The sequence below is a fragment of the Halomonas sp. THAF12 genome (genome assembly GCF_009363675.1).
GTDB classification, from domain to species: Bacteria; Pseudomonadota; Gammaproteobacteria; order Pseudomonadales; family Halomonadaceae; genus Halomonas; species Halomonas smyrnensis.
On sequence record NZ_CP045399.1, the window covers coordinates 3,707,986 to 3,763,761 of the forward strand.

General features: G+C 68.0%; 51 protein-coding genes and 2 pseudogenes (2 of these 53 cut by a window edge). 20 read left to right on the plus strand and 33 right to left on the minus strand.

All coding sequences use genetic code 11. The features are described from left to right. Both lspA and FIU88_RS17290 read right to left on the minus strand, forming a co-directional pair. On the minus strand, positions 1-40 hold the beginning of the coding sequence (gene lspA, locus FIU88_RS17285) for a signal peptidase II (protein WP_253742629.1). The gene continues 440 nt to the left of window position 1, outside the view; only the first 40 of its 480 coding nucleotides appear in the window; the start codon lies at positions 38-40; the stop codon falls past the left edge of the window. Positions 41-60: 20 nt separating this feature from the next. After that, a complete protein-coding gene (locus tag FIU88_RS17290; RefSeq protein ID WP_152480020.1) occupies positions 61-2,256 on the minus strand; it encodes a heavy metal translocating P-type ATPase in 2,196 nt (731 codons plus the stop codon). Between the two features lie 66 nt (positions 2,257-2,322). Here FIU88_RS17290 and FIU88_RS17295 point away from each other — a divergent pair, with 66 nt between their 5' ends. After that, positions 2,323-2,802 (plus strand): helix-turn-helix domain-containing protein, encoded by a 480-nt coding sequence (locus tag FIU88_RS17295; RefSeq protein ID WP_152480021.1) that lies wholly within the window; start codon positions 2,323-2,325, stop codon positions 2,800-2,802. Between the two features lie 42 nt (positions 2,803-2,844). On the opposite strand, the gene FIU88_RS17300 is transcribed toward FIU88_RS17295, so the two are convergent. The 4 genes and pseudogenes from FIU88_RS17300 to FIU88_RS17315 form a co-directional block, all read right to left on the minus strand. After that, entirely contained in the window at positions 2,845-4,068 is a 1,224-nt protein-coding gene (locus FIU88_RS17300) for a M23 family metallopeptidase (protein WP_172977735.1), read from the minus strand. 41 nt (positions 4,069-4,109) lie between these two features. Next, positions 4,110-4,781 carry a thioredoxin domain-containing protein gene (locus tag FIU88_RS17305; RefSeq protein ID WP_152480023.1) on the minus strand — a complete coding sequence of 224 codons (672 nt, stop codon included), beginning with the start codon at positions 4,779-4,781 and terminating at the stop codon, positions 4,110-4,112. Between the two features lie 83 nt (positions 4,782-4,864). After that, positions 4,865-6,118, minus strand: coding sequence for an IS256 family transposase (locus FIU88_RS17310; protein WP_152478300.1), 1,254 nt, complete (start codon positions 6,116-6,118; stop codon positions 4,865-4,867). Between the two features lie 99 nt (positions 6,119-6,217). After that, a pseudogene (locus FIU88_RS17315) lies at positions 6,218-6,388 on the minus strand (MerR family DNA-binding transcriptional regulator); the annotation flags it as partial. A gap of 305 nt (positions 6,389-6,693) precedes the next feature. Between FIU88_RS17315 and FIU88_RS17320 the strand changes: the two are divergent. Next, positions 6,694-7,947, plus strand: coding sequence for an IS256 family transposase (locus FIU88_RS17320; RefSeq protein ID WP_152478300.1), 1,254 nt, complete (start codon positions 6,694-6,696; stop codon positions 7,945-7,947). A gap of 32 nt (positions 7,948-7,979) precedes the next feature. Here FIU88_RS17320 and FIU88_RS17325 read toward each other — a convergent pair. The 4 genes and pseudogenes from FIU88_RS17325 to FIU88_RS17340 all read right to left on the minus strand — a co-directional run. Beyond that, positions 7,980-8,703: pseudogene (locus tag FIU88_RS17325) on the minus strand (L,D-transpeptidase family protein); the annotation flags it as partial. Positions 8,704-9,087: 384 nt separating this feature from the next. Further along, positions 9,088-10,431, minus strand: coding sequence for an APC family permease (locus FIU88_RS17330; protein ID WP_152480024.1), 1,344 nt, complete (start codon positions 10,429-10,431; stop codon positions 9,088-9,090). A gap of 16 nt (positions 10,432-10,447) precedes the next feature. Further along, positions 10,448-11,221 carry a glutaredoxin gene (locus tag FIU88_RS17335; protein ID WP_152480025.1) on the minus strand — a complete coding sequence of 258 codons (774 nt, stop codon included), beginning with the start codon at positions 11,219-11,221 and terminating at the stop codon, positions 10,448-10,450. Between the two features lie 320 nt (positions 11,222-11,541). After that, positions 11,542-11,979 (minus strand): hypothetical protein, encoded by a 438-nt coding sequence (locus FIU88_RS17340; RefSeq protein WP_152480026.1) that lies wholly within the window; start codon positions 11,977-11,979, stop codon positions 11,542-11,544. A gap of 243 nt (positions 11,980-12,222) precedes the next feature. Here FIU88_RS17340 and FIU88_RS17345 point away from each other — a divergent pair, with 243 nt between their 5' ends. The 6 genes from FIU88_RS17345 to thpR all read left to right on the plus strand — a co-directional run bounded on the left by FIU88_RS17345 (position 12,223) and on the right by thpR (position 17,887). Continuing rightward, the gene (locus tag FIU88_RS17345) at positions 12,223-13,419 is read left to right on the plus strand and encodes an MFS transporter (protein WP_016855919.1); all 1,197 of its coding nucleotides are present in this window, start codon (positions 12,223-12,225) and stop codon (positions 13,417-13,419) included. A gap of 79 nt (positions 13,420-13,498) precedes the next feature. After that, positions 13,499-14,113, plus strand: coding sequence for a guanylate kinase (gene gmk / locus FIU88_RS17350; protein WP_152480027.1), 615 nt, complete (start codon positions 13,499-13,501; stop codon positions 14,111-14,113). 126 nt (positions 14,114-14,239) lie between these two features. Further along, the gene (gene rpoZ, locus FIU88_RS17355; RefSeq protein ID WP_016855921.1) at positions 14,240-14,503 is read left to right on the plus strand and encodes a DNA-directed RNA polymerase subunit omega; all 264 of its coding nucleotides are present in this window, start codon (positions 14,240-14,242) and stop codon (positions 14,501-14,503) included. A gap of 54 nt (positions 14,504-14,557) precedes the next feature. Continuing rightward, a complete protein-coding gene (locus FIU88_RS17360) occupies positions 14,558-16,690 on the plus strand; it encodes a bifunctional (p)ppGpp synthetase/guanosine-3',5'-bis(diphosphate) 3'-pyrophosphohydrolase (protein ID WP_016855922.1) in 2,133 nt (710 codons plus the stop codon). A gap of 90 nt (positions 16,691-16,780) precedes the next feature. Next, entirely contained in the window at positions 16,781-17,170 is a 390-nt protein-coding gene (locus tag FIU88_RS17365; RefSeq protein WP_016855923.1) for a RidA family protein, read from the plus strand. Between the two features lie 159 nt (positions 17,171-17,329). Continuing rightward, positions 17,330-17,887 carry an RNA 2',3'-cyclic phosphodiesterase gene (gene thpR / locus FIU88_RS17370; RefSeq protein WP_152480028.1) on the plus strand — a complete coding sequence of 186 codons (558 nt, stop codon included), beginning with the start codon at positions 17,330-17,332 and terminating at the stop codon, positions 17,885-17,887. On the opposite strand, the gene FIU88_RS17375 is transcribed toward thpR, so the two are convergent. Then, positions 17,884-18,759: an SDR family oxidoreductase gene (locus FIU88_RS17375; RefSeq protein ID WP_152480029.1), complete on the minus strand. Its 876-nt coding sequence runs from the start codon at positions 18,757-18,759 to the stop codon at positions 17,884-17,886. The two genes, thpR and FIU88_RS17375, sit on opposite strands and share 4 nt — an antisense overlap. Positions 18,760-18,860: 101 nt before the next feature. Here FIU88_RS17375 and FIU88_RS17380 point away from each other — a divergent pair, with 101 nt between their 5' ends. Both FIU88_RS17380 and recG read left to right on the plus strand, forming a co-directional pair. After that, on the plus strand, positions 18,861-19,781 hold the full coding sequence (locus FIU88_RS17380; RefSeq protein WP_016855926.1) for a hydrogen peroxide-inducible genes activator: 921 nt from the start codon (positions 18,861-18,863) through the stop codon (positions 19,779-19,781). Further along, positions 19,778-21,859, plus strand: a complete 2,082-nt coding sequence (recG, locus tag FIU88_RS17385; RefSeq protein ID WP_152480030.1) for an ATP-dependent DNA helicase RecG — start codon at positions 19,778-19,780, stop codon at positions 21,857-21,859. Before FIU88_RS17380 ends, recG begins: the two co-directional genes overlap by 4 nt. 232 nt (positions 21,860-22,091) lie before the next feature. Here the strand turns inward: recG and FIU88_RS17390 are convergent, their stop codons facing one another. From FIU88_RS17390 to FIU88_RS17400, 3 genes are all read right to left on the minus strand, one after another. Further along, positions 22,092-22,448 (minus strand): hypothetical protein, encoded by a 357-nt coding sequence (locus FIU88_RS17390; protein ID WP_016855928.1) that lies wholly within the window; start codon positions 22,446-22,448, stop codon positions 22,092-22,094. A 76-nt stretch (positions 22,449-22,524) separates the two neighbouring features. Then, complete coding sequence (locus tag FIU88_RS17395) at positions 22,525-22,800, minus strand: HU family DNA-binding protein (protein ID WP_016855929.1); 276 nt, start codon at positions 22,798-22,800, stop codon at positions 22,525-22,527. A 166-nt stretch (positions 22,801-22,966) separates the two neighbouring features. After that, complete coding sequence (locus FIU88_RS17400) at positions 22,967-24,127, minus strand: NAD(P)/FAD-dependent oxidoreductase (protein WP_152480031.1); 1,161 nt, start codon at positions 24,125-24,127, stop codon at positions 22,967-22,969. Between the two features lie 138 nt (positions 24,128-24,265). Here FIU88_RS17400 and FIU88_RS17405 point away from each other — a divergent pair, with 138 nt between their 5' ends. From FIU88_RS17405 to phoR, 4 genes are all read left to right on the plus strand, one after another. Further along, positions 24,266-24,742, plus strand: coding sequence for a chorismate lyase (locus FIU88_RS17405; RefSeq protein ID WP_152480271.1), 477 nt, complete (start codon positions 24,266-24,268; stop codon positions 24,740-24,742). Between the two features lie 55 nt (positions 24,743-24,797). Continuing rightward, complete coding sequence (gene ubiA / locus FIU88_RS17410; RefSeq protein ID WP_016855932.1) at positions 24,798-25,691, plus strand: 4-hydroxybenzoate octaprenyltransferase; 894 nt, start codon at positions 24,798-24,800, stop codon at positions 25,689-25,691. 124 nt (positions 25,692-25,815) lie between these two features. Continuing rightward, positions 25,816-26,505, plus strand: coding sequence for a phosphate regulon transcriptional regulator PhoB (phoB, locus tag FIU88_RS17415; RefSeq protein ID WP_016855933.1), 690 nt, complete (start codon positions 25,816-25,818; stop codon positions 26,503-26,505). 1 nt (position 26,506) lies between these two features. Further along, entirely contained in the window at positions 26,507-27,820 is a 1,314-nt protein-coding gene (phoR, locus tag FIU88_RS17420; RefSeq protein WP_152480032.1) for a phosphate regulon sensor histidine kinase PhoR, read from the plus strand. A 73-nt stretch (positions 27,821-27,893) separates the two neighbouring features. Here phoR and cysZ read toward each other — a convergent pair whose 3' ends face one another. The 6 genes from cysZ to FIU88_RS17450 all read right to left on the minus strand — a co-directional run bounded on the left by cysZ (position 27,894) and on the right by FIU88_RS17450 (position 34,110). After that, entirely contained in the window at positions 27,894-28,634 is a 741-nt protein-coding gene (gene cysZ / locus FIU88_RS17425) for a sulfate transporter CysZ (protein ID WP_152480033.1), read from the minus strand. Between the two features lie 83 nt (positions 28,635-28,717). Then, the gene (gene phoU, locus FIU88_RS17430; protein WP_016855936.1) at positions 28,718-29,446 is read right to left on the minus strand and encodes a phosphate signaling complex protein PhoU; all 729 of its coding nucleotides are present in this window, start codon (positions 29,444-29,446) and stop codon (positions 28,718-28,720) included. Between the two features lie 24 nt (positions 29,447-29,470). Then, on the minus strand, positions 29,471-30,283 hold the full coding sequence (gene pstB / locus FIU88_RS17435; protein ID WP_152480272.1) for a phosphate ABC transporter ATP-binding protein PstB: 813 nt from the start codon (positions 30,281-30,283) through the stop codon (positions 29,471-29,473). Positions 30,284-30,311: 28 nt separating this feature from the next. Continuing rightward, positions 30,312-31,874 (minus strand): phosphate ABC transporter permease PstA, encoded by a 1,563-nt coding sequence (pstA, locus tag FIU88_RS17440; RefSeq protein WP_152480034.1) that lies wholly within the window; start codon positions 31,872-31,874, stop codon positions 30,312-30,314. Continuing rightward, positions 31,871-33,097, minus strand: a complete 1,227-nt coding sequence (locus tag FIU88_RS17445) for an ABC transporter permease subunit (protein WP_016855939.1) — start codon at positions 33,095-33,097, stop codon at positions 31,871-31,873. The genes pstA and FIU88_RS17445 overlap by 4 nt, the downstream gene beginning before the upstream one ends. Positions 33,098-33,165: 68 nt before the next feature. After that, positions 33,166-34,110, minus strand: coding sequence for a PstS family phosphate ABC transporter substrate-binding protein (locus FIU88_RS17450; protein ID WP_152480035.1), 945 nt, complete (start codon positions 34,108-34,110; stop codon positions 33,166-33,168). Positions 34,111-34,260: 150 nt separating this feature from the next. On the opposite strand from FIU88_RS17450, the gene FIU88_RS17455 reads away from it, so the two are divergent. Beyond that, positions 34,261-34,668: an acyl-CoA thioesterase gene (locus FIU88_RS17455; RefSeq protein WP_016854232.1), complete on the plus strand. Its 408-nt coding sequence runs from the start codon at positions 34,261-34,263 to the stop codon at positions 34,666-34,668. A 17-nt stretch (positions 34,669-34,685) separates the two neighbouring features. On the opposite strand, the gene FIU88_RS17460 is transcribed toward FIU88_RS17455, so the two are convergent. Together FIU88_RS17460 and uvrD are read right to left on the minus strand one after the other, a co-directional pair. Beyond that, entirely contained in the window at positions 34,686-35,786 is a 1,101-nt protein-coding gene (locus FIU88_RS17460) for a TRAP transporter substrate-binding protein (protein ID WP_152480036.1), read from the minus strand. Positions 35,787-35,963: 177 nt separating this feature from the next. Continuing rightward, on the minus strand, positions 35,964-38,162 hold the full coding sequence (gene uvrD / locus FIU88_RS17465) for a DNA helicase II (RefSeq protein WP_152480037.1): 2,199 nt from the start codon (positions 38,160-38,162) through the stop codon (positions 35,964-35,966). Between the two features lie 141 nt (positions 38,163-38,303). Here uvrD and FIU88_RS17470 point away from each other — a divergent pair, with 141 nt between their 5' ends. Further along, positions 38,304-39,446 (plus strand): glycosyltransferase family 92 protein, encoded by a 1,143-nt coding sequence (locus tag FIU88_RS17470; protein ID WP_172977736.1) that lies wholly within the window; start codon positions 38,304-38,306, stop codon positions 39,444-39,446. Here FIU88_RS17470 and hexR read toward each other — a convergent pair. Further along, a complete protein-coding gene (gene hexR / locus FIU88_RS17475; RefSeq protein ID WP_026068333.1) occupies positions 39,409-40,269 on the minus strand; it encodes a transcriptional regulator HexR in 861 nt (286 codons plus the stop codon). The two genes, FIU88_RS17470 and hexR, sit on opposite strands and share 38 nt — an antisense overlap. Positions 40,270-40,470: 201 nt before the next feature. On the opposite strand from hexR, the gene FIU88_RS17480 reads away from it, so the two are divergent. Further along, positions 40,471-40,680 (plus strand): PA3496 family putative envelope integrity protein, encoded by a 210-nt coding sequence (locus FIU88_RS17480; protein ID WP_016854228.1) that lies wholly within the window; start codon positions 40,471-40,473, stop codon positions 40,678-40,680. A gap of 98 nt (positions 40,681-40,778) precedes the next feature. Here FIU88_RS17480 and FIU88_RS17485 read toward each other — a convergent pair whose 3' ends face one another. The 7 genes from FIU88_RS17485 to mgtE all read right to left on the minus strand — a co-directional run bounded on the left by FIU88_RS17485 (position 40,779) and on the right by mgtE (position 50,151). Continuing rightward, the gene (locus FIU88_RS17485; RefSeq protein ID WP_016854227.1) at positions 40,779-42,125 is read right to left on the minus strand and encodes a sodium-dependent transporter; all 1,347 of its coding nucleotides are present in this window, start codon (positions 42,123-42,125) and stop codon (positions 40,779-40,781) included. 347 nt (positions 42,126-42,472) lie between these two features. Further along, a complete protein-coding gene (locus FIU88_RS17490; RefSeq protein ID WP_152480039.1) occupies positions 42,473-43,345 on the minus strand; it encodes a DUF72 domain-containing protein in 873 nt (290 codons plus the stop codon). 14 nt (positions 43,346-43,359) lie between these two features. Next, complete coding sequence (glmS, locus tag FIU88_RS17495; RefSeq protein ID WP_152480040.1) at positions 43,360-45,192, minus strand: glutamine--fructose-6-phosphate transaminase (isomerizing); 1,833 nt, start codon at positions 45,190-45,192, stop codon at positions 43,360-43,362. Positions 45,193-45,202: 10 nt separating this feature from the next. After that, complete coding sequence (glmU, locus tag FIU88_RS17500; RefSeq protein WP_152480041.1) at positions 45,203-46,570, minus strand: bifunctional UDP-N-acetylglucosamine diphosphorylase/glucosamine-1-phosphate N-acetyltransferase GlmU; 1,368 nt, start codon at positions 46,568-46,570, stop codon at positions 45,203-45,205. Between the two features lie 45 nt (positions 46,571-46,615). Then, the gene (locus tag FIU88_RS17505) at positions 46,616-47,722 is read right to left on the minus strand and encodes an FAD:protein FMN transferase (RefSeq protein WP_152480042.1); all 1,107 of its coding nucleotides are present in this window, start codon (positions 47,720-47,722) and stop codon (positions 46,616-46,618) included. Positions 47,723-47,902: 180 nt separating this feature from the next. Next, complete coding sequence (locus tag FIU88_RS17510) at positions 47,903-48,700, minus strand: undecaprenyl-diphosphate phosphatase (protein ID WP_016854222.1); 798 nt, start codon at positions 48,698-48,700, stop codon at positions 47,903-47,905. An 80-nt stretch (positions 48,701-48,780) separates the two neighbouring features. Then, positions 48,781-50,151, minus strand: coding sequence for a magnesium transporter (gene mgtE / locus FIU88_RS17515; RefSeq protein WP_152480043.1), 1,371 nt, complete (start codon positions 50,149-50,151; stop codon positions 48,781-48,783). Between the two features lie 207 nt (positions 50,152-50,358). Here mgtE and FIU88_RS17520 point away from each other — a divergent pair, with 207 nt between their 5' ends. The 3 genes from FIU88_RS17520 (at position 50,359) to FIU88_RS17530 (ending at position 53,539) form a co-directional block, all read left to right on the plus strand. Further along, a complete protein-coding gene (locus FIU88_RS17520) occupies positions 50,359-50,790 on the plus strand; it encodes a MarR family winged helix-turn-helix transcriptional regulator (RefSeq protein ID WP_152480044.1) in 432 nt (143 codons plus the stop codon). Between the two features lie 137 nt (positions 50,791-50,927). Further along, complete coding sequence (locus FIU88_RS17525; RefSeq protein WP_152480045.1) at positions 50,928-52,475, plus strand: MFS transporter; 1,548 nt, start codon at positions 50,928-50,930, stop codon at positions 52,473-52,475. After that, entirely contained in the window at positions 52,472-53,539 is a 1,068-nt protein-coding gene (locus tag FIU88_RS17530; RefSeq protein WP_152480046.1) for an HlyD family secretion protein, read from the plus strand. The genes FIU88_RS17525 and FIU88_RS17530 overlap by 4 nt, the downstream gene beginning before the upstream one ends. Positions 53,540-53,643: 104 nt before the next feature. Here the strand turns inward: FIU88_RS17530 and FIU88_RS17535 are convergent, their stop codons facing one another. From FIU88_RS17535 to atpG, 3 genes are all read right to left on the minus strand, one after another. Beyond that, positions 53,644-54,075 carry a F0F1 ATP synthase subunit epsilon gene (locus FIU88_RS17535; RefSeq protein ID WP_035594491.1) on the minus strand — a complete coding sequence of 144 codons (432 nt, stop codon included), beginning with the start codon at positions 54,073-54,075 and terminating at the stop codon, positions 53,644-53,646. 24 nt (positions 54,076-54,099) lie between these two features. Further along, the gene (atpD, locus tag FIU88_RS17540) at positions 54,100-55,476 is read right to left on the minus strand and encodes a F0F1 ATP synthase subunit beta (protein WP_016854219.1); all 1,377 of its coding nucleotides are present in this window, start codon (positions 55,474-55,476) and stop codon (positions 54,100-54,102) included. A 66-nt stretch (positions 55,477-55,542) separates the two neighbouring features. After that, positions 55,543-55,776: the final stretch of a F0F1 ATP synthase subunit gamma gene (gene atpG / locus FIU88_RS17545; RefSeq protein ID WP_152480047.1), read on the minus strand. 648 nt of this gene lie beyond the right edge of the window; 234 of the gene's 882 nt are visible here — the last part of the coding sequence; the start codon falls outside the window, past its right edge — the gene reads right to left on this strand; the stop codon is at positions 55,543-55,545.

A 55,776-nucleotide genomic window follows, 5' to 3' on the forward strand; every position in this document is an offset into this window, starting at 1 on the left:
CCATGACGGCCAGTGCCAACCAGTACCAGCGGCGCGGCACTATCGGTATCCGCTCTGTCCTCATGACGTGGCTTCCTGGTAGCGCGGGCTTTCCGAACGAGTCGTGGCATTGCCTGGCGAGAAGCGATAGCCCAGCAGCCGCATGGCGTTCAGGGTCACCAGCACGGTGGCGCCGGTATCTGCCATCACCGCGATCCACATGCCGGTGATGCCCAGCGCCGTGGTCACCAGGAAAATGGCCTTCAGGCCCAGCGCCAGGGCGACGTTGGTCTTGACGTTGCGCAGCGTGGCCCGGGACAGGTCGATCAGCTCGGCGATGCCGCCGACGCGGTTCTTGAGCAGCGCCGCATCCGCGGTTTCCAGTGCCACATCCGTACCGCCGCCCATGGCGATGCCCACTTCGGCCGCGGCCAACGCCGGGGCGTCGTTGATACCGTCGCCCACCTTGCCGACCGGGCCGCGTCCGGCGGCCTGCCATTCCTGCACGCGCTGTGCCTTGTCCTCGGGCATCAGCTCGCCATGTGCCTCGATGCCCAGCGAGCCACCGATAGCCACCGCCGTGCGCGCATTGTCGCCGCTGAGCATCACCGCCTCGACGCCTAGGCGTGACAGGGCGGCGAGCCCCTCGATGGCATCTTCGCGCGGCTCATCGCGAACGGCGATCAGCCCCAGCGGACGCTCGCCTTCTATCAGCACGGCGAGGCTCTTGCCAGCCTCTTCCAGCTCGGCGACCCGGGCGGTCAGATCGTCATCGAGCGCGGCCTGCTCTGCCAGGTAGCGAGGCGTGACCAGACTCAGCTCACGCCCCTCGACCCGACCAGCGACACCTCGACCCGCCAGGGCTCGGTTGTCACTCGCCTGGGGTAACGACAGGCCCTGCTGCTGCGCATGGGCGAGGATGGCCGTGGCGATGGGGTGGCTGGAGTCACGCTCCATCGCGGCCGCCAGCCTCAGGATCTCTTGCGTGCCCTGGCCGCTGGCCCAGTCCTCCACGTCGGTGACCTTGGGGGTGCCGGCGGTGAGGGTGCCGGTCTTGTCCAACGCTACCGTTCGGAGCTTGCCCAACTGTTCAAGCACAGCGCCGCCCTTGATCAGCAGGCCCCGCCGGGCGCCCGCCGAGAGGCCGGCAGCGATCGCCGCGGGGGTCGAGATCACCAGGGCGCAGGGACAGGCGATCAACAGCAGGGCCAAGGCGCGATAGACCGATTCCGACCAGGCCATGGTCGAGACCAGCGGTGGCACCACCGCCATCAGGAGGGCGAGCCCCACCACCGCTGGCATGTAGTAGCGAGCGAAGCGGTCGATGAAGCGTGCCACGGGGGCCTTGGCAGCCTGGGCCTCCTCCACCAGGCGGATGACACGGGCGATGGTGTTGTCCTCGGCGCCGCGTGTTACCTCCACCTCCAGGGCGGCATCGAGGTTGACCGTGCCGGCAAAGACGTCATCGCCCGGTGCACGCGAGCGGGGCACCGACTCCCCGTTGATTGGTGACTCGTCCAGATCGGATTCGCCGGTCAGGATACGCCCATCGCAGGGCACACGGTCGCCCGGCCGCACCAGGACTCGCTGCCCGGGCGTGAGCGAGGCAGCCGAGACCTCTCGGGTATCCCCATCCTCCATCAGCCTCGCCGTGGACGGGGTCAGGTCCGCCAGGGCCGAGATGCTGCGCCGCGCCCGTGATGCGGCCACGCCTTCCAGCAATTCGCCCACGGCGAACAGGAAGACCACCACCGCCGCCTCGGCGGCGGCATCGATGGCCAGGGCGCCTAGGGCGGCGATGCTCATCAGCATCTCGATGGTGAAGGGGTTGCGCTGCTTCAGCGCGCCCCAGGCGGCCTGCACGATGGGCACCAGCCCCACCAGGGTGGCTGCGACGAAGGGCCAGTTGCCCAAGGCCGGCCAGGCCAGGCGGAGGACGAAAGCCAGTACCAGTAGACATCCGGTGACGAGCACCAGGCGCCCCTTGGCGGTCCGCCACCAGGAGGCCGATGTGGTGGCAGTGTCACTCGTCGCCTCCTCATCGACCAGGCGGTAGCCGAGCGTGTTGAGGGCTCGCTCGATCGCCTCTCGGGAAGGCGTCGTGCCTTGCCTGGGGTGGACCTTTACCGAGCCGGTGACCGAGCTGGCCGACACTTCCGCGATGCCATCCAGGCGGCCCAGCGCGGACTCGACCTTGCGCTCGCAGCCGCCGCAGTCCATGCCCTCGACGCGCAAGGAGAAGGCCGAGGAAGACGCCGGGTGCGTCGATTTGCCCATGGTGTGACTCCTTCGAATAATCTATCGTCTGGAGCATAAACCTTGGAGCGACTAGAGGTTCAAGCCATGTCCGGTGATACTACGTCAGCGCCTATCGATTGCCCCGCGCTAGGCATCGGTGAGCTGGCCCGACGCGCCGGCTGCAAGCCCGAAACGGTGCGCTACTACGAGAGCATCGGGCTACTTCGCGACGCCCCGCGCACCGAGGGCGGTCAGCGCCGCTACGGTGACGCAGCTGTCAAGCGGCTGACGTTCATTCGCCATGCCCGTGACTTCGGCTTCTCGGTGGAGGCGGTGCGTGAGCTGCTGGAGATGGCGGACCATCCGCAGATGCCCTGCCACGAGGTCGATGCCATCGCCAAGCATCACCTGGAAGAGGTCGAGTCACGTCTTCAGCGGCTCTCCGCACTACGTGAAGAGCTCAGGAGGATGGTGGGCCAATGTGCCGGCGGCAGGGTCGAGAACTGCCGGATCATCGAGGTGCTCGGTGACCATCGGCTCTGCCGGCGCAAGGCAGAGCATGGCGGGGCCGCCGACCTCCGATAACGCCGGCTGACTCTGCCGACCAGGCCTCGTCGGGCGACGGACTCAAGGGGAGACGAGCGCCGCCAGTTCGGGGGAAATCGAAGTCTCCATCACGCGCAGCAGGCGCGTTCGTGCCTCCACGAGCGCTGACATCTTGTCGTCACCCGACGTATTCTTCCCTCGAATGATCCGCTGTCCCTCTGCCAGAGGATCGATCGGACGATCATCCAGCCTGATCTCATAGTGAAGGTTGGGCCCCGTGGTCAGCCCCGTCGCCCCTACGGCACCGAGGTTATCCCCGGCCTCCACCCCATCACCGACCTCGAGCCCTTCGGCAAACTGGCTAAGATGCGTGTAGCGACTGACGGCACCGGAATCATGATCGATCTCGACGACACGCCCATAGCCGCCCCGCCAACCGATAAAGGTCACGCGGCCAGGGCCAGTCGCCACCACGGGCGTGCCTCTAGGAGCGGCAAGGTCGATTCCGTCATGCCGCCGAATGTCCCCATACACGGGATGGCGTCGATTGCCGAATGATGACGTCAGGCGTGCCCCCTCGACCGGGAAGCGCAAGACGCGCTGGAGTTCGCCATCCTGGAACAACATCACCATGCCTGGCTGATCCGCCGGCCAAACCAGCTCCAGGCGCCACCCAAGCCCACCAAATCCCGCATAGGTCAGGCGTGGTCGTCCCACCCGTGAACCATCCTGCCGCCGCCTCTCCTCCCATAGCAGTCGCAGTCGTTCTCCGTCCCTGACGTCATGACCGGTATCCAGGATGTCGCCCAGCAGGCTTTCGAGATCTGCAGCGAAATGTTTGGGCACCTCCGCCGCCGCCAACGAGGCAGATAGGGAAGTCTCGACCTCGACCTTGCGGGCGAACGCCAGGGTGTCGGCTCGTGGCCGCACCGTGCGCGCCTCCGGTCGTTGCCCCAGCGTCACGACGTGTCGGACACCCGACTCACGCTCGATGGCGACCGACACCGGTTTCCCAGCCGCCGATGAGGCCACCGATACGCGCTGACCGGGCTGCAGTCTGGTCGGATCGAACTCGCCTCTCATCGCCGCCACTACCGCGGCACGGGTCGCGACATCCAAACCAAGACGCCGCAGCAGGCGATCCAGGGTGTCGCCCGGAGCCACGGTGAGCCTCTGGGTGTTGCTATCGAGCGCTTGAGCAAGCCGAGGCAATGATAGTCCCCGTTCCACGGACGATTTCTCGACGGCTCGGGTCTTCACGGGTGACGATAAAACGCTCCCTCGCCAATTGGCTTCGGCCAGCATGGGGCCGATACCCATCAGCCCTACCAACAGCCACCACCCCTTCATGATGTCCCGCCATCGTCATTGGACAGCTCAGCGACTTGGCGCTGTACGGCGTCGACCAATTCCTGCATGCCGAAGGGAGCCAGCAATTCGCCGTTGACGAAGAAGGTCGGTGTCTGACTGATCTGATTGGCCTTGACGTCTTCCTTATCCTGCTCGAATACCGCCTGAATCTCGGGAGAGTCGAGTTGCTCCTGCGCCTGGGCGCTGTCCAGCCCGGCCTGGCTGGCGATCTCCAGGATGGCGGCTTCATCGAAGCTGCCGTGGGCCGCCCACTGGTTCTGGCGAGCCAGCAGTGCCTCCAGCACCGGCGCGAAGCGCCCCTGCAGCCTGGCGGCTTCCAGCACGCGAATGGCCGTTTCTGACACCTCGCCATGGAAGGGGGTATAGCGCACCACCAAGCGTACCTGGTCGGGGTAGGTGTCCAGGATTTTCTTGGTGAGCGGATAGAAGGCGCGACAGGCCTCACAGGCCGGATCGAAGAACTCGACGATGGTGACCGGCGCGTCATCGGGCCCCAGGATCGGCGAATGAGAGCGGACGAGGATGTTATCGGCCTCTCGACTCGCCGACTCCGATGCGGCTCCAACCAACGAGGGATTCGAAACGGCAACGATAATGGCCACCAGGACCAGCGCGCCCACCAAGATAACAGCCGCACGTCGTATCATCTTATTTCCTCACGAGATGACCGGATTAACCCACGAACCTCGGCGCGCAGCGAGGAGTTATTGTCAAATCTGGTGGATGACGGTCAGGCCGCATTCCTGTCTGACTGATCGGCTACCTGCTCCCCGTCCTGGAACTTGACGTTGCTGACGACCAGCTCCAACTTCTGGAAGTGCTTGATCCGCCTCCAGCGTTTCTGGGCGGTCTGGAGCAGTTTGAAGACCATCGCCAGGGTCGTGTCCCGAGAGCCGCAGTTCCGGCTGCGCTTGGTCCTCAGGCGGACCGTGGCGAAGGTCGACTCGATCGGGTTGGTGGTGCGGATGTGCACCCAATGCTCTGCCGGGAAGTCATAGAACGCCAGCAGCTCGTCCCGATCCTTGGCCAGGCATTCCATCGCCTGGGGGTATTTGGCGCCGAAGCGCTTCAGCGTGCGGTCGAAGGCCTGATGGGCCGCCTCGCGCGTCTCGGCCATCCAGATCTCGTGAAGGTCGGCCTTGATCTTGGGCTGCACCGACTTGGGCAGCTTGTTCAGCACATTGGCCGTCTTGTGGACCCAGCAACGTTGGTGCGCCGTGGTCGGATAGACCTTGCTCAGCGCCTTCCAGAAACCGAGCGCACCATCACCGATCGCCAGCCTGGGGGCCTCTGTCAGGCCACGCTCTCGCAGGCCCGTGAGCAGTTCTTTCCAACTGGCTTCCGACTCGCGATGGCCATCCTCGACGGCGACCAGTTCCTTGCGGCCATGCGCCGTGACGCCGATGATCACCAGCAGACAGAGGCGGTCATCCAACCGCACATTGCTGTAGACGCCATCGGCCCACCAGTACACATAGCGGCGGTCCGCCAGGTCCCGCTGACACCAGACCTTGTGCTCGTCGAGCCACTGGGCCTTCAGTCGCGAGACCGTGTTGGCCGACAGCCCCTTCGCCTGGTCACCCAGCAGGGCCGACAGGGCCTCCTGATAGTCGCCGGTGGAGACGCCCTTGAGATAGAGCCAGGGAATCAGCTCCTCGACGCTACGGGCCCGTTTCAAGTAGGGCGGCAACAGGGTGCTGTTGAAGCAGGCCTGGCCGCCACTTCGGTCCCGCACCTTGGGCACCTTGACGGTGACGTCACCGATGCCAGTCTGCACGGTGCGCTCCGGCAGATAGCCGTTGCGTACCACCGCCTGCCGACCGTCCTCCAGAGTCGTGTCGGCATACTGAGCCAGGAAGGTGGCCAACTCGGCCTCCACGGCCTTGGCGATCAGGTCTCGTGCCCCTTGGCGCAACAATTCGTGCAACGGGTCAGAGGTCTCGGGTTCTGGCTGCGACAGGGCTCGGAGAGTAGAATCGGTCATGGCGTATCCGCTCTTGTTGATTGAGATCTTGGTCGTGATCAATCAACAGGATACGCCACCCTTCCTACCTCCTCCCGTACACCAGAAATCACCATAGCTCCGCGCCACGTCGGCCGTGCCATAGCGACGGATACTGCCGGGAGGCCGCTCCAGCTCCAGCAATATCCCGCGTCGCTGGTAATAACGGATGGTCACGACATGGACGCCAGCTGCTCACGCCAGACCGCCGTTGGTCATGGTGTCCGTCACGCTAGCGGCATGTCGCTGCATGATGTTTGTATCCGTAGTTAGCTACGGGTGAGAGTGGTGCTCACGCACCTGCTCAGTTGGCAGGTGATCCGAGGCAACGGCTTTGCCGGACGCCTTGCGGAGATGCGCGGGAAGCAGGTGTTGAACCTGTACCAGCTAGAGCTTGTAAGCTTGACGCCTGCTTTTTTGGCGCCGTTCAGGCGTGTGGCCCTGGCCACTCGCTGCGGAGCTATGGTGATTTCTGGTGTACGGGAGGAGGTAGGAAGGGTGGCGTATCCTGTTGATTGATCACGACCAAGATCTCAATCAACAAGAGCGGATACGCCATGACCGATTCTACTCTCCGAGCCCTGTCGCAGCCAGAACCCGAGACCTCTGACCCGTTGCACGAATTGTTGCGCCAAGGGGCACGAGACCTGATCGCCAAGGCCGTGGAGGCCGAGTTGGCCACCTTCCTGGCTCAGTATGCCGACACGACTCTGGAGGACGGTCGGCAGGCGGTGGTACGCAACGGCTATCTGCCGGAGCGCACCGTGCAGACTGGCATCGGTGACGTCACCGTCAAGGTGCCCAAGGTGCGGGACCGAAGTGGCGGCCAGGCCTGCTTCAACAGCACCCTGTTGCCGCCCTACTTGAAACGGGCCCGTAGCGTCGAGGAGCTGATTCCCTGGCTCTATCTCAAGGGCGTCTCCACCGGCGACTATCAGGAGGCCCTGTCGGCCCTGCTGGGTGACCAGGCGAAGGGGCTGTCGGCCAACACGGTCTCGCGACTGAAGGCCCAGTGGCTCGACGAGCACAAGGTCTGGTGTCAGCGGGACCTGGCGGACCGCCGCTATGTGTACTGGTGGGCCGATGGCGTCTACAGCAATGTGCGGTTGGATGACCGCCTCTGTCTGCTGGTGATCATCGGCGTCACGGCGCATGGCCGCAAGGAACTGGTCGCCGTCGAGGATGGCCATCGCGAGTCGGAAGCCAGTTGGAAAGAACTGCTCACGGGCCTGCGAGAGCGTGGCCTGACAGAGGCCCCCAGGCTGGCGATCGGTGATGGTGCGCTCGGTTTCTGGAAGGCGCTGAGCAAGGTCTATCCGACCACGGCGCACCAACGTTGCTGGGTCCACAAGACGGCCAATGTGCTGAACAAGCTGCCCAAGTCGGTGCAGCCCAAGATCAAGGCCGACCTTCACGAGATCTGGATGGCCGAGACGCGCGAGGCGGCCCATCAGGCCTTCGACCGCACGCTGAAGCGCTTCGGCGCCAAATACCCCCAGGCGATGGAATGCCTGGCCAAGGATCGGGACGAGCTGCTGGCGTTCTATGACTTCCCGGCAGAGCATTGGGTGCACATCCGCACCACCAACCCGATCGAGTCGACCTTCGCCACGGTCCGCCTGAGGACCAAGCGCAGCCGGAACTGCGGCTCTCGGGACACGACCCTGGCGATGGTCTTCAAACTGCTCCAGACCGCCCAGAAACGCTGGAGGCGGATCAAGCACTTCCAGAAGTTGGAGCTGGTCGTCAGCAACGTCAAGTTCCAGGACGGGGAGCAGGTAGCCGATCAGTCAGACAGGAATGCGGCCTGACCGTCATCCACCAGATTTGACAATAACTCATGCCAGCCAGCCTTGATCGGTTGATCGATGATGTTGACCGGAGTGCCTTCGGGAACCCGCTCGAAGAGCGATTGAATGTCTTCGGGGAACATTCGGATACAGCCACGGCTGGCACGCATGCCGATGCCGTCTGGCCGGTTGGTGCCGTGGATGAGATAACCGTCGAAGCCGAGCAGGATCGCGTAGTCGCCGAGGGGGTTATCCGGCCCTGGGGGGACCACTGCGGGTGCCTCCTCGCCACGCGCCGCCGCTTCCTGTCGCACCGACTCGGGAGGGTACCAGGCTGGGTTCTCGATGCGCATGGTGGTCTCGGTCTTGCCAAGCGGGGTGTCGAAACCTTCACGACCGATGCCGATGGGGTAGGTCTCGACCCGCGGCGATTCGCCTTCCTCCACTTCCGGATAATAGTAGAGGCGGAGTTCGGCGAGGTTGATCACGATGCCCTCGCGGGGTACCGGCGGCAGCAGGCGCTGCGCTGGAATCAGTACTTCGATACCCTCCCCAGGCATCCAGACGCTGAGATCGGGATTTGCGCGACGAATCTCCTCGTAACCCAAATTATGCTCGCGGGCGAGATCGAGCAACGTCTCCCCGGTATCCGCTTCGACGGTGTAGTCCTGCCCAATGAGGTCGCCCCCCCCTGGGCAATGGGTACTGGCCCTTGGGCCAGTCGGATGGCACCTCAGCCGCCTGGAGGGCGGCACTCCCAGCGGCCAGCAGTACCATCGCAGCCTGCAGCCAACGCAGAGCCTGACTCACTCCTGTGAGGCCAGGCCAATCGTTGTCAATCTTCATGCCAAAAACCTCTGTGATCAGGGAGTCGATCTGTACCGATACCTGGAGGGGCGGGCCAAGTTCCCGGAGGTTCGCGATCTGGTTCGCGAACTTCTCAAGCTCGGAGAGCACGAAGCTATACAGCTGGCTCAGCAATCCAACCAGGCTCGAGACCAATAGCCATACAGCGGAAGATGCTCCCGGAATGACGAGCAGACAATACGGAGCCGAACATGATGGTGGATGGCATGGTCCCCGGCATCATGCTCTGCCAGTGCCCGTTCCCGAACGGCACGACGACATGCGCCAAGCAGCAAATGGTATATCCGACCGGGGTCAATGAGTATGCGAGTGATCATCGCCGGCCGGCGGTTCACGTTTTGACAGGAACAGCCTCTCCCCCACCAGGATAAGGCCCATCACCACGGCGGCGACGATCAATACCAGCGGATCGGAGGTAGCCTTCACCCAGACGAAGCCTCCCAGCACGACGATATCCAGCAGGATGGCAATGATCGGTATCGCGGGCCTGGCGCTGACCTTGTGCCTGAGGTGGCGAAATACCCCCCAGTGAATCGCGATGTCCATGATCAGGTAGAAGATGATGCCCAGCGCGGCGATGCGGCTGAGGTCGAAGAACGCGGTCAGCAGCAAGCCCAGCACGATCGTGTAGACCAGGGTGTGCTTCTGGATACTGCCGGGCATATGAAAATGGCGGTGAGGCACCAGCCGCATCTCGGTCAGCATGGCCAGCATGCGGGATACGGCGAAGACACTGGCGATGATACCACCCGCCGTCGCCAGCATCGCCAGGATGACGGTAAACCAGACCGCCGCCTCGCCCAGTGCCGGCCTGGCGGCAGCCGCCAGGGAATAATCCTGGGTCTTGATGATCTCCTGGAGTGACAGGTTGCTGGCGACGGCGAAGCCCACCAGCGCGTAGATCACCACGCACAGAGCGATCGAGATCATGATCGCCCTGCCTACATTGCGGTGGGGGTCCTTGAGCTCCGACCCACTGTTGGTAATGGTGGTGAACCCCTTGAAGGCCAGGATACCCAGGGCCGTGGCCCCCAGAAAGCCTGACAGGGAAGCCTGGGGCGCTGTTGATGATGACACGTCCATCTTCAGCGAGTCGGCGACGAAGACCCCGACCACGCCGAACACGACGATTCCCCCGATCTTGATGACACCCAGCACGGAGGCGACTCCCTCGATCAGCCGATTGGCCGACAGGTTGATCAGGAAGGCCGCCAACAGCAGCCCTACCCCCAGTAACGGCACCAGCAGGGAGCGGTTCTCGACGTCGAACAGCTGCAGGGTATAGGACCCGAAGGTTCTGGCCAGAAAGCTCTGGGCGATCACCATGGAACAGTACATCAGCAAGGCATGAAAGGCGGTCGGCAATGTCGAGCCATAGGCCTTCTGCAGATACATGCCGATCCCCCCGGCGGAGGGGTAGGTGCTGGACATTCGGACATAGGAGTAGGCACTGAAGGAGACGATCACGGCCGCCGACAGAAACGCCAGGGGGAACAGCCACCCCGTCATCTGTGCCATCTGGCCGGTCAGGGCGAAGATACCGGCCCCGATCATGACCCCCGTGCCTAGGGCAACCGCGCCCGCCAGGGTCAGGCTACCCTCCTCGTATTCGGGTGCACGATCCGAGGAGTCGTTCATCCCTGCCTCCGTTTCCTCAAAGAATGAGTTGTTTCAGCGGCATCCAGAGCCCCATGCCCATCATGACTAGGTTCTCGGTCAAGGAGACGAAGCCCAGGGGCACGTTGCTGTTGCCACCCACGCAGGCGCACTTGAGCTCCCGCTTGTCGATATAGACGGCCTTGAAGACCGACACGGCCCCTACCGTGCCGATGAACAGCGCCAGTGGCGCCGCGAGCCAGATCAGGGCCCCCGCCAGCATCAGGATACCGGCCAGGGTCTCGGCGAAGGGGTAGACGTAGCCGTAAGGCACATGTCTCTGGGCGAGCAGGTCATAGTTGAGAAACATGGTGCTGAAGCTCTCGATATCCTGCAGCTTCTGGAGCCCCAGCAGGGTCATGGCGGTGGCGACCGCATATTCCGGCATACGCAGAGACACGAGCGTGCCGCTGGCCGCCCAGCTCACCGCCAGGCCGATCAGCAAGGATGTCGCGAAGATGGCGATGACCGGCTGATAGGTGGTCTCCTTCTCGCCGGGCACGCTCATGCCCAGGTGGGCGCGAACCTCCTCATAGCCCCCCACGCGCTCCTCGCCGATGTAGACCTGAGGCGTGGTATCGACACCGGCCTGCTCCTTGAACGCCTCGATCGCCTCCCGCGAGGTGAGGGTGTGATCATCGACTCGATAGCCCTTGCGCTTGAGAAGATCCACGGTCTTCAGGCCAAACGGGCAGAGGTGCTCTTCCGTCTTCATACGGTAGACACGGGCCGTCTTGTGCGGTGCAGCAGACGCCGACGCAACGCTACTCATAGGCTTTCACCTCCTTCAGTGCCTGAAAGGCATTCGCGAATGTGGCATTCACAGCCAAGCACTTCGGCCATGACCCTGATAAAGTCAATAGGCTAGAACCATTGTGCAACCCAAAGGTCAAGCTGCCTGCTTTGACAAGGTTGCGCAGTCGAACGGTTGCGGTGACCGGTACGAGTGATGAGTTGTCACCCATAGAAGGCTAACAGCATTATATATAGAGCCTGACGAATATTTAGGGCGCATAGTCGACGGACTCGATAGTTCCGCATCGTCCTAATAGGTCGATTTACCCTCATTCTCACCGGCCAGTGGATGATCCGCTAGGCGGGCAGGTAATGAGCGACGTGGTGGAGCGTGGAACCGAGCCAGGGCGAGAGGTTCTCGGTGTCCAGCACCAGCGACATGCGGTAGTAGATCGCCTTGAATATGCCGCGGACTGGCTCGGCGAGAGTGGTACAGCCTGATTTACCGTCAGGCCGCCCGCTCCTATGCGATCCAGAAACTTCATCTGTATCAGCCCCTCTCAAGCCGGTAGGATCTCCTTCCAGTGCCAGGAGCAGGGAGCTGAGTCCAGCTTCCTCGCCGAAGGTCGGCAGCGTCTCGAACACGAACTGCAGGTACTCGTAGGGCAAGAGGCTACTGGTCTCGGCCGTCTCGATCAGGCTGTAGAGAGCCGCGCTTGACCGCGCATCGCTCTGAGTGAGGTTGAACAGCCAGTACTCTCGACCCACCACGAAGGGATGGCGATTGGGAGTCATCAGCCAACCGGGTAGTATACCGGGTAGTCCCTCATGAAAATTCACCACTCACATTCTTCAAGCAATTGATTAATAATATATTTTTTAAGAAAATCAACCTTAAGATCCAGAACATCGAGTGAGGCGACACCGCGCCCGCCCTCCGGGCCTCTTCGCTTCCTAACGACATCTGCGTTATACTTTTGTAGTAATTTTACGCGACCCTGACTCCGTCAGGGTCTTTTTTATTTCCCGAGGTCTACCATGTCGACACCCTCTGCCGGCGCCACCGCGCGCCACCCCCGCCTGGCCGAGCTCGCGCTGGCCCTCGGCGGCTTCGGCATCGGCACCAGCGAGTTCGTGATCATGGGCCTGCTGGAGCGGGTCGCCGGCGATCTTCAGGTCGCCGCCGCCGATGTCGGCTACGCCATCTCCAGCTACGCCCTGGGCGTGGTGGTCGGCGCACCGCTGATCTCCGCGCTGGCCGCCCGGGTGCCGCGCCGCACCCTGCTGATCGTGCTGATGCTGGTGTTCGCCGTCGGCAACGTCGCCAGCGCCATGGCCACCTCGTTCTGGCCGTTCGTCGGGCTGCGCTTCCTGGCCGGCCTGCCCCACGGCGCCTACTTCGGCGTTGCCGCATTGGTCGCGGCCGCCGCGGTGCCCATCGAGCAGCGTGCCCAGGCGGTCAGCCGGGTGATGCTGGGCCTGACCACCGCCATCCTGGTCGGCGCGCCGCTGGCCACCTGGGCCGGCCAGTGGCTGGGCTGGCAGAGCGCCTTCCTCGGCGTCGGCGCCATCGCCCTGACCACCGCCGCGCTGATCCGCCTGTGGGTGCCGAGCCAGGCGCCCGATCCCCATGCCAGCCCCAAGCGCGAGCTCACCGCGCTGGCCAAGCAGCGCGTGCTGTTCACCCTGGGCGTGGCCAGCATCGGCTTCGGCGGCATGTTCGCGGTGTTCAGCTACGTGGTGCCGACCCTCTCCGCTCAGGCCGGCATGCGCGAAGCCATCGGGCCCTGGGTGCTGACGATCTTCGGCGTCGGCACCATCGTCGGCAACCTGGTCGGCGCACGGCTGGCCGACAAGCATCTGCTCAAGGCCATCCCCCGCATCCTGGTGTGGTGCCTGGTGGTGCAGGCCGGCTTCTTCTTCGCCGCCAACCATCTGATCGCCGGCCTGCTGTTCGTCGGCCTGGTGGGCACCAGCATGGCGCTGGGGCCGGCGCTGCAGACCCGGCTGATGGACGTCGCCGGCGATGCCCAGACCATGGCCGCCTCGATGAACCACGCCGCCTTCAACTGCGCCAACGCCCTGGGCGCCTGGCTGGCCGCGGTGGTGATCAAGGGCGGCGCGCCCTGGTCGTCCAGCGGCCTGGTCGGCGCCGTGCTGGCCCTCGGCGGGCTGGCGATGTTCTTCACCGGCCGCTATCTGGAGCGCCGCGAGATCAGGGCCGCCGCGGCCTGAGGCCAAGGCTGGGGCACGGGCACGAAGTGTGCGATACTTCGCGCCCTCCTCCGCAGCCGTCGATATCGCAGGACCCGCCATGCCCCAAGGTACGCTCTTCATCGTCTCCGCCCCCTCCGGCGCCGGCAAGACCAGCCTGGTACGAGAGCTGATCGAACGCCTCGACGGCATCCAGGTCTCGGTGTCGCACACCACCCGGCCGCGCCGCGAAGGCGAGGTTGACGGCGTGAACTATCACTTCGTCGACCGGGCCGAGTTCGAGCGCATGATCGCCGAGGGCGACTTCTTCGAGCATGCCCGGGTGTTCGACAACTACTACGGCACCTCGCGGCGCGCCGTGGAGGAACTGCTGGCCGCCGGCCAGGACGTGATCCTGGAGATCGACTGGCAGGGCGCCCGTCAGGTCCGCGAGCAGCTGCCCCAGGCGGTCTCGATCTTCATCCTGCCGCCCTCGCGGGAGGAGCTGGAGCGTCGCCTGTCCGGCCGCGGCACCGACGAGCACGCCGTGATCGCCGGGCGCATGCGCGAGGCGGTCAGCGAGATGTCGCACTATGACGAGTACGACTACGTGGTGATCAACGACGACTTCACCACCGCCGAGCGCGAGCTTCAGTCGCTGGTCATCGCCCGGCGCCTGAGCGCCGAACGCACCCGCGAACGCCACGCGCCGCTGCTGGCCGCGCTGCTCTCCTGAGCGCGGCCGCGGCGCTTGTCAGGCGAGCCGGGCGTCGAGTAATCTAACCCCTCTATTCATCGGTGAATCCCCGGGGCGCAGCGGCGCCGGCCGGGGCTTCGCCCGTCAGCATTCAGGAAGGCATCCATGGCGCGTGTTACCGTCGAAGACTGTCTGGAAAACGTCGAAAATCGCTTCAAGCTGGTGATGATCTCCACCCAGCGCGCTCGCCAGCTGGCCCGCGGCTCCCGCGATGCCCTGCTGCCCTGGGAAAACGACAAGCCCACCGTGATGGCGCTGCGCGAGATCGCCGACGGCCTGGTCGACTCCAGCGTGCTGGACGAGCCGATCGAAGCCGCCCCGGCGCGTCCGCGCCCCGAAGGCGAACCGGGCATCCCCGCCGAGGAGTGATGCCGGCGTCGCCGCCATCCGCACGGCCATCACGTAACCTTCAGGGCACGCCGCATGTTCACCATCGATGACCTGGCCGACCGCCTCGGCGGCTACCTCCCCCAGGACGAGATCCAGCAGGTCAAGCGTGCCTTCTACTACGCCGAGCAGGCCCACGACGGCCAGCGCCGTCGCTCCGGCGAGCCCTATGTGACCCATCCCCTGGCGGTGGCCAACATCCTGGCCAACATGCACATGGACCATCAGAGCCTGATGGCCGCCATGCTGCATGACGTCATCGAGGACACCGGCGTTTCCAAGCAGGCCCTGGGCGCACAGTTCGGCGAGGCCGTGGCGGAGCTGGTCGACGGCGTCTCGAAGCTGACCCAGATCACCTTCGAGGACAAGGCCGTCGCCCAGGCCGAGAACTTCCAGAAGATGGTGATGGCGATGTCCCGGGACATCCGGGTGATCATCGTCAAGCTGGCCGACCGGCTGCACAACATGCGCACCCTGGGCGCGCTGCGCCCGGAGAAGAAGCGCCGCATCGCCCGCGAGACGCTGGAGATCTACGCCCGCATCGCCAACCGGCTGGGCATCAACACCATCCGCGTCGAGCTCGAGGACCTCTCGTTCCAGGCCATCCACCCGATGCGGGCCGAGCGTATCAAGCGCGCCGTGGCCAGCGCCCGCGGCCACCGCCGCTCGGCGATCCGCCAGGTCCAGGACACCCTGCAGAACAGCCTCGACGAGGAAGGCCTGAGCGGCTCGGTGATGGGCCGTCAGAAGCACCTGCTGTCGATCTACAAGAAGATGCGCGACCAGAAGAAGTCGTTCGCCGAGATCATGGACGTGTTCGGCTTCCGCATCATCACCGACGACGTCGACAGCTGCTATCGCATCCTCGGCATGGTGCACAACCTCTACAAGCCGGTGCCCGGACGCTTCAAGGACTACATCGCCATCCCCAAGGCCAACGGCTACCAGAGCCTGCATACCACGCTGTTCGGCAGCGGCGGCATGCCCATCGAGGTGCAGATCCGCACCCGCGAGATGGAGGCCATGGCCAACAACGGCATCGCCGCCCACTGGCTGTACAAGGCCGGCCAGACCGATCATCCGATCGCCGAGGGCAGCCACGCCCGGGCCCGCTCCTGGATCAAGGGGCTGCTCGAGATGCAGCGCCACGCCGGGGATTCGCTGGAGTTCATCGAGCACGTCAAGAACGACCTGTTCCCGGACGATATCTACGTGTTCACGCCCAAGGGCGACATCATGGAGCTGCCCCAGGGCGCCACGGTGATCGACTTCGCCTACAGCGTGCACACCGACATCGGCAACAGCTGCATCGCCTGCCGCATCGACCGCCATCTGGCACCGCTCTCCACCCGGCTCGAGAGCGGCCAGACGCTGGAGATCATCACCGCCCCTGCCGCCAGGCCCAGCCTGGCCTGGCTCAACGTGGTGGTCACCGCCAAGGCGCGCTCGGCCATTCGCCACGCGCTCAAGCACCAGCAGCACACCGAGGCCGTGCAGCTCGGCCGCCGCCTGCTCAACAAGGCGCTGGCGGAGTTCGAGACCAGCCTCGAGGAGCTGCCCGGCGGGCCGATGGCCACGCTGCTGGCCGAGCTCGAACTGAAGAGTCAGGACGCCCTGCTGGAATCGATCGGCCTCGGCGCCCGGGTCGCCCACGTGGCCGCCCGACGCCTGGTCGACCTGCATCACGGCGAGCAGCTGCCGACCGTGGAGAGCTCGCCCCAGGAGGGGCCGATCGTGATCAGCGGCGCCGAGGGCATGGTGATCAAGTTCGCCCGCTGCTGCCATCCGCTGCCCGGCGACCCGGTCATCGGCCACCTCTCGGTGGGCAAGGGCATCGTCGTCCACCGCACCGAGTGCCGCAACCTGGCCGAGCTCAAGAGCGACCCGGACAAGCTGTTCGCCCTCGAGTGGTCCGATCAGGCCGACGAAGATTTCCCGGTGCCGCTGCGCCTGGAGATCGAGAGCCGCCGCGGGCTGGTGGCGGAGCTGGCCAGCCTGGTCACCGACGCCGAAGCCAACATCGAGCGCATCGGTATCGAGGAGCGCGACGCCCGGCTGTCGATCGTCAACCTGACCCTGTCGGTGCGCAACCGCGTGCACCTGGCGCGCATCATCAAGCGCCTGCGCAACCTGTCCCACGTCGGCAAGATCACCCGCCTGGGCAATTGAGTCTCAGCGCCCCCGTCCGTCGCGGTCGCGGCGGACGGGGGCGCTGTCATTGGACACCCCCATCATCGCCAACAACACATGGAGCACACCATGAGCAACAAGGCCGTCATCAACACCGACCAGGCACCCGCCGCCATCGGCCCCTACTCCCAGGCCATCAAGGCCGGCAACACCGTCTACATGTCCGGCCAGATCCCGCTGGACCCGGCCACCATGGAGATTGTCTCCGACGACTTCGAGGCCCAGGCCCGTCAGGTCTTCGCCAACCTGAAGGCCGTGGCCGAGGAAGCCGCCGGCGGCCTCAAGGACGTGGTCAAGCTGAACCTCTACCTGGTGGACCTGGACAACTTCGCCATCGTCAACGGCATCATGGAAGAGTTCTTCGACGCGCCCTACCCGGCCCGCGCCGCCGTCGGCGTCAAGGCCCTGCCCAAGGGCAGCCAGGTCGAGGCGGAAGCCGTGCTGGTCATCGGCGACTGATAGCGCTACCCCGGCCAAGAACAGAGCAAGGCCGGCGACAAGCCCCGGAGTGCCGGACCATCGCGAGGGCGCTGTGAACCCATCCCTGGCGTAGGACCCTCGCTACACCTTGCCGCCGGCCATCAGACTCTCGAGGCCGGGCACGCTGTCTGACGCACCATGCGCCTGTTTCTGGCCCTGGTACCGCCGCCGGCCCTGCGCCGGCGGCTCGGCGTTCTGGCCGATACCGCCCAGTCCCGCTGCGGCGGCCGGCGCATGCCGGACGACAGCGTTCACCTCACGCTCGCCTTCCTCGGCGAGCAGCCCGACGCCCGGGCCACGGCCATCGCCGACTGGCTGACGCGTTTCACCCTGCTTCCCGGCCGCTGGCGACTCGACCGCTGGGGCCAGTTCCGCCGTCCGGGCATCGTCTGGGTCGGCGGCGCCGAGCCCGATCCGGCACTCGTCGGCCTGCAGCACCAGCTGTGGGAGGGGCTCGAGCGGCTCGGCGTCGAGGGGCGCCCCGAGCGCTTCGTGCCGCATGTCACCCTGCTGCGCCGGGCCGCAAGGCCGCCCGGCCAGGACCTGCCGGCCGTGTCGCTGGACTGGACGTATTCGCGCATCGAGTTGATCCGCTCGACCGTCACCCCGCGGGGCAGCCACTATGCGTGCCTGGCCCGCACGCCCGGGCCGCACCCGGGCGTGTCGGCCGACGGCCGGGGGGAGGAGGGGCGCTAGGTGGTGGCCTCGGGCAGGTAGCCGCCCTCGCGCAGCACCTGCAGATAGCCCTCGCGGAAGGTGGGGAAGCGGAAGCGATAGCCGCTCTCGATCAGGCGGGCGTTGTCGCAGCGCTTGCTGGCCCGGCGGCGCAGCGGCGACTGGATGGTCTCGGTGGCCTCTACCTTGAGCTGCTTGGCCAGCCAGGCCATCACCTCGTGGAGCGGCGCCGGCTCGCAGTCGCTGGCCAGATACAGCTCATGCAGCGACTCGCCGGCCTGCGCCCGCCCGATGAGATGGGCCAGCACCCCGGCGCAGTCGTCGCGATGGATGCGGTTGGAGTACATCGGCGGCGTGGCGGCGGCGATGCGCCCCTCGCCGACCTGGCGGATCAGGCGGTCGCGCCCCGGGCCGTAGATGCCGGAGAAGCGCACCACCGTGCCCGGCAGGTCGTGATCGATCAGCGCCTGCTCGGCCTCGCGCATCAGCGCGCCGGAGAAGCCGCCCGGCTCGGTGGGGCTTGCCTCGTCCACCGTCTCGCCGCCCTGCTGGGCGTAGACGCTGGTGGAGGAGACGAAAAAGACGTGCTTCGGCGGGTGCCGGCGGGCGCCGAACTCGGCCAGCACCGCCTTGAGCCCGTCCGGATAGGCCGCCCGATAGGCCTCCTCCTCGAAGCGGTCGGCGCTGACCACGTAGACCAGCACCTCCGCGTCCGGCAGCTCGGCCAGCGCCGCGGCGTCGCCGAGATCCGCCGACACCGCCTTCAGGCCGCTGTCGGCCAGCTTGGCGGCATCGCGGCGCACCCCGATGACCTTGTGGCCGTCCGCCTTGAGCTCCCGGCCCAGCGTCGTGCCGATATCACCACAACCCAGAATCAGCGTCGTTGTCTTCACCTTTCCCTCGCCCCCTGATAAAAAGTCCCTATGACGACCTCGGGGTGCCCTATGGGTGGGGCCCGCGACACATCGACAATCGAGGAAGCCCCGGCACCGAAATGACTCTAACAGAACTCCGTTACATCGTAACCCTGGCCCAGGAACGCCACTTCGGCCGCGCCGCCGAACACTGCTTCGTGTCCCAGCCGACCCTCTCGGTGGCGGTCAAGAAGCTGGAGGAAGAACTGGGCGTGGCACTGTTCGAGCGTTCCAAGTCCACCGTACAGGTCACGCCGCTGGGCGAGAAGATCGTCGAGCAGGCCCAGCGCGTGCTGGAACAGAGCAGCGTGATCAAGGAGCTCGCCAGCGCCGGCCGCGACCAGCTGGCCAGCCCGCTGCGCATCGGTGCCATCTATACCGTCGGCCCCTACCTGTTCCCGCACCTGATCCCGGAGCTGACCCGCCGCGCGCCGCAGATGCCGCTCTACATCGAGGAGGGCTTCACCGGCGAGCTGCGACGCAAGCTGCGCAGCGGCGAGCTCGACGCCATCATCGTCGCGCTGCCCTTCACCGAGACCGACGTGGTCACCAAGCCCCTCTACGAGGAGGCCTTCGACGTGCTGATGCCGGCCGACCACGCCTGGGCCGAGCGCGAGAGCATCGACAAGGAGAACCTGCTGCAGGAGCGCCTGCTGCTGCTCGGCGAGGGCCACTGCTTCCGCGACCAGATCCTCGAGGCCTGCCCGGCGATCAGCCAGAAGCTCAACAGCCCCAACAACACCCTGACCGCCGAGGGCGGCTCGCTGGAGACCATCCGCCACATGGTCGCCTCGCGGCTCGGCATCACCGTGCTGCCGCGCTCGGCGATCGGCACCGGCCACTACGAGAGCGGCCTGCTCACCAGCCGACCCTTCACGCCGCCCGGCCCCGGGCGCACCGTGGCCATCGCCTGGCGCGCCAGCTTCCCGCGGCCCCAGGCCATCGACGCGGTGACCGACGCCATCGCCCACTGCCGCGCGGCCACGACCGAGCCGGCATGAGCGGCCTCGACGCCCCCGTCACGGACCTCAAGGGCGTCGGCGAGGCGCTGGCCCAGAAGCTGGGCCGCCTGCGCATCGATGCCGTCGCCGACCTGCTGTTCCACCTGCCGCTGCGCTACCAGGACCGCACCCGCATCACCCCCGTCGCCGGCCTCCGCTCCGGCGACGAGGCCGTGGTCGAGGGCGAGGTGATGGCCGCCGACGTGGTGCGCGGCCGGCGCCGCAGCCTGCTGGTGCGGCTGCGCGACGGCTCCGGCATCCTCAGCCTGCGCTTCTTCCACTTCTCGCCGGCCCAGCAGCAGCAGTTCCGTCCCGGCGCCCGGGTGCGCGCCTTCGGCGAGGCCCGGGCCGGCGCCACCGGGCTCGAGATCTACCACCCGGAATATCGCCTGATCGGCGAGGGCGCGCCGGCGGTGGAGGACCACCTCACGCCCATCTACCCGACCACCGAGGGGCTGCACCAGACGCGCCTGCGGGCGCTGATCGACCAGGCCCTGGCCCGGCTCGCCCAGGCCCCCGCGGCGCTGCCGGAATGGCTGCCCGAGTCGCTGCGCCACCAGTACGCCCTGCCCGAGCTGCATGACTGCCTGCGCGAGCTGCACCATCCGCCGCCGGAGGCCGACCCGGATGCGCTGGCCGAGGGCCGCCACCCGGCCGCGCGCCGACTGGCCCTGGAGGAGCTCTTGGCCCACCGGCTGAGCCTGCGCGAGGTACGCCTGCGCATCCAGGAGGACGGCGCGCCGGCGCTGTCCGACGGCCGCGGCCTGCAGGCCCGCTTCCTGACCCAGCTGCCCTTCTCGCTGACCGGCGCCCAGCGCCGGGTGCTCGACGAGATCCGCGCCGACCTGGCCGAGGAGCGGCCCATGCTGCGCCTGGTGCAGGGCGACGTGGGCTCGGGCAAGACCGTGGTCGCCGCCATGGCGGCGCTGTCCGCCATCGCCGGCGGCTGCCAGGCGGCCATGATGGCGCCCACCGAGATCCTCGCCGAGCAGCACTATCGGGCCTTCAAGGCCTGGTTCGAGCCGCTCGGCATCGAGGTGGCCTGGCTGGCGGGCAAGCTCAAGGGCAAGGCGCGGCTCGACGCCAAGGCGGCGATCCACGACGGCCGGGCGCAGATGGTGGTCGGCACCCATGCGCTGTTCCAGGGCGATGTCCACTTCCAGCGCCTGGGCCTGGCGATCATCGACGAGCAGCACCGCTTCGGCGTCCACCAGCGCCTGGCGCTGCGCGAGAAGGGCGAGGCCGGCGGCCTGACGCCCCACCAGATGGTGATGACCGCCACGCCGATCCCGCGCACCCTGGCGATGAGCGCCTACGCCGACCTGGACGTCTCGGTGATCGACGAGCTGCCGCCCGGGCGTACCCCGGTGAAGACGGTGGTGGTGCCCGACGAGCGCCGCCCCGAGGTGGTCGAGCGCATCCGCCACGCCTGCGCCGAGGGCCGCCAGGCCTACTGGGTCTGCACCCTGATCGAGGAGTCCGAGGCGCTGCAGTGCCAGGCCGCCGAGGCCAGCCGCGACGAGCTGGTCGAGGCGCTGCCGGAGCTCGCCGTGGGCCTGGTCCACGGCCGCATGAAGGCCACCGAGAAGGCCGAGGTGATGGCCGCCTTCAAGGCCGGCGAGCTGGACCTGCTGGTGGCCACCACGGTGATCGAGGTCGGCGTCGACGTGCCCAATGCCAGCCTGATGATCATCGAGAACCCCGAGCGGCTGGGCCTCTCCCAGCTGCACCAGCTGCGCGGCCGGGTCGGGCGCGGGGCCACCGCGAGCTTCTGCGTGCTGCTCTATCACCCGCCGCTGTCGGATCACTCGCGCAAGCGGCTGACGGTGATGCGCGAGACCAACGACGGCTTCCGCATCGCCGAGCAGGACCTGGAGATCCGCGGCCCCGGCGAGGTGCTGGGCACCCGCCAGACCGGCCTGGCACAGATGAAGATCGCCGATCTGGAACGCGACGCCGACCTGCTGCCGCGCATCTCGCCGCTGGCCGAGGCGCTGCTGGCCGAGCACCCCGAGGCCAGCCGGCCGCTGATCCGCCGCTGGCTGGGCGAGGAAGCCGGGCGCTACGGGCAGGTCTGACAGCGGCAAGCGGCAAGCGGCAAGCGGCAAGCGGCAAGCGGCAAGCGGCAAGCGGCAAGCGGCAAGCGGCAAGCGGCAAGCGGCAAGCTGCAAGCTGCAAGCTGCAAGCTGCAAGCTGCAAGCTGCAAGCTGCAAGCTGCAAGCCAGCAGCGTGAAATCGCCGGAAGCAAAAGAAAACCCCGAGGGTGGAAGCCTTCGGGGTTTCTTGTCGCTCGGCGCTTGTGGCTCGGCGCTACAGGTGCTTGAGCAGGCCCTGCAGGCGGTCGAGGTCCCTGGCGTCGCCGACCAGCCGAACGCGGCCGGCCATCATGCCGTCGAGGAAGGCCTTCTGGGTCGGCTTCCTGAGCACCCGGAGCGCCGTGTCCGCGTCCTCGAAGCGCAGCTCCAGGTCGAGATCCACCGGCAGGCCACTGCCGGTCTCGATGCCCCGGGGCGTCATCCGGTAGTGGCGGGCGATGGCGAGATCCTCGGTGCCGATGCCCCAGTCGAGGCGTTTCAGGTCACCCAGGCGATCGCGAAAGGCGGGCTTGCGCCGCAGCGCACGCTTGAGCAGCACGCCGAGCACCCACAGCATCAAGCGTAGCTTCATCGGTACACCGTTGGCCGGAAAGCGGAAATGAGGGGATGAGGCCGCGCGGCCCGGGGATCGAGCCGCGCGTCGCGCCTTATTTGGCGACGGCGTCCTTGAGGCCCTTGCCGGGCTTGAAGGCCACGGTCTTGCTGGCCGGGATGGTCAGGGATTCGCCGGTCTGGGGGTTCTTGCCGGTGCGGGCGGCACGCTCGCGCACGGTGAAGGTACCGAAACCGATCAGCGAGACATCCTTGCCGTCGGACACGCTGCCGGTGATCTCGTCGAGAATGACGTTCAGCACCTGGCTGGCCTTGTCCTTGGACAGATCGGCACGCTCGGCGATCGCCGCGGCGAGTTCTGGTTTGCGCATACAGCCCTCCTGGTTTGACATCCTGCCGATGATCCCATCGGCCGCGTTGTTGTTCGCGCTGATTCATGCACCACCCGCCTGCCATGCCATGTGAGGCAGACGCATGACGCCGTGTGGCAACGCCGCTGCCGGGTCCGGAACTCCGGGGGCGCCGTCGTTGACGTCACTAGCCTAGCAACGGCGGTGCAGCGCGCGCCAGTTCGACTTTCCGACGCACGCAGGCGCCTGTCAACGCAAATCCGATCAAACGTCCGTCTTCATCCTCGGCCAGGGCGGTCAGATCCGCCCCCTCGCCCTCGATGCGCCAGCGGGCGGGCGCACGGGTCGGCGGCAGCGAGACCACCGGCAGCAGCGGCGTCTTCACCAGCACCGGCCAGGGGCCGTAGCGCACCTCGGTGGGCGTGCCGGCAAGCGTCGCCGCCAGCGCCTTGGCCCCGGCCTGCAGCGGCTGGACGTACATGGCATTGACGCCATCGACGCAGGCCACGTCGCCCAGCGCATGGATGCCGGGCGCCGAGGTCGAAAGCCGGCGATCGACGAGGATGCCGGCCGGCCCCACGGCCAGCCCCGCGGCCTCGGCCAGGGCGCTGCGCGGCCGCAGCCCGGTGGCCACCAGCACCAGATCGGCCTCGAGGGCGGTGCCGTCGTCCAGGCCCAGCGCCACCCGCTCGCCCTCGGGCGAGAGCGCGTCGACCGTGCGCCCGGTGTGCAGGGCGATGCCCGCCTCGACGAAGGCCTCGCCCAGCGCCCGGCCCAGCGGCTCGGGCAGCAGCCGCGGCAGCGGCGCCGCCTCCGGGGCGATCAGCTCGACCGCATGGCCGCCGGCGGCCAGGTCGTTGGCGAACTCGCAGCCCACCAGGCCGATGCCGACCACGGCGACCCGGGCCGGGCGGCCCAGCGCCGCCAGGGCGGCGTGGAAGGCGCGGTAGTCGTCGAGGTCGTTGACGGTATGGACCCGGCCGGCCAGCGCCTCGGGAATGGCGAAGGGCGGCGCCGGCGCCGCGCCGGTGGCCAGCACCAGCTCGCCCCAGGGCAGCCGCTCGGCGCCGAGGGCCAGGGTGCGCGCGGCCGGATCGATGGCCTCGACCCGGGTGTGCGTGCGCATCGTCACGCCGAGCCGGTCGGCCGCCTCCAGGGCGCTGCACGAGGCCAGGCGATCCGGCGGCAGGCGCTTGGCGAAGCCGGTGGAGAGCAGCGGCTTGGAGTAGTCCTCGCCGCCGTCGGCGGTGATCAGGGTGATGGGGCGCTCGGGCTGCCGGGTCCGGACCTGGCGCGCCAGGCCCAGCCCGGCCATGCCGGAGCCGATGATGGTCAGGGGTGCGCTCATGGGGCTCCTCGCTGCAGGGGGCGCGACGGGCCGCCATGGTACACTAGCCGCCCCTTGCATTGGACGCGGAGTCGCGCAGTGAATCACGCACCGGCCCTTTCGCCCCGCTGGCGCCCCCTGGCGGCGGCACGCCCCGCCATGAGCCCGGCCTGGTGGCGCTGGATCGCCACCCGGGGCTCGCTGACCCAGCGGCTGATCGAGGCCGGCGCGCCTCGCCGCTTCCGGGTCAGGCTGCTCGACCAGCGCCTGGGCCGGCCGCGCCGCGACGAGGCCATGGCGCTGGGCACGGCGCCGGACCGCCTGGTCTGGCGGCGCGAGGTCGCGCTGTGTCTCGGCGACCGTCCCTGGGTGATGGCGCGCTCGGTGGCCCCGCTCCACGGCCTGCACGGCCAGCGGCTGGCGGGCCTCGGCGAGCGCTCGCTGGGGCACTGGCTGTTCCGCCAGCCCGGCCTCGAGCGCGGCCCCATCGAGGTCAGCGCCGACCCGGCGCCCTTCCACGACGCGCCCGGCCCCTGGGGTCGCCGCTCGGTGCTGCGCCACGGCCGCTTCGCGGTGCTGGTCCAGGAGTTCTTCCTCGACGCCATGGCGGATGACCTGGCCCTGCCGGCGCGATAGGCTGCGTCTGGCATCGCCCGAAACCCGCGTCGTCCGATTCAACCGAGAGACCCACATGGAACGTTCCCTGATGCGCCCCAAGGGGCTGGCCCGGCTGCCCGACTTCCTGCACCTGACGCGCCTCGACCGCCCCATCGGCACCTGGCTGCTGATGTGGCCGACGCTGTGGGCGCTGTGGACGGCGGCCGAGGGCGTTCCCGAGCGCCGGCTGCTGCTGATCTTCGTCGCCGGGGTCTACCTGATGCGGGCCGCGGGCTGCGTGGTCAACGACTACGCCGACCGCCACTTCGACGGCCACGTGAAGCGGACGAAGTCGCGTCCGCTGGCCACCGGGCGCATCGGCGAAGGCGAGGCCAAGGGGCTGTTCGCCGGCCTGGTGCTGGCGGCCTTCGTGCTGGTGTGCTTCACCAATGCCTTCACCGTGATGCTGTCGGTGGGCGGCGTGATCCTGGCCTTCGTCTATCCCTTCATGAAGCGCTACACCCACCTGCCCCAGGTGGTGCTGGGCGCGGCCTTCTCGTGGGCCATTCCCATGGCCTTCGGCGCGGTGCTCGGCCATGTGCCGCTGGAGGCCTGGCTGCTGTTCGCCGCCAACGTGCTGTGGACCGTGGCCTACGACACCGAGTACGCCATGGTCGACCGCGACGACGACCTGCGCATCGGCATCAAGTCCACGGCGGTGCTGTTCGGCCGCGCCGACAAGCGGATCATCGGCCTGCTGCAGCTGGCCACGCTCGCCCTGCTGGCCTGGGCCGGCGAGCGCCTCGGCCTCACCGGCTTCTTCTGGCTCGGCCTGGCCGCCATGGCGGCGACCTTCGTCCACCAGCAGCGGCTGATCCGCCACCGCGATCGCGATCGCTGCTTCCAGGCCTTCCTCAACAATCACTGGTCGGGGCTCTTGGTGTTCGCCGGCATCGCGCTGTCGCTGTGGCCGGGCGCCGGCGCGTGACGCCGGGCGGGAAAAAACCGCGGCGCTGAGCGGGGGCGACAGGACGAGGCTGTCACGGTATTGTCACAAGGACATGCTGTCATCGTCACCAATATGTCACTGCTCTCGACCATGAGGCCCCGGGATGACCGCCAAGACCGTACTGATCGTCGATGATGAAGCGCCCATCCGCGAGATGATCGCCGTGGCGCTGGAGATGGCCGACTATCGCGTGCTCGAGGCGGACAATGCCCAGAGCGCCCACGCCATGGTCGTCGATCACCAGCCCGACCTGGTGCTGCTGGACTGGATGATGCCCGGCACCAGCGGCGTCGAGCTCGCCCGCCGGCTCAAGCGCGAGGAAGGCACCTCGGAGCTGCCGATCATCATGCTCACCGCCAAGGGCGAAGAGGACAACAAGATCCAGGGCCTCGAGTCCGGGGCCGACGACTACATCACCAAGCCCTTCTCGCCCCGCGAGCTGGTGGCGCGCCTCAAGGCGGTGCTGCGTCGGGCCACGCCGCGCGGCGTCGAGGATCCGGTCCAGGTCGAGGGCCTGATGCTCGACCCGGTCAGCCACCGCGTCAGCATCGACGGCCAGTCGCTGGAGATCGGCCCCACCGAGTACCGCCTGCTGCAGTTCTTCATGACCCACCAGGAGCGCGCCTACACCCGCGGCCAGCTGCTCGACCAGGTCTGGGGCGGCAACGTCTACGTCGAGGAGCGCACCGTGGACGTGCATATCCGCCGCCTGCGCAAGGCGCTGGGCGAGCCGCACCAGCAGCTGATCCAGACCGTGCGCGGCACCGGCTACCGCTTCTCCGCCAAGGCCTGACATGGGCCGGCTGTGGCGACGCGAATGGTGGCGGCTGGCGGCCCTGGTGGCCGCCGGCGCGCTGATCGGCTGGCCCTTCGCCCTGAGCGGCCTCGGCCTCGCCGTGGGGCTCGCCATCTATCTCTTCTACCAGATGCGCCAGCTCCACGCGCTGCAGGAATGGCTGACCCATCACCCCCATGACGAGCCGCCCTCGGCGGTGGGGCTGTGGGGGGAACTGTTCGACCGCCTCTACCGCTATCAGAAGGGCCAGCGCATCACCCAGCGGCGGCTGCGCGACACCCTGAGCCGCATCCAGGAATCCTCCGAGGCGATGCGCGACAGCGTGGTGATGCTCGACCGCCACGGCGACATGGAGTGGTGGAACAGCGCCGCCGAGCGCATGCTGGGCCTCAAGCCGACCCTGGACCGCGGCCAGCACATCACCAACCTGCTCCGCGACCCGAGCTTCGTCGACTACTTCCACGCCCGCGACTACCGCGAGCCGCTGACGCTGTGCTCGCCGATCGACGAGAACCTGATCCTGCAGTTCCAGATCACCCTCTACGGCGACGACGAACGCCTGGTGATGGCCCGCGACATCACCCGCCTGCACCGCCTCGAGCAGATGCGTCGCGACTTCGTGGCCAATGTCTCCCACGAGCTGCGCACCCCGCTCACCGTGCTGGCGGGCTACCTCGAGACCTACGGCGACATGGCCGAGATGCTGCCCGAGCGCCTCGGCCGCGGCATCGGCCAGATGCAGAGCCAGACCCGGCGCATGCAGAACCTGGTCAACGACCTGCTGCTGCTGTCGCGGCTGGAGAACGACCAGGGCGGCCACGACGATGTCCGCCTCGACCCGCCCAGCCTGCTCGAGGCCGTGCGCCGCGACGCCGAGGCGCTGTCCGAGAGCCATCATCGGCTGGAGGTGGAGATCGACGAGCCCCGCGCCCTGCTCGGCTCGGAGAAGGAGCTGCACAGCGCCGTCTCCAACCTGGCCTTCAATGCCGTGCGCTACGCCGGCGAGGACAGCCGCATCGTGCTGCGCTGGCGTCCCTGGGGCGACGGCGCCTGCCTGGAGGTCGAGGACGACGGCGAGGGCATCGACCCGCTGCACATCCCGCGCCTGACCGAGCGCTTCTACCGGGTCGACAAGGGTCGCAGCACCGCCACCGGCGGCACCGGCCTGGGGCTGGCCATCGTCAAGCACGTGCTGCTGCGCCACGACGCCCAGCTGGAGATCGACTCCCGGCTCGGCGAGGGCGCCACCTTCCGCTGCATCTTCCCCGCCGCGCGCCTCACCGACGCCGCGCCGGCCTCGCGGCGCGCCTGATTCCGCCGCCAGACGCGACTCCGCCCGACGCAGGCCGGGCGGAGGGGTGTCACGTGATCACGACGCCCGGGCGTCAGCGCCTCGCCGGGGCGGTATCGGGCGCGAGCGCCCGATAGTGGTCTTCCCACATCAGCACCGCGCCGGCCACGGCGCCGGGCAGCAGGAACAGGTTGGCCAGCGGCAGCCAGGTGATCAGCATCACCCAGCCGCCGTAGGTCAGCGTCGGCCAGCGGCGCGCGGCGAGGCGGCGGCGCATGTCGGCGAAGGGCACCTTGTTGTTGTCCATCGGATAGTCGAGGTAGGTGACCGCCATCATCCAGGCCGAGAACAGCAGCCACAGCAGCGGCGCGATCAGGTTGATCACCGGTATCCAGCCGATCACGAACAGCAGCAGCATGCGCGGCAGGATGTAGCCCAGCTTGACCAGCTCGCGGCCCAGGGCATCGATGGCGGTGCGCGCCAGGCCGCGGTCGTCCAGCGGCGGGCGCCCGGTGACCTCGCGCTCGACCTTCTCGGCCAGCAGGCCGTAGAAGGGGGCGGCGATCAGCTGGGTCACCAGGGTGAAGCTGAAGAACACGATCAGCGTAAGGCTCACCACGAACAGCGGCCAGATCAGCCACGACAGCCAGTCGAGCCAGCCCGGCACCATGGCCATCCAGCCGTCGAGCCAGCCGCCGAAGTGGGTCAGCACGTAGCTCAGCATGGCGGCGTAGACCACCAGGTTGGCCAGGATCGGCAGGAACACGTAACGGCGCAGGCCGGGGGTGTAGACCAGGCGCGTCCCCCGGGACAGCGCCGAGAAGGCATCCAGCATCGGTGTCATTTCCTCCATCACGACGACGGCGGCCGTCGCCAGGGGCGACGGCCGCTTCATGGACAGTGCCGGTCGAGCGGGGTTCAGCCCTCGTCGCCGAGCACCTCATCGCCGAGATCATCCGGTGCCGTGTGGCGGATGTCGAGGCCCTTGACCAGATAGACCACGTATTCGGCCAGGTTGTTGGAGTGGTCGCCGACGCGCTCCAGGGCGCGCAGGATCCACATGATGCCGAGCACCGGCGAGATCGCCCGGGCGTCTTCCATCATGAAGGTCATCAGCGAGCGCATGGCGCTCTGGTACTCGCTGTCGACCTGCTCGTCCTCCTGCACCACCTTGAGCGCCAGCTCGGTGTCGAAGCGGGCGAAGGCGGTCAGGGCGTCGCGCATCATCTTGCGCACGTGCTCGCTGATCACGCGCACCTCGACGAAGCCGCGGGTGCCGCTCTGGTTCTCGACCAGGTCCACGGCGTTGCGGGCGATCTTGCTGGCCTCGTCGCCGATGCGCTCCAGGTCGGAGGCGGCGCGGATCACCGCCAGCACCAGGCGCAGGTCGGAGGCCGCCGGCTGGCGGCGGGCCAGGATCTGGGTGCACTCGTCGTCGATCTTGATCTGCATGTCGTTGACGGCACGATCGTTGTCGACCACGCGCTCGGCCAGGGCGGAATCGCCGTCGAGCAGGGCGCGGACGGCGTCCTGCACCTGCTTCTCGACCAGCCCGCCCATGGCCATCAGGTGGGTCTTGAGCTCCTCGAGCTCATGATTGAACTGGCGCGAGATATGCTGGCTGTGGATATCGCTGGTGATGTCCATGAGACTCTCCTGAGGGCGCCGGCGTCAGGCCATGCGTCCGGTAATGTAGTTCTCGGTGCGCGCGAGGCGCGGATTGGTGAACAGGGTATCGGTGGGGGCGTATTCCACCAGCTCGCCGTCCTGCAGGAAGGCGGTGTAGTCCGACACCCGCGCCGCCTGCTGCATGTTGTGCGTGACCAGCACCAGGGTCAGGCTCGACTTCAGGTTGCGGATCAGCTCCTCCACCTTGAGCGTCGAGATCGGGTCCAGCGCCGAGGCCGGCTCGTCGAGCAGCAGCACCTCGGGCTCCACCGCCAGCGTCCGGGCGATCACCAGGCGCTGCTGCTGGCCGCCGGACAGCGCCCAGGCCGAGGCCTGGAGGCGGTCCTTCACCTCTTCCCACAGCGCCGCCGAGCGCAGCGACCACTCGACGATGTCGTCGATGCGCCGCTTGCGCAGCCCGCCCTGCAGCCGCAGCCCGAAGGCCACGTTGTCGTAGATCGACATCGGGAAGGGGTTGGGCGCCTGGAACACCATGCCGACCCGACGGCGCAGCTCGGCCACCGCCACCTCGGGCGCGTGTATCTCCTGGCCCTCGAGGCGGATCTCGCCCTCCCGTCGCACGTCCTCGTTGAGATCGTGCAGGCGATTGAGGGCCCGCAGCAGCGTCGACTTGCCGCAGCCCGAGGGCCCGATGAAGGCGGTGACACGGTTGCGCGGCACCCGCAGGGTCAGGTCGCGCAGCGCCGGCTTGCCGCCATAGCGCAGCCCGAAGCCCGAGACCTCCAGGCAGGAGGCCTCGGGCGCGAAATCGACGAAGGCCCCGCGTCGCGGAGCCGGGTCCTGCTTGACCGGCATCACATACCCCTTGGCACCATGGTCGCCCTCAGAATCGCGAGAGGCCACCATGGCGTGATCTCAGATGATGGCGCAGAAATATTGCAGTCAGGTTAAGCACCAGGATCACCAGCACCAGCAGTAGCGCCGTGGCATAGACCAGCGGCATCGCCGCCTGGACATCGTTGCTGTGAAAGGCGGTGTCGAAGATGTGGTAGCCCAGGTGCATGAACTTGCGCTCGAGGTGGAGGAAGGGGAAATCGCCATCCAGCGGCACCTGGGGCGCCAGCTTGGCCACGCCCACCAGCATCAGCGGCGCCACCTCGCCGGCGGCCCGCGCCACCGCCAGGATCATCCCGGTGAGCATCGCCGGGGCGGCCATCGGCAGCACCACCCGGCTCAGCATCTCGAGGCGCGTCGCGCCCAGCGCCAGGGCGCCCTCGCGCTGGCGATCGGGAATCCGCGACAGCCCCTCCTCGGTGGCCACGATCACCACCGGCAGCGTCAGCAGCGCCAGGGTCAGCGAGGCCCACAGCAGGCCGCCGGTGCCGAAGGTCGGCGACGGCAGCGATGCCTCGAAGAACCATTGATCGAGGCGGCCCCCGAGGCCGTAGACGAACACCCCGAGGCCGAACACGCCGTAGACGATGGAGGGCACGCCGGCCAGGTTGCGCACGCCGATCCGCACCAGCCGGGTCAGCCGGCCCTGGTGGGCCACCTCGTTGAGATAGACCGCCGCCAGCACGCCGAAGGGCGTGACCAGCAGCGACATCAGCATCACCATCAGGACGGTGCCGAAGATCGCCGGCCAGACCCCACCCTCGACGTTGCCCGAGCGCGGCCCCTCGGAGAGGAAGCGCCACACGCCGTCGCCCCAGGCGATCAGCTTGGCCGCGACGCCCATGTCGTTGGGCTGCCGGGCCCTGACGATCTCCTCGACGGGCAGGCGGATACGGCGCCCGTCGGCGCTCTCCATCACCACCAGGTCGCCCGCCATCGCCTCGTGCATGGCCCGCATGCGCGCCTCGACCTCCGACATCGCCCGCGCCGCCTCGGGGTCCTCACCGCGCCCCTCGAGCTCGCCGGCCAGCGGCAGCAGCACCCGGTCGCGCAGCCGGGCGATCGCCTCGCGCTGGCGCCCGTGATCGGCCAGCCGCGCCCTCAGGGCCTCCCAGGCCTCCGGCCCCTCGAGGCGCTCGCCCTCGGCCGGCCTCCAGGCCACCAGGCGGCCGATGAAGTCGCCCCAGCGGCGCCGCTCCAGCACCACCAGGTCGGCGGGATAGGCTTCGGTCGCGATATCGGCCACCGCCACCCAGGCCCAGATATCGCCGTCCAGATCGCGGTTGCCGGTGCGGTAGAGGCGCTCCTCGCCCTCGCCGTCGGGCAGCGGCGTCTGCTTCACCGCCCGGCCGGCGAGGGTGCGGCCGTCGCTGAGGGTGAGCTGGGCCACGTCGCTGGGCCAGAAATGACCGAGCCCCCGCGCGGCCAGCAGCACCAGCAGCAGGGCCAGCAGCAGCAGCGACAGCGAGATGCTGCCGGCGGCCAGCCAGGCCCAGGGACCCTCGCCCCGGGGCAGGCGGGCGCGCCCCGGGCGTCGCCACGTCCAGCTCATGCCGTGTCTCCCAGGCGCCGGTAGCGGCGACGCAGGCGGGTCCGGATCACCTCGGCGAGGGTGTTGACCAGGAAGGTGAAGAGGAACAGCAGCAGCGCCGCCAGCAGCAGCAGGCGATAGTGGCTGCCGCCGGGGGCGGCCTCGGGCAGCTCGATGGCAATGCTGGCGGCCATGGAGCGCAGGCCGTCCAGCGGATTGAGGTTCATCAGGGCGGTGTTGCCGCTGGCGATCAGCACGATCATGGTCTCGCCCACGGCGCGCCCGGCGCCGATCATCACCGCCGAGAACACCCCCGGCGCGGCGGCGGGCAGCACCACGCGCCACAGGGTCTGCCAGCGCGTCGCGCCCAGCGCCAGGGCGCCCTCGCCCAGGCTCTTCGGCACGCCGGACAGGGCATCCTCGGCCAGCGCATAGATGGTCGGCATCACCGCGAAGCCCATCGCCATGCCGACGATGATGGCATTGCGGCTGGCGTAGTCGAGCCCCAGATGGGCGGCGAGCCAGGTGCGCAGGTCGCCGCCGAACCACCAGCCCTCCAGCCACGGCGCCAGCCAGGCCGCCAGCGCCCACAGCAGCAGCAGCCAGGGCACCAGCCACAGCGCCGACCAGCCCAGCGGCAGGCGCTGGCGCAGCCGCCCGGGCAGCCGGCTCCACAGGGCGCCGCCCAGCACCACGCCCGGCGGCAGCAACAGCAGCAGGGTCAGCCCCAGCCCGAGGTGGCGCTCCAGCCAGGGCGCCAGCACCAGGCCGGCGAGGAAACCGATCACCACCCCGGGCAGGGCCTCCATCAGCTCCAGGGTGGGCTTGAGGTGGGCCCGCAGGCGCCGCGACATGAACAGCGCCGAGTGCGCCGCCGCGCCCAGCGCCAGCGGCACGGCGATCGCGAGCGCCCAGGCCGCGGCCTCCAGCGTGCCCCAGGCCAGCGGCGCCAGGCTGAAGCGCGGCCCGGGATCGCCCTCCGGCAGCGCGGGCTGCCAGCGGTAGACGGGTTCGTCGAGGCCGGGATAGGGCTGGGGCAGCCACAGCGAGGAGAGGCTCAGCGACGACTCGCCGGACGCATCGGGCCAGAACAGCGGCAGGACCTCGACCGCCAGGAACACGCCGATCGCCATCACCGCGGCGATCACGCCGATGCCACCGGCGGTGATCAGCGCCGTGGCAAGGCGATCGCGCCCCTGTCGCAGGCGACGGCGCAGCAGCGGTGAAGAGGAGGAGTCGGGCATCGTCAGCGCACGGGCGTCGAGGGGTTAACGGAAGGTTACGACATTCTCATGACAAAGCGGTGACACTGTCACGCCCCATCGTCGAGCTCCAGTATCCGGCGCTGGCGGGCCAGGGTCGCTGTGGGCAGCGACACGAAGCCGAGCTCCTCGACGATGGCCTGGCCCTCGGCCGAGAGCACCAGCTCGAGGAAGGTTCGCTCGGCGACGGGCAGCGATGTGCCCGGCGGCTGATTGACGTAGATGCGCAGCGCCCGGGCCAGCGGATAATCGTCGCCCCGCACCGCCAGCGGATCGGGCCGGTGGATTCGCCCCTCGGTATCGCGCAGCGGCACCGCCCGCACCCCGGGCGTCAGGTGATTGAGGCCGGCATAGCCGATGGCCAGCGGATCGCCGGCCACCGCCTCCACCACCGCGGCCGAACCGGGATACTCGTTGACGTCGGGGCGGAAGCTGCCGCCGCACAGCCCCTCGCGGCGAAAGAGGCCGTGGGTGCCGGACACGGCGTTGCGGCCATGCATCACGATGGGGCCGGCGGGAGACGCGAGGCCCAGCGCTTCCCAGCGCTGGATGGCCCGCTCGGCCCCGCAGCGCCGCGTCTCGGAGAAGATCGCATCGAACTCGCGCTGCGACAGGCTCTTCAGCGGGTTGTGGCGATTCACCACCACCACCAGCGCATCCAGCGCCACCACCACCTCCCGCGGCGGGTAGCCGTGGCGCTCGACGAAGGCCGCGCGCTCCTCGTCGTCCATCGGCCGCGACATGGGCCCCAGCAGCGTGGTGCCGGCGGTCAGCGCCGGCGGCGCACTGGCCGACCCAGCCGCCTGAAGCTGCACCCTAAGCCCCGGATAGCGCTGGCTCAGCAGCTCGCCCCAGCGCAGCATCAGCCCCGCCATGGTGTCGGAACCGACGGTATCGAGGGTGCCGACATGGTGATCGGCCGAGGCCGGCGCGCCCCACAGCCCGGCGACCACCAGCAGCCAGGCCGTCAGGCCGCGTCGTAGGACCGCTATCATGACTCTCCTCCAGCTCATACGGATCGGGCGCGGCTCTCTCCCCCACAGGGTAGAGCAGCCGCGCCCTCGACGTTTATCATGACTCACCGATCCTTCGGCCTCGCACCGCGATGCGATCCCTTACAACAACAAGCCAGGCGAACCCGTGCCATGAGCGAACTCGATGACATCCCGACCCCGCGCGGCCATCTGACCCTCAAGCTGGTCGCCCGCCGCCAGGACACCAACTTCCACGGCGACATTCCCGCCGGCTGGCTGATCGGCCACATGGACCAGGCCGCCGAGCTCGCCGCCGGCCGCGAGGCCGGGGGGCGAACCGCCACCGTGGCCGTCGAGGCCATGGACTTCCTGTGTCCGGTACGGGTCGGCTCGATGGTCAACATCTTCACCGACGTCCGCGAGATCGGCCACAGCTCGATCAAAATCGACGTCGAGGTGTGGAGCCGCTCGCCCCACGAGCGCGACCCCGACGAACTGCACAAGGTCACCGAGGCCCGCTTCGTGACGGTGGCGCTGGACGACAACGGCCGCATCCGCGCGGTGCGTCAGGGCGGCTGAGCCGCCCCGATCTTCCTTCAGCCGACGAGCGTCTCCCGCGACTTCAGGTAGGCCAGCTCGCCGATATCGGTGAAGGCACTGACCCGCTGCTGGAAGTCGCGATAGGCCTCGAAGATCCGCTTCGAGGCCTCGTCGTTCTCGACCTGCTGCTGGAGGACCCGCTGCGACGACTCGTGCAGCGCCGCCATGACGTCGTCGGGGAACTGACGCAGCTGGATGCCGTGCTCGTCGACCAGGCTGCGCAGCGCCTCGGCGTTGCGGAAGGCGAACTCGCTGATCATCGCCAGGTTGGAGGCGCGGGCGGCCTCGGTGACCACCACCTTGAGGTCGTCCGGCAGCGCGTTCCACGCCTCCAGGTTGATGGTGCCCTCGAGGATCGCGCTGGGCTCGTTCCAGGCCGAGGTGTAGTAGTAGTCGGCCACCTGATGCAGGCCGAAGGCCAGATCGTTGTAGGGGCCGACCCAATCGGCGGCGTCCAGCACGCCGGTCTCCATGGAGGTGAAGATCTCGCTGCCCGGGATCGTCAGGGTGGTCACGCCGATGCCGCTCATGGCCTCGCCGGCCAGGCCCGGCAGACGCAGCTTGAGGCCCTGCATGTCGTCCAGCGAGTGGATTTCCTTCTTGAACCAGCCGCCCATCTGGGTGCCGGTGTTGCCCACCGCGAAGGGCTTGAGGTTGTGCTCGGCGTAGAGCTCGTCCCACAGCGCCTGACCGCCGCCGTGGTACAGCCAGGCGTTGGTCTCGGTGGTGGTCATGCCGAAGGGCACGGCGGTGAAGAACTGGGCCGCGGCGACCTTGCCGCGCCAGTAGTAGGAGGCGGAGTGGCCCATCTCGGCGGTGCCGGCCGAGACCGCGTCGAACACCTCCAGGGCCGGTACCAGTTCACCGGCGCCGTGGACCCGGACCCGCATGCGGCCGCCGGACATGCGTTCGATGCGCTCGGCGAGGTCGTTGGCGCCGGTGCCCAGGGCCGGGAAGTTCTTGGGCCAGGAGGTCACCATGTTCCAGGTGATGGTCTCCTGGGCGCTGGCGGTGTTGACGAAGGGGGCGGCGACGGCACCGGCGGTGCCGGCCCCCAGGGTCTTGAGGCTGGTCTTGAGAAAGTTGCGACGCTCCATGGGGAGGGCGGCTCCTTGCGGTTCTTTTCGTATCGCATGCCGAGCGGCATACCGGTGTCCGCCGGGCAGTATCGCGAAAGCGGCATTTATCAGCAAGCGAACGACTGCCCAGGATAGTTGGGGGCCGATCCGGCGACCCTCACCACATCGAGGACCTGGTTTCTTGGTGTGTGCTCGCTAGAGAGGCGTCAACTTGGCGAAGCCCAGCACCAGCCACTTGTCGCCCTCGCCCTCGAAGCTGACCTGCACCCGGGCGCGCTCGCCCTCGCCCTCGGCGTTGAGGATCACGCCCTCGCCGAAGATCGGGTGGCTGACCCGCTGGCCCAGCGCCAGCGAGGGCAGCTCGGCGCCGCCGTCGACGCTCTCCTGGCGCGGGCCGGGGCGCGAGGCGGTGACCGGCCGCGAGACCTGGCCGCGCAGCCGCACCTCCTCGAGGCAATCCTCGGGCAGCTCGCGCAGGAAGCGCGACGGCCGCTGGAAGGTCTCCTTGCCGTGCAGCCGGCGCAGCTCGGCGTGGGTCAGGTAGAGCTTCTGCATCGCCCGGGTCAGGCCCACGTAGCACAGCCGGCGCTCCTCCTCGAGGCGGCCGGGTTCCTCCATCGACATCTTGTGCGGGAACAGGCCCTCCTCGACGCCGGCCACGAACACCACCGGGAACTCCAGGCCCTTGGCCGAGTGCAGGGTCATCAGCTGCACGCAGTCCTCGAACTCGTCGGCCTCGTGCTCGCCGGCGTTGAGCGCGGCCTCGGCGAGGAACGCCTCCAGCGCGGCCATGCCCTCGCCGGCCTCCACGGTGTCCAGGGTCTCGCCCTGGCTGAAGGCCTTGGCGGCGGTGACCAGCTCCTCGAGGTTCTCGACCCGGGCCTGGCCCTTCTCGCCCTTCTCGTTGCGGTGGTGCTCGACCAGCCCGGTGCGCTCGTTGACGTGATCGATGATCTCGTGGAGCGCCATGCCGGAGGTCTCGTCGTCGAGCCGCTCGATCAGGTCGGCGAAGGCCTTCACCGAGGACACCGCGCGCCCCTTGAGCGAGCCGTCGAGCTGGGCGTCGTGCAGCGCCTGCCACAGCGAGATGCCGACGTGGCGGGCGCGCTCGCGCAGCACCTCGACGGTGCGGGTGCCGATGCCGCGTGCCGGCACGTTGATCACCCGCTCCAGCGAGGCGTCGTCGTCGCGGTTGAGCAGCAGCCGCAGGTAGGCCAGGGCATTCTTGATCTCCAGGCGCTCGTAGAAGCGCTGGCCGCCGTAGATGCGGTAGGGCACGCCCTGGCGGATCAGCGTCTCCTCGATCACCCGCGACTGGGCGTTGGAGCGATAGAGGATGGCGATCTCGCGGCGCGTCATGCCCTCCTCGACCTTCTCACGGATGGTATCGACGATGAAGCGCGCCTCGTCCAGGTCGTTGAAGCCGCCGTACAGCGAGATCGGCTCGCCGCGGTCGCCGGCGGTCCACAGCTCCTTGCCCATGCGCTCCGAGTTGTGGCGGATCAGGGCGTTGGCGGCGTCGAGGATGGCGCTGGTGGAACGGTAGTTCTGCTCCAGGCGCACCGTCTTGGTGGCGGGGAACTCGTCCTCGAAGCGGCGGATGTTCTCGATTCGCGCGCCACGCCAGCCGTAGATCGACTGGTCGTCGTCGCCGACCACGGTCATCGGCGTGGTCTTGCCGGTGAGCAGCTTCAGCCAGGCGTACTGCAGGGTGTTGGTATCCTGGAACTCATCGACCAGCACGTGGGCGAAGCGCTCCTGGTAGTGGGCGAGCAGGGCGGGATTGTCACGCAACAGCTCGAGGCTCCTGAGCAGCAGCTCGCCGAAGTCGACCAGGCCACCGCGCTCGCAGGTCAGCTGGTAGCGCTCGTAGAGCTCGACCATCTGGGTCATGTAGGCGTCGCCGTGGGCGTCCACCTGGTGCGGGCGCAGCCCCTCCTCCTTGCAGCCGGAGATGAACGACTGCACCTGGCGCGGCGGGAAGCGCTCGTCATCGACGTTGTTGTCCTTGAGCAGCCGCTTGATCAGGCGCAGCTGGTCGTCGCCGTCGATGATCTGGAAGTGCTGGGGCAGCCGCGCGTCCTGCCAGTGGGTGCGCAGCAGGCGGTGGGCGATGGAGTGGAAGGTGCCGACCCAGACGTGGCGCAGCGAGATGCCGAGCAGCGCCTCCAGGCGGGTGCGCATCTCGCGGGCCGCCTTGTTGGTGAAGGTCACCGCCAGCACGGCGTAGGGCGAGAGCCCCTCGGCCTGCATCAGCCAGGCGATGCGATGCACCAGCACCCGGGTCTTGCCGGAGCCGGCGCCGGCCAGCACCAGCATGTTGCCCTGGGGCGCGCTGACGGCCTCGCGCTGGGCCGGGTTCATGTGGTCGAGAATCGCCGTGACGTCGTCCATAGCGGGAAGGCATCGCTGCTCGGAAAATGGCCCGACAGCTTACCATATCGCGTCGGTCACGGCCGGCCACCGACATTGCTGACATGGGATCGGGCAGCCAGTTAGGATTCACCGTAGTGCTTAATGTTATTGGACCCCACCATGGCCGACCTCGCCGCCCTGAACCCCGTTCGACTGCCCGATGACTCTTCCCTGCGGCGGCGCCCCAACCTTAGGAATGCCATATCATCGAACGAGCTCGAGCACTTCGATGACAGGACCCTGTTCTACGATGTCTTCATCGATGCCGAGAGCTCCATGCTGCGTGCCATCGGACCGCCCGCGCTCAATCTCAAGCCTGCACTGGACGGGATGAGCTTGAAGGTCAACGGTTCTCGGGTCCGCTATCGCCTGCGCGAGCTTCCCGAGCAGAAACTCGTGATGCTGGAGGCAGGCGTCACTCCTGGGGCGTCACATGACATCGCCTTCGAGCTGGATGGCTTCACGGCAAGGCTGCAGCTCACCGAGGAGCAACTCCCCGGAGGACGCACGGTGCTGGCCGCGATCTCCAAGAACAATCGGCCGGAGTGGATCTCCACCTGGGTCGACTTCCACCGGGACAACTACGGCATCGACGATGTCGTCCTCTACGACAACGGCAGCGACAACATCGACGCCCTGGAGGCATGCCTTCGCGGCCGCGCGACCGTGATCCGCTGGAACTTCCCCTATGGCCCCCCAGGAAGGCGGCACAACAAGTTCGCTCAGCCGGGTGCCCTCAATCACTGCCTGAGCAAGTTCGCCCGTCGGGGCCGCCTGTTCAATTTCGACATCGATGAACTGTTGATCGCGGAAAAGGATCGGCTCGAGCACGAGCTCTCAGGCAACAGCACCCTGTACTTCGAAAGCTACAACGTGCCCTTCGTGCCTCCCGAGCGAGACGATTACACCCACTTCGACTTCGTCTGGCGCCATGCGCAGCGACGTCAGACGGCGCGCAAGTTCATCTGTCAGACCGAAGCCGTGGACGTGATCTCCCAGCACAATACCTGGAGCACCCTTCCCATCCCCTTCTGGCATGTGATGCGGCGCAATCGGCCAGAGCGCATGACCAGCCGTCACGGCTACTTCCTGCACTTCCTGGGCATCACCACGAACTGGCAGCCACACCTGAACAAGCTCGCGGAAGTCGGCCCGGAGGGGCTGATCCTCGATGACAGCCATGTCCAGCGGCGTCCCGACAACGCTTACTTTGCCTCAGACGCTCTCAGGACTCGTCGGGCTCCGGATAGCGCAGCGAGTTGAGGCTCTTCTTCACCGACTTGAGCTGCTCGGCGAGCCTGGGCCCACGGGACTTGGCCACGCCCACCGCCAGCACGTCGATCATCACCAGATGGGCGATCCGCGAGCTCATCGGGGTGTAGATCTCGGTGTCCTCGTGGACGTCGATGTACAGCGGCAGGGTCACCTCCTCGGCCAGCGGCGAGCCGCTGGGGCACAGGCCGATCACCGTGGCGCCGGCCTCGCGGGCCAGGCGCACGCTGGCCACCAGCGCCCGGGTGCGCCCGGTCTGGGAGATCGCCACCACCACATCGCCCTCCTTGAGGGTCACCGCCGACATGTTCTGCATGTGCGGGTCGGTGTAGGCGGCGGTGGAGATCTGCAGGCGGAAGAACTTGTGCTGGGCATCGAAGGCCACCGCGCCGGAGGCACCGAAGCCGTAGAACTCGACCCGATTGGCCATGCCCAGGGCATTGATCGCCTGGCTCAGCGCATCGTTGTCCAGCCGGTCGCGCACCGACAGCAGGGTACCCACCGTGGAGTCGAAGATGCTCTGGGAGAATTCCGCCACCGAGTCGCTGTCGTTCATCGAGAACTGGGCGAACTGGCTGCCGGTGGCCAGCATCTGGGCCAGCTTGAGCTTGAAGTCCTGGAAACCGTTGCAGCCCAGGGCGCGGCAGAAGCGCACCACGGTGGGCTCGCTGACCTTGGCCTCGGTGGCCAGGTCGACGATCCGCATGTGGATCACCTCATCGGGATTGCGCAGCACGAACCTCGCCACCTTCTGCTCGGAGCGGCGGAAGTGCGTCATGCGGCGTCTCATTTCATCGAACAGGCCAAGGCTCACGCGGCACTCCTGGGTCGGCGGATTCGAGGGCAATGCCCACAGTATGCCCCAACCGACGCCCCCATGGGCAGCAAGGCGCCGAAAGGATCGTTGACACTCCGATCTTCATCATTCTGTCAAGAGGGGTATAGTAAGAATTGCAGTGTCGCGCAGCGCCCCACGCCGATGCCGACACCCCCACTGCAGACAGGAGAGTCGATCATGCGTAATGTCGAACGCTTATCCTCCGTCAAGAGCGAACTCCTCGACATCTTCATGAGCATGGAAGTCGTCGAGCACGAAGAACGCTCCCGTACCGCCGCCCAGCGCAACCTGCGCGCCCGCCGCGGCATCGAGCTCCACGAGGAGTTCAAGCGTCTCAGCCAGGACATCGCCGACCTGCCCGAGGACGACGCCGACGAGATGCACTGATCCCGACTCCCGCGACCGCAGGCCCCGAACGCGAAGAGCCCCGCACGGGGCGGGGCTCTCGCGTCGGGGTCGGCCCCGGTATCGCCACGGCTTCGACCTCAGAGGCTGGTGAAGAACACCACCGCCACGCCGATCGGCGCGATGAAGCGCGTGATCAGGCTCCACAGGCTGAAGTCGTAGATGTCCATGCCGAGTTCGCGCCGCACGCTCTCCTTGTCGAGATACCAGGCGGTGAAGACGATGGCGCCCAGGCCGGTGAGCGGCAGCATGAACTTGCTGGTCACCCGGTCCAGCAGGTCGAAGACGTTCAGGCCGAACAGCACCGGGTCGCTCCACAGGTTGAACGACAGCAGCGCGGCGATGCCCAGCGCCCAGGCCGCCACCCCGGCCACCAGGGCGGAACCCACGCGCGGCAGCGGCGTGCGCTCCTCGACGAATTCCACCACCGGCTCGAGCAGCGAGATGGCCGAGGTCAGGGCGGCGAAGGTCAGCAGCAGGAAGAACAGCAGGCCGACCACGATGCCGCCGCCCATCTGGCCGAACGCCAGCGGCAGGGTGACGAAGATCAGCCCCGGGCCGGAGGCCACGTCGAGGTCGTTGGCGAACACCAGCGGGAAGATCGCCAGGCCGGCGCCCAGCGCGATCACGGTGTCCATGATCACCACGGTGCGCGCGGTCTTGAGCAGGTCGACCTCTTCGCCCAGGTAGGAGCCGTAGGCCATCATGATGCCCATGCCCAGCGACAGGGTGAAGAAGGCATGGCCCAGGGCCGCCAGCACGGTCTCGCCGGAGAGCTTGCTCCAGTCCGGATTGAACAGGTAGGAGACGGCCTCACCGAAGTGGCCGGTGGTCATGCCATAGCCGACCAGCACCACCATCAGCACGCCCAGCGCCGGCATCAGGATGCGGGCGGCACTCTCGATGCCCTTGGTCACGCCGCGGGCGACGATGCCGATGACCAGCAGCATGAACACCGAGTGGCCGGCCAGCAGCAGGCCCGGGCTCCCCAGCATGGCATTGAACAGCGCGCCGATGCCGTCGGCATCCTGGCCGCTGAAGGCGCCGGTGACGGAGTTCAGGGTGTAGTACAGCGACCAGCCGCCGATCACGCTGTAGAAGGACAGGATCAGGAAGGCGCCGAGGATGCCGCTGATGCCGACGATCATCCAGGCCCGGGTGCGGCCGGAGGCCTCGGCCAGGTCGGCCATGGCGTTGGCGGGATTGTTCTGGCCGCGGCGGCCGATCATCCACTCGGTGACCAGGATCGGCAGGCCGATCAGCGCGATGCACAGCAGGTAGACCAGCACGAAGGCCGCGCCGCCGCTCTCGCCCACCATGTAGGGGAACTTCCAGATATTGCCCAGGCCGACCGCCGAGCCGGTGGCCGCGAGGATGAAGCCCAGCCGGGACGACCAGTGCGCGTGTTGCTGTTGCTTGAGGGACATAATTCACCTTGAAGGGTCGTGTCGCCATCGATCGATCGGATGCGATGACGTTCTGATTGTTGTCGCCACGTCCACGCCGTGCCGGATCTCGGTACGGCGCATTCAAGGGCATAAAACGCATGCCAAGCAGGATCACTACCAGGGCTACGTTTCCACCGGTGGGGTGAAGGGTGGAAACCGCAAGGAGGTATCGCGACACCCCACAGGGGTTAGGCGTGAGGGTCGACGATATTCGATGGCAAGTGACGAGCGAGGGGTAACATATCCGATCGTCTGCCCGGAGGCCACCCATGGCGGCAAAACCACGCAGCGCGCGCCCTGGCGTTCGAAACGAGCCGCCCCGCGGCTCAGAACAGCGCGGCCTGGCGCTCGCCCGGAAAGTCCGCCGTCGGCGGCAGTCCGGCCCGTGCCGCCACCGACGAATAGAGCCGACGCGCCAGCTGCGGGGCGCGGCGGTTATCGGCGGTATGCACAAACAGGAAAGGGGTTTTCCCCTGTTTTATCCACAAGACAAGGCGTTCGATCCAGGGCGTGAAGTAGTCGATATTGATCGACTCGTCAACATTGCCGATGAAGCGCACCACGGGAAATTCCCCTGTGGAAATCACATGTAACGGCCGTTTCGGCTTCTCGTGCTGAGCCTTCTGCATGCCCGGATGATCGCCGGCGGCGGTGGAGAACAGCGGCCGCACGTCGAGCATGACCCGGTTGGCGCCGTGACTTATCAACAGCCTGTTGAGGGCCGTCTCGGCCACCCCCTTGTGGAAAAACTCGCTGTGGCGCACCTCGACCGCGCAGGGCAACCAGCTCGGCCAGCGGTCCAGCAGGGCCTCGAGGCGGGGCAGCTCCTCGGCGCCGAAGTCCCGCGGCAGCTGGACCATGATGGGCCCCAGGCGATCGTGCAGCGGCGCCAGGGCCGCCAGGAAGTCATCGAAGCCCGCCTCGACGTCCACCAGGCGCCGCTCGTGGGTCAGCGACGACGGGAGCTTGAAGCAGAAGCGGAAGCCGGCCGGCGCCTGGCGCGCCCAGGCCGCCACCGTCTCGGCGCGGGGCGCGCCGCTGTAGAAGGTGGTGTTGCCCTCCACCGAGGAGAACACCCGGGCATAGTCGCCCAGCAGATCGTCGCTGCCGCCGTGGGGCGGATAGAGCCCGCCGCGCCAGTCGGGGTTGGCCCACATCGGCAGGCCAAGGTGCAGTCGCGGCGGCTCACTGGCGGCCATGGTGGCCTCGTCCCTCATTCCACGGTGACGGACTTGGCCAGGTTACGCGGCTGGTCGACGTCGGTGCCCTTGAGCACGGCGACATGATAGGAGAGCAGCTGCAGCGGCACGGTATAGAGGATCGGCGCCAGGGCCTCCTCCACCTTGGGCAGACGCAACACCCGGATACCCTCGCCGTCCTCCAGTGCCACGCCCTCGTCGGCAAACACGAACAGCTCGCCGCCGCGGGCCCGGACCTCCTGGAGGTTGGACTTGAGCTTGTCGAGCAGGGCGTCGTTGGGGGCCACCGCGATCACCGGCATCTCGGCGTCGACCAGCGCCAGCGGCCCGTGCTTGAGCTCGCCGGCGGGATAGGCCTCGGCATGGATGTAGGAGATCTCCTTGAGCTTCAGCGCGCCCTCCAGCGCCACCGGGAACTCGGGCCCGCGCCCCAAAAACAGGGCGTGATGCTTCTCGGCGAAGGCCGCGGACAGCGCCTCGACGGCCGGATCCAGCGCCAGCACCTCGCCGACCCGGGCCGGCAGCCGACGCAGCGCCTCGACCAGCGTCGCCTGCTCGTCGGCGTCCTGGCCACGCACCCGGCCCAGCGCCAGGGTCAGCAGCATCAGCGCGGTGAGCTGGGTGGTGAAGGCCTTGGTCGAGGCCACGCCGATCTCGGGACCGGCCTGGGTCATCAGCGTCAGGTCCGACTCGCGCACCAGCGAGCTGCCCGGCACGTTGCAGATCGCCAGGCTGCCCAGATAGCCGAGCCGCTTGGCGAAGCGCAGCGCGGCCAGGGTGTCGGCGGTCTCGCCGGACTGGGACAGCGTCACGAACAGCGTGCCCTCGGGCACCACCACGCGGCGATAGCGGAATTCGGAGGCCACTTCGACCTGCACCGGCACGCCGGCATAACGCTCCAGCCAGTAGCGCGCCACCATGCCGGCGTGATAGCTGGTGCCGCAGGCCACCAGGTGGATCTGGCGGACCTCACCGAACAGCGCCTCGGCCTCGGGGCCGAAGCTCTCCACCAGCACGCTGCGATCGCCGAGCCGGCCCTCCAGGGCCGCGGCAATCACCGCCGGCTGCTCGTGGATCTCCTTGAGCATGAAGTGGCGATAGCCGCCCTTGCTGGCCGCGCCGTCGCCGTGCTCGAAGGTCTGCACCGGACGCTCCACGGCGTCGCCGCCGGCATCGAAGATCTCGATCCTGCCGGCACCGGAGAGGCGCACCACGTCGCCCTCTTCCAGATAGATGAAGCGGTCGGTGACCTGCAGCAGCGCCAGCGGATCGGAGGCCAGGAAGGCCTCCTCGATGCCGACGCCGACCACCAGCGGGCTGCCCTGGCGGGCGCCGATCACCACGCCCGGCTCGTCGACGTGGACCACGCCCAGCGCATAGGCCCCGTCGAGGCGCGCCAGCACCCGCTGCACGGCGGCCAGCAGGTCGCCGCCCTGCGCCTCGCGGGCGATCAGGTGGGCCATCGCCTCGGTATCGGTCTCGGAGCTGAAGGCATAGCCCTCGGCCTCGAGCTCGGCCTTCAGCGCCTCATGGTTCTCGATGATGCCGTTATGCACCAGCGCCAGGCGCTCGCCGGACTGGTGGGGATGGGCGTTTGCCTCGCTGGGCTTGCCGTGGGTGGCCCAGCGGGTGTGGGCGATGCCGCTGTGGCCGGCCAGGGGCGCGGCGACCAGCGCCTCCTCCAGGGCCGCGACCTTGCCCAGGGCACGACGACGCTCGAGCCGGCCGTCACGCCCCGGCACGGCCATGCCGGCGGAGTCGTAGCCGCGATATTCGAGCCGCTTGAGCCCTTCCAGCAGGATGCCCTGTACGTTGCGCTGGGCGACAGCGCCGACGATGCCACACATGGTTCGCTCCTTAGAGGTCGTCTTGCTTGACCGGCCGCTGCCAGTCGTCCTTGCTGATCAGGCGTCCGCGGCTCACCGCCAGGGTATCGTCCGCCACGTCGCGGCTCAGCGTGGAGCCGGCGCCCACGGTGGCCCCCTTGCCGACGCGCATCGGCGCCACCAGGGCGGTATTGGAGCCGATGAAGGCCCCGTCGTCGATCTCGGTGCGGTGCTTGTTGGCGCCGTCGTAGTTGCAGGTGATGGTGCCGGCGCCGACGTTGACGTCGCGCCCGAGCCGGGCATCGCCCACATAGCTGAGATGGTTGATCTTGCTGCCCTCGCCCACCTCGGCGTTCTTGGTCTCGACGAAGTTGCCGACCTTGGCCCCCACCGCCAGGCGCGAGCCGGGTCGCAGCCGGGCGAAGGGCCCGATGCGGTTGTGGCCGGCCACCACGGCGCCCTCGAGCACGCTGTGGGAGTCGATCTCGCTCTCGGCGCCCACGTGGCTGTCGCGGATCACGCAGTAGGGGCCGATGCGCACGCCCTCGCCCAGCTCGACGTGGCCCTCGAACACGCAGCCCACGTCGATCTCGACGTCGTGGCCGCAGGTCAGGGTGCCGCGCACATCGAGGCGCGAGGGATCGGCCAGGGCCACGCCGGCGGTCATCAGCGACTCGGCGATGTCGCGCTGGTGGGCACGCTCCAGCTGCGCCATCTGCAGACGATTGTTGACGCCCTCGACCTCCAGCGCCCGGGACGGCTGGGCGGTGGCGATCCTCACGCCCTCGGCGGCGGCCATGGCGATGACATCGGTCAGGTAGTACTCGCCCTGGGCGTTGTCGGCGGACAGCTGCGGCAGCCAGCGGCGCAGCTGGGCGGCGGTCATGGCCATGATGCCGGTGTTGCACTCGCGCACCGCGCGCTCGCTCTCGGAGGCGTCCTTGTGCTCGACGATGGCCACCGCCTCGCCGGCCTCGTTGCGCAGGATGCGGCCATAGCCGCTGGGGTCATCGAGGGTCACGGTGAGCAGGGCCATGTGCTGCTCGTCGACCCGCGCCAGCAGGTCGCGCAGGGTCTCGCGCCGGGTCAGCGGCACGTCGCCGTAGAGCACCAGCACCTTGCCCTCGCCGAGATGATCGAGCGTCTGGGCCACGGCGTGGCCGGTGCCCTTCTGCTCGGTCTGGCGGGCGAACCGCACCGGGCAGTCGGCCAGCGCCTCGCGCACGCGATCGGCGCCGTGGCCCACCACCACGTGGGTCCGATCGGCCTCGAGACCGGCGGCGGTGTCGATCACGTGCCGCACTAGGGGCCGGCCGGCCAGGCGATGCAGCACCTTGGGCAGGGTCGAACGCATCCGGGTCCCCTGCCCGGCCGCCAGTATCACCACGTCGAGACTCATCGTGACTCCTTGTCGATCCATCGTTGAATCAGGCCATTCTAGTGCCTAGGGCGCCTCGGCCGCCACGCCGGCCACCGGCTCGTCCATCACCTCGATGCCCATCTCCTCGAGCCGGTCGCGGCCGAAGCGGGCCGCGAAGGCCGGGCTCGCCAGGCTGACCCAGTCGTCGTCGGCGGCGTTGCGCACCAGCATCATCACCGCCAGGTCATGTTCGACGGCCAGGGCCATGCCCTCGTCCTCGCCGAGTACCGACATGGCGGTCGCCCAGGCGTCGGCACGGGCATTGGAATCGTCCACCACCGTCACCGAGGCCATGCGATGCCGGATCGGGCGGCCGGTGCGCGGATCGATGGTATGAGAGTAGCGCCGGCCGTCTTCCTCGAAGTAGTTGCGATAGTCGCCGGAGGTGGCCACCGAGGTGTCCTCCAGCGGCAGCACGTACTTGGCCCGGGGCCGGCCGTCGCGGGGAATCTCGACGCCGATGCGCCAGGGCTCGGCCTCGCCGTCGCGATGGCCGGCCACCTCGAGCTCGCCACCGATGTTGACCAGATAGTTGTCGAGGCCCTGGGAGGCCAGATAGGCCGCCACCCGATCGGTGGCGTAGCCCTTGGCCACGCCGGAGAGGTCCACGAACACGTCCTTGAGGCGACGCGCCCGCCGCTGATCCGCATCGATCTCCAGGGTGTCCATGCCGACCTCGGCGAGGCGCTGCTCGATCAGGGCGTCTCCCGGCACCTCGCGCGGCCTCGCCTCGGGGCCGAAGCTCCACAGGTTGACCAGCCCGCCGACGGTGACGTCGAAGGCGCCGTTGCTGGCCTCGCCCACCCGTCGGGCGATCGACAGCACCTCGATCAAGGGCGCGGAGAGCGTCTGCCACTCGCCCAGAGGGGCGTGATCGAAGGCCACCAGCTCGGCGTCGTCGCGGTAGGTGGACATCGAGGCATCGACGCCCTCGAGCTCGTCGAGGATGCCCGCCTCGAGCTCGTCGCGGCGCTCGGCGGTGATCGGGTCGGCCAGCGTCACCTGGTAGAAGGTGCCGAAGATATCGCCCTCGAGCGTGACCGGCGTCTCGAGGGTCCGCTCGGAGCAGCCGGCCAGGAGGACGATCAGCATCAGCGTCACAAAGGCGAAGCGAAGACGTGGGAGTGGCATGAGTCCTCCAACAAATAAACAAAAAGGATGCGCTGATTTATGTCGCGAGCGAAGAGAGGCTGGTTGCCGCCGGAGCGCAGGAACCGGAGTGTAGCCTGCTACATGAGGATTCCGATCGGACCGGCGCCCCGGCACCGCCGGCGACCAGGATATCAAGCGCAGCAATCAATCAGTGCTTCCTCAGCCGAACAGCCAGATCAGGGCAATACCCAGGATCAGCCGATAGGCCACGAAGGGCTGCATGCCGATGCGGCGGATGAAGACCAGGAAGAAATGAATGCACAGGTAGGCGCTGATACCGGAGAGCACGGTGCCCGCCGCCAGATCGCCCCAGGCCACCGGCACCGACGCCTGAGCCAGTTCCAGGGCCTCCAGACCGCCGGCCAGCACGATCACCGGAATCGACAGCAGGAAGGAGAAGCGTGCCGCCGCCTCCCGCGACAGGCCGAGCACCAGCGCCGCGGTCATGGTGATGCCCGAGCGCGAGGTGCCGGGAATCAGCGCCAGCGCCTGGGCCAGGCCGATCCACAGGGCATCGCGGCCGCTCATGCGATACTCGCTGCGGGTGCCGCGATGGCGCCAGTCGGCGATGCCCAGCACCACGCCGAAGACGATCAGGCCACCGGCCAGCACCAGCGGCGAGCGCATCACCTCCGAGATGACGTCCTGGAAGGCCAGCCCCACCACGCACACCGGTATCGTCGCCAGGATCACCCACCAGGCCAGGCGGGCGTCATCGTCGGTGCCGCGGCCGGCGACGCTGCGCCCCCAGCTGGCCGTCATGGTCACCAGCTCGTGGCGGAAGTAGAGCACCACCGCCATCAGGCTGCCCAGGTGCAGGGCCACGTCGAAGGCCAGCCCCTGATCGGGCCAGTCGGAGAAGACCGGCACCAGGATCAGGTGTGCGGAGCTGGAAACGGGCAGGAACTCGGTCAGCCCCTGGACGAGAGAAAGCACAACGATCTGTAGCCAATCCATGGTCGGTCTCAATCAAGCGAATTCAAGGAGATATAAACGTCACGAGGGCATACTGACCCGCCCTTCGTGTTGGCGTTCCCTTACCCGACGGGCAGCACCATGGTGGCGATGCCGAAGTAGATCAGCACCCCGGTGGCATCGATCAGGGTCGTGACCAACGGCGCCGAGGCCGTGGCCGGGTCCCAGCCCAGGCGGTCGAGCACGAAGGGCAGGCACAGGCCCAGCAGGCTGCCGACCAGCACGATGACGATCATGCTGACCGCGACCACCATGGCCACCGCCTCGCCGCCGCGGAACACGCCGATCGGCGCCACGGCGAGCGCCATGGTCAGCCCCAGCGAGCCGGCCACCAGCAGCTCGCGGCCGAACAGCTTGCCCCAGTCGCGCACCCCGACGTCGCCGGTGGCCATGCCGCGCACCGTCAGGGTGGCCGCCTGGGCGCCGGCGTTGCCGCCGCTGCCGATCAGCAGCGGCAGGAAGAACACCAGCGCCACCTGGGCCGAGATGGTCGCCTCGTAGTGGGCGATACCGGCCCCGGAGAGCAGGTTGCCGAACACCAGCAGCACCAGCCAGGTCACCCGCTTGCGATACAGGCTCAGCAGCGGCACCCGGCTGACGCCGCCCTCCAGCGCGCCGATCGACATCCCCTTGTGGAAATCCTCGGTGGCCTCGGATTCCACCACGTCGAGGGCATCATCGTGGGTGACGATGCCGACCAGCCGACGCATCTCGTCGACCACCGGCAGGGCCAGCAGGTCGTAGCGGGCCACGATCCGGGCGACCTCCTCCTGAGGCGTGTCCACCGAGGTATGGATGACGTCATGGATCATCATGTCGTCGACCCGGGCCCCGGGCCGCGCCACCATCAGCTGGCGCAGCGACATGGTGCCGGCCAGGCGACCCTCGGGGTCGATCACGTAGAGCTGGTAGACCGTCTCCGCGTCCGGCGCGGTCTGGCGCACCCGCATCATCGCCCGGGACACCGTCATCCCGGCGGGAATGGCCACGTAGTCGGAGGTCATCAGCGCGCCGGCGGTGCCTTCCTCGTAGCTGGCCAGGCGCTTGAGCTCCTCGCGCTCCTGATGCGCCATGCGCCTGAGCAGCGCCTCGCGGCGATCGTCGTCGAGAACCTTGAACAGGTCGGCACGCTCGTCGCCCCCCATCTCCTCGAGCACCGCCTGAAGGCGGTCGTCGCCCATGCCCGCGACGATCGCCAGCTGCTCCTCGCCATGCAGATAGCCCATCACGTTGGCACGCCGCTCCAGCGGCAGGCGGTCCAGCAGCGCGCGGGCGCGCAGCTCCTGCTCGCGTTCGAGCAGGTCCTGGAGGATCTCGGCGATGTCCGCGGAGCGCAGCTCCGGCAGCTGGGCGCTCAGCCGCGCGCGATCATCCGCCTCGAGGGCGGCGAGCAGGCCTTCCTTGTGGCGATTCAGGGCATCGCTGAGCGGCATGATCTTGTCCTCCCTGTGCCGGCGCGAACGAAAACGCCCCCCGGCCGGGCCAGGGGGCAACATGATCGCACAGGGCGTGGAGGGCGTCAGCTTCGGCGGCTCCCCCGGAGGCGCCGCCGGGAAGGGATGAGGCCGGGACACGGATCGCTGTATCCTTGACCGACGCAGGCCGATCGGCCTGGCATCGATGCAGGGAGAACGACAGGAATGGAACGCAGGATTCTCGACACGCTGGCCGAACTCGGCTTCACCAGCCGCGCCCGCCTGAGCGAACTGGCGCGCAGCGAAGGCATCGAGCTGCCGCCATTCCTGTTGCGGGTGCTGTCCATCGTGGGCCGGTTCCCGACGCACAACCAGCAGCAGCTGCTGCAGCGACGGGGACATGACAAGGGCCAGGTGGCACGCGCCTTCAAGCAGCTCGAGCAGCAGGCACTGATCCGCCGCAGCGGCAGTTCTACCCCGCGGCGCATCACCCAGGCGGCGCTGACCGAGGAAGGCCAGCGCCTCTTCTCGCGGCTGGAGGCGGCCCGTGGCGAACTGGCGAGCCAGGCGCTGTCGGGCTTCGCGCCCGAGGAAGTCACGCAGCTCAACGCCCTGCTGCAGCGCATGCTGGAGAACGTGGAGCGCACCGCCGACTGAGCGCGCCCGCCCCTGCACACGTGGGACTCTCGGATCCTTCTCCCGGCACAAGTTGACATAGTCAACTTGTGCCGGTAGCGTGTGCGCTCCTTCGCGGCCCCCTCACCGCGCCACTCCCCCCACCGCCAGAGCGTTCGATGTCCCTGCGACTTGTCCTCGGGCTGGTAGGCATGCTGCTGGCCTGTATCGGCGCGGATATCAACCAGGAAGCGACCTCGCTGGCCCTGGCGGATGTTCGCGGCGCCTTCGGATACAGTGTCGATCAAGGCAGCTGGTTTACCACCCTCTACAGTATCGGTGCCGCCATGGGCATGTTGGTCGCGCCGTGGCTGGCCATGACCTTCTCGGTGCGCCGCTTCGCCGCCGTGGCTGCCGTCTCGCTGGGCCTGCTCGGCCTGGCCTGCGCCACCACCGAGTCGCGCTCGCTGCTGCTGATGCTGCGCTGGTGCCAGGGGCTCACCACGGGCTTTCTCATCCCGCTGCTGATGATGGTGGCCCTGCGCTTCCTGCCCCCGGCGCTCAAGCTGTTCGGCCTCGCCGCCTACGGCCTGACGGCCACCTTCGCGCCCAACATCGCCATGCCCGTGGTCGCCTGGGCCCACCACGGTCCGGGCATCGGCTTCGTGTTCTGGGCGGTCCTGCCGCTGTGCCTGGTGGCGTCGGGACTGATCCTCCATGGCCTGCCGCAGGATCCGCCGCGCCTGGCGCGCTGGCGGCAGTTCGACTGGCTCGGCTGGGGGCTGGGCTGGGCACTGTGTGCCAGCGTCGTGACCCTGTTTGCCCAGGGCGAGCGCCTGGACTGGCTTCACTCGCCGCTGATCCGCGGGCTGGCCCTGGCCAGCCTGGTGCTGCTGCCCCTGTTCCTGTGGCGCTGTGCGTTCGGGCCTGCGCCGCTGATCCGTCCGCAACTGCTCAGACGCGTCAATTTCGGCTTCGGCGTCTGCATGCTGGTCGGGGTGATCACCCTGAGCGCCTCCAGCGCCTCCCTGCCCGCCGAGTTTCTCGCCGAGGTCCAGGGCTATCGCCCGCTGCAGAGCCTGCCGGTGACGCTGGCCGTCGCGCTGCCGCCGCTGATGATCCTGCCGCTCGCGGCCTTGGTGTTGAATGTCGAGCGCATCGACTCGCGCTGGATCATGGCATCCGGGCTGCTGCTGATGGCGGCGGCCAGCTGGTCGAACAGCCACGTCACCCTGGCGTGGATGCGGGAGCAGTTCTACGTCGCCCAGGTGGTCTTCGCGATCGGACAGTCCATGGTCGTGGTCGGCCTGCTGATGACCGCCACGGCGGTCGTCGATCCCATGGAAGGCCCCTTCGCCTCGGCGACGATCAACACCTCCCGGGCGCTGGCCGGGCCGGTGGCCGGCGGCCTCATCGGGCACTACCTCGCGGTCGCCATCGATCGCCACGCCCATGCCCTGATGGAACGGCTGGGCACGATGCGCTTCTCGCTGATGCAGTCGGCGCCGCTGAGCGGCCACGGCCGCGAGGCGTTGAGCTGGCCCATGGGAGGCCCAGGCGGCGAGGCCTTGCTGCAGCTTCATGAACGAATCGATGCGCAGGCGACGGTCCTGGCCTATGCCGATGCCTGGCGCCTGATGGCGCTGCTGGCCCTGCTGCTGGTGCCGCTCTGCCTGCTGCCCAAACGCACCCACGCACCGCGGTTCAACCGCCCCCGACCGATATGACCGATACCCAGACGCCCCAAGCCCCTTCCCGCTCCCTCGCCCCACGCCTCATCGGCGCCGCCGCGCTGCTGTGCGTGGCCCTGGGGGGTGCCTTCCTGACCGCCCCCTGGTGGATGAACGACGGCCGAGCCTGGACCAACAATGCCAAGCTGGATGCCGACTATACGGTCATCTCGCCGCGCGTCGCCGGCGATATCGTCGCCGTGCACGTCGAGGATCACGAGACGGTGTCGCGAGGCGACGCCCTGATCGACATCGACCCGCGCGACTATCGTGCCGCCGTCGATGCCGCCGAGGCCCGGGTGGCGTCGGCGCAGGCCAGGCTGGCGGAGATCGAGGCCGAACTGGCCAGGCAGCCGTCTCGAATTCGCCACGCCCAAGCCGTGGTGGACGAGGACATCGCCAACGTCGACTACGCCCGCCTCGACGCCGAGCGCTACCGCCGCCTGCGTCATGACGGCAATGCCTCGCAGCAGAACGCCCAGCAGGCCACCGCCAACGCTTCGGCGCTGGACGCCCGCCGCCAGGCGGACCAGGCCAGCCTGGACGACGTGCGTCATCAGACTCAGGTCCTGGAAGCGCGGCGGGCGAGTGCGCAGGCGACGCTGGCCCAGGCCCGGGCCGAGCGTGAGCAGGCTCGTCTCTCGCTGTCTCATACCCGGGTGACGGCGCCTCGAGACGGCATCGTGGCCGAACAGGCCGGTCGCGTCGGCGCCTGGACCGAGGCCGGCGGGGCGCTGATGGCGATCGTGCCGACCGATGCGATCTACGTCACCGCCAACTATCGGGAGGTCGAGATCACCGAGGTTCGCGTCGGCCAGCCGGTGACGATCTCGGTGGATGCCTATCCCGGGATGACGCTCGAGGGCCACGTCGACAGCCTCGCCCCGGCCACCGGCACCACCTTCTCGCCGATCTCCCACGACGATGCCTCGGGGAACTTCACCAAGATCGTCCAGCGCCTGCCGGTGCGCATCGCCATCGAACCGGATCAGCCCGGGCTCGACCGGCTCAAGGTCGGCCTCTCGGTCGAGACGACCATCCATACCGACGCCGACGGCTGAGCCTCGCAGAGCCTTCCCGCGGCCATCGCCCCGCCTGCCGACCAAAAAAAGCGCCCCCCGACTGAGTCGGGGGGCGCTGTCATCGCACGGGGCGTGGCGCGACCTTAGCCGCTGCGACCCACCTTGCGACGCAGCTGCTGGATGGTCCGCAGCTGGGCCGCGGCCTCGGCCAGTTCGGCCGTGGCGCGGGTGTAGTCCATCTCGGCGGACTTGTCCTGCATCGCCTTGAGGGCCTGCTGGCGGGCCTCCTCGGCGGCGGCCTCGTCCAGGTCGTCGGCGCGCACGGCGGTATCGGCGAGCACGGTGACGACCTCGGGCTGGACCTCGAGGAAGCCGCCCGAGACATAGAAGTGATCCTCTTCACCTCCGCCACGGACGATGCGCACCGGGCCGGGGGCCAGTTCGGTGAGCAGCGGCGTATGCCCCGCCAATACCCCGAGATCCCCCGCGCGACCGGCTGCCACGACATGCTCGGCTTCGCCGGAGAAGATCGACGCCTCGGCGCTGACGATCTCGCACTTGAAGGTTTTCGTCATGATGACGTCTCCCAGGTGGAGGGATTACTTCATCTGGTTGGCTTTCTCGACGGCCTCGTCGATGGTGCCGACCATGTAGAAGGCCTGCTCCGGCAGCTCGTCGTACTCGCCGTCGAGGATGCCCTGGAAGCCACGGATGGTTTCCTTCAGCGACACGTACTTGCCGGGAGCGCCGGTGAAGACCTCGGCGACGAAGAACGGCTGCGACAGGAAGCGCTGGATCTTACGCGCCCGAGACACGGCCAGCTTGTCCTCGTCGGACAGCTCGTCCATGCCCAGGATGGCGATGATGTCCTTGAGCTCCTTGTAGCGCTGCAGCACGCCCTGCACGCCGCGGGCGGTCTTGTAGTGCTCCTCGCCGACGACCAGCGGATCCAGCTGACGAGAGGTGGAATCCAGCGGGTCGATGGCCGGGTAGATACCCAGCTCGGCGATGGAACGCGCCAGTACCACGGTCGCGTCGAGGTGCGAGAAGGTGGTGGCCGGGGACGGGTCGGTCAGGTCGTCCGCGGGCACGTACACCGCCTGCACGGAGGTGATGGAGCCGGTCTTGGTGGAGGTGATGCGCTCCTGCAGGACGCCCATCTCCTCGGCCAGGGTCGGCTGGTAACCCACCGCGGAGGGCATGCGGCCCAGCAGGGCAGACACCTCGGTACCGGCCAGGGTGTAGCGGTAGATGTTGTCGACGAACAGCAGCACGTCGCGGCCTTCATCGCGGAACTTCTCGGCGATGGTCAGGCCGGTCAGGGCCACGCGCAGACGGTTCCCGGGCGGCTCGTTCATCTGGCCGTAGACCAGCGACACCTTGTCGAGAACGTTGGACTCCTGCATCTCGTGATAGAAGTCGTTGCCCTCACGGGTACGCTCACCGACACCGGCGAACACGGAGTAACCGCTGTGCTCGGTGGCGATGTTGCGGATCAGCTCCATCATGTTGACGGTCTTGCCGACGCCGGCGCCGCCGAACAGGCCGACCTTGCCGCCCTTGGCGAACGGGCACACCAGGTCGATGACCTTGATGCCGGTCTCCAGCAGCTCGCTGGTGGCGGCCTGGTCGGCGTAGCCCGGTGCCTTGCGGTGGATCGGCATGCGCTCTTCTTCGCCGATCTCGCCCGCCTCGTCGATGGGCTCGCCGAGCACGTTCATGATCCGACCCAGGGTCTCCTTGCCGACCGGCACGGAGATGGCGGCCTGGGTGTTGGTGACGTCCATGCCACGCTTGAGGCCCTCGGTGGAGCCCATGGCGATGGTGCGCACCACGCCGTCGCCCAGCTGCTGCTGGACTTCGAGAACGGTCTCGGCATCCGAGACCTTCAGCGCGTCGTAGACCTTGGGAACATCGTCCCGCGGAAACTCTACGTCAATCACCGCGCCGATGATTTGTACGATACGTCCGCTCATCTTGGTTCCTCTCAAATACCTGCAAATGAAACCCGGTTGCCGGAAGGGATTCGCCCTTCCTCGGCGTTATACGGCGGCGGCGCCACCGACGATCTCGGAGATTTCCTGGGTAATGGCCGCCTGACGGGCCTTGTTGTACACCAGCTCCAGGTCGTCGATCAGATTGCCGGCATTGTCGGTGGCACTCTTCATGGCGATCATCCGCGCGGCCTGTTCGCAGGCCACGTTCTCGACCACCGCCTGATAGACCTGCGCCTCGACGAAACGCACGAGCAAGCTGTCCAGCAGCTCCTTGGCATC

What these genes read in the sequence shown, in the direction of transcription:
- FIU88_RS17290 (WP_152480020.1), bottom strand. Translation starts at nt 2,256, where the DNA reads ATGGGCAAATCGACGCACCCGGCGTCTTCCTCGGCCTTCTCCTTGCGC.
- FIU88_RS17295 (WP_152480021.1), top strand. Translation starts at nt 2,323, where the DNA reads ATGTCCGGTGATACTACGTCAGCGCCTATCGATTGCCCCGCGCTAGGC.
- FIU88_RS17300 (WP_172977735.1), bottom strand. Translation starts at nt 4,068, where the DNA reads ATGCTGGCCGAAGCCAATTGGCGAGGGAGCGTTTTATCGTCACCCGTG.
- FIU88_RS17305 (WP_152480023.1), bottom strand. Translation starts at nt 4,781, where the DNA reads ATGATACGACGTGCGGCTGTTATCTTGGTGGGCGCGCTGGTCCTGGTG.
- FIU88_RS17310 (WP_152478300.1), bottom strand. Translation starts at nt 6,118, where the DNA reads ATGACCGATTCTACTCTCCGAGCCCTGTCGCAGCCAGAACCCGAGACC.
- FIU88_RS17320 (WP_152478300.1), top strand. Translation starts at nt 6,694, where the DNA reads ATGACCGATTCTACTCTCCGAGCCCTGTCGCAGCCAGAACCCGAGACC.
- FIU88_RS17330 (WP_152480024.1), bottom strand. Translation starts at nt 10,431, where the DNA reads ATGAACGACTCCTCGGATCGTGCACCCGAATACGAGGAGGGTAGCCTG.
- FIU88_RS17335 (WP_152480025.1), bottom strand. Translation starts at nt 11,221, where the DNA reads ATGAGTAGCGTTGCGTCGGCGTCTGCTGCACCGCACAAGACGGCCCGT.
- FIU88_RS17340 (WP_152480026.1), bottom strand. Translation starts at nt 11,979, where the DNA reads ATGACTCCCAATCGCCATCCCTTCGTGGTGGGTCGAGAGTACTGGCTG.
- FIU88_RS17345 (WP_016855919.1), top strand. Translation starts at nt 12,223, where the DNA reads ATGTCGACACCCTCTGCCGGCGCCACCGCGCGCCACCCCCGCCTGGCC.
- gmk (WP_152480027.1), top strand. Translation starts at nt 13,499, where the DNA reads ATGCCCCAAGGTACGCTCTTCATCGTCTCCGCCCCCTCCGGCGCCGGC.
- rpoZ (WP_016855921.1), top strand. Translation starts at nt 14,240, where the DNA reads ATGGCGCGTGTTACCGTCGAAGACTGTCTGGAAAACGTCGAAAATCGC.
- FIU88_RS17360 (WP_016855922.1), top strand. Translation starts at nt 14,558, where the DNA reads ATGTTCACCATCGATGACCTGGCCGACCGCCTCGGCGGCTACCTCCCC.
- FIU88_RS17365 (WP_016855923.1), top strand. Translation starts at nt 16,781, where the DNA reads ATGAGCAACAAGGCCGTCATCAACACCGACCAGGCACCCGCCGCCATC.
- thpR (WP_152480028.1), top strand. Translation starts at nt 17,330, where the DNA reads ATGCGCCTGTTTCTGGCCCTGGTACCGCCGCCGGCCCTGCGCCGGCGG.
- FIU88_RS17380 (WP_016855926.1), top strand. Translation starts at nt 18,861, where the DNA reads ATGACTCTAACAGAACTCCGTTACATCGTAACCCTGGCCCAGGAACGC.
- recG (WP_152480030.1), top strand. Translation starts at nt 19,778, where the DNA reads ATGAGCGGCCTCGACGCCCCCGTCACGGACCTCAAGGGCGTCGGCGAG.
- FIU88_RS17390 (WP_016855928.1), bottom strand. Translation starts at nt 22,448, where the DNA reads ATGAAGCTACGCTTGATGCTGTGGGTGCTCGGCGTGCTGCTCAAGCGT.
- FIU88_RS17395 (WP_016855929.1), bottom strand. Translation starts at nt 22,800, where the DNA reads ATGCGCAAACCAGAACTCGCCGCGGCGATCGCCGAGCGTGCCGATCTG.
- FIU88_RS17400 (WP_152480031.1), bottom strand. Translation starts at nt 24,127, where the DNA reads ATGAGCGCACCCCTGACCATCATCGGCTCCGGCATGGCCGGGCTGGGC.
- FIU88_RS17405 (WP_152480271.1), top strand. Translation starts at nt 24,266, where the DNA reads ATGAGCCCGGCCTGGTGGCGCTGGATCGCCACCCGGGGCTCGCTGACC.
- ubiA (WP_016855932.1), top strand. Translation starts at nt 24,798, where the DNA reads ATGGAACGTTCCCTGATGCGCCCCAAGGGGCTGGCCCGGCTGCCCGAC.
- phoB (WP_016855933.1), top strand. Translation starts at nt 25,816, where the DNA reads ATGACCGCCAAGACCGTACTGATCGTCGATGATGAAGCGCCCATCCGC.
- phoR (WP_152480032.1), top strand. Translation starts at nt 26,507, where the DNA reads ATGGGCCGGCTGTGGCGACGCGAATGGTGGCGGCTGGCGGCCCTGGTG.
- cysZ (WP_152480033.1), bottom strand. Translation starts at nt 28,634, where the DNA reads ATGCTGGATGCCTTCTCGGCGCTGTCCCGGGGGACGCGCCTGGTCTAC.
- phoU (WP_016855936.1), bottom strand. Translation starts at nt 29,446, where the DNA reads ATGGACATCACCAGCGATATCCACAGCCAGCATATCTCGCGCCAGTTC.
- pstB (WP_152480272.1), bottom strand. Translation starts at nt 30,283, where the DNA reads ATGCCGGTCAAGCAGGACCCGGCTCCGCGACGCGGGGCCTTCGTCGAT.
- pstA (WP_152480034.1), bottom strand. Translation starts at nt 31,874, where the DNA reads ATGAGCTGGACGTGGCGACGCCCGGGGCGCGCCCGCCTGCCCCGGGGC.
- FIU88_RS17445 (WP_016855939.1), bottom strand. Translation starts at nt 33,097, where the DNA reads ATGCCCGACTCCTCCTCTTCACCGCTGCTGCGCCGTCGCCTGCGACAG.
- FIU88_RS17450 (WP_152480035.1), bottom strand. Translation starts at nt 34,110, where the DNA reads ATGATAGCGGTCCTACGACGCGGCCTGACGGCCTGGCTGCTGGTGGTC.
- FIU88_RS17455 (WP_016854232.1), top strand. Translation starts at nt 34,261, where the DNA reads ATGAGCGAACTCGATGACATCCCGACCCCGCGCGGCCATCTGACCCTC.
- FIU88_RS17460 (WP_152480036.1), bottom strand. Translation starts at nt 35,786, where the DNA reads ATGGAGCGTCGCAACTTTCTCAAGACCAGCCTCAAGACCCTGGGGGCC.
- uvrD (WP_152480037.1), bottom strand. Translation starts at nt 38,162, where the DNA reads ATGGACGACGTCACGGCGATTCTCGACCACATGAACCCGGCCCAGCGC.
- FIU88_RS17470 (WP_172977736.1), top strand. Translation starts at nt 38,304, where the DNA reads ATGGCCGACCTCGCCGCCCTGAACCCCGTTCGACTGCCCGATGACTCT.
- FIU88_RS17480 (WP_016854228.1), top strand. Translation starts at nt 40,471, where the DNA reads ATGCGTAATGTCGAACGCTTATCCTCCGTCAAGAGCGAACTCCTCGAC.
- FIU88_RS17485 (WP_016854227.1), bottom strand. Translation starts at nt 42,125, where the DNA reads ATGTCCCTCAAGCAACAGCAACACGCGCACTGGTCGTCCCGGCTGGGC.
- FIU88_RS17490 (WP_152480039.1), bottom strand. Translation starts at nt 43,345, where the DNA reads ATGGCCGCCAGTGAGCCGCCGCGACTGCACCTTGGCCTGCCGATGTGG.
- glmS (WP_152480040.1), bottom strand. Translation starts at nt 45,192, where the DNA reads ATGTGTGGCATCGTCGGCGCTGTCGCCCAGCGCAACGTACAGGGCATC.
- glmU (WP_152480041.1), bottom strand. Translation starts at nt 46,570, where the DNA reads ATGAGTCTCGACGTGGTGATACTGGCGGCCGGGCAGGGGACCCGGATG.
- FIU88_RS17505 (WP_152480042.1), bottom strand. Translation starts at nt 47,722, where the DNA reads ATGCCACTCCCACGTCTTCGCTTCGCCTTTGTGACGCTGATGCTGATC.
- FIU88_RS17510 (WP_016854222.1), bottom strand. Translation starts at nt 48,700, where the DNA reads ATGGATTGGCTACAGATCGTTGTGCTTTCTCTCGTCCAGGGGCTGACC.
- mgtE (WP_152480043.1), bottom strand. Translation starts at nt 50,151, where the DNA reads ATGCCGCTCAGCGATGCCCTGAATCGCCACAAGGAAGGCCTGCTCGCC.
- FIU88_RS17520 (WP_152480044.1), top strand. Translation starts at nt 50,359, where the DNA reads ATGGAACGCAGGATTCTCGACACGCTGGCCGAACTCGGCTTCACCAGC.
- FIU88_RS17525 (WP_152480045.1), top strand. Translation starts at nt 50,928, where the DNA reads ATGTCCCTGCGACTTGTCCTCGGGCTGGTAGGCATGCTGCTGGCCTGT.
- FIU88_RS17530 (WP_152480046.1), top strand. Translation starts at nt 52,472, where the DNA reads ATGACCGATACCCAGACGCCCCAAGCCCCTTCCCGCTCCCTCGCCCCA.
- FIU88_RS17535 (WP_035594491.1), bottom strand. Translation starts at nt 54,075, where the DNA reads ATGACGAAAACCTTCAAGTGCGAGATCGTCAGCGCCGAGGCGTCGATC.
- atpD (WP_016854219.1), bottom strand. Translation starts at nt 55,476, where the DNA reads ATGAGCGGACGTATCGTACAAATCATCGGCGCGGTGATTGACGTAGAG.